This window comes from Streptomyces colonosanans (genome assembly GCF_001866645.1).
Taxonomy (GTDB): domain Bacteria; phylum Actinomycetota; class Actinomycetes; order Streptomycetales; family Streptomycetaceae; genus Streptomyces; species Streptomyces colonosanans.
Window position 1 is genome coordinate 1 of record NZ_MLYP01000070.1, and the last position, 57,671, is coordinate 57,671.

General features: G+C 70.7%; 38 protein-coding genes (1 of these 38 running past the window's edge). 16 read left to right on the forward strand and 22 right to left on the reverse strand.

The annotated features are described in order from the left end of the window. Positions 1 to 54: 54 nt before the first annotated feature. From BIV24_RS25305 to BIV24_RS25325, 5 genes are read right to left on the reverse strand one after another with little or no spacing between them, the layout of a single operon-like run. Positions 55 to 1,365 carry a DUF58 domain-containing protein gene (locus BIV24_RS25305; RefSeq protein ID WP_071368746.1) on the reverse strand — a complete coding sequence of 437 codons (1,311 nt, stop codon included), beginning with the start codon at positions 1,363 to 1,365 and terminating at the stop codon, positions 55 to 57. Next, positions 1,365 to 2,354 (reverse strand): AAA family ATPase, encoded by a 990-nt coding sequence (locus BIV24_RS25310; protein ID WP_107459706.1) that lies wholly within the window; start codon positions 2,352 to 2,354, stop codon positions 1,365 to 1,367. The genes BIV24_RS25305 and BIV24_RS25310 overlap by 1 nt, the downstream gene beginning before the upstream one ends. Continuing rightward, complete coding sequence (locus BIV24_RS25315) at positions 2,354 to 3,541, reverse strand: DUF4350 domain-containing protein (RefSeq protein WP_071368748.1); 1,188 nt, start codon at positions 3,539 to 3,541, stop codon at positions 2,354 to 2,356. The genes BIV24_RS25310 and BIV24_RS25315 overlap by 1 nt, the downstream gene beginning before the upstream one ends. Then, on the reverse strand, positions 3,538 to 4,206 hold the full coding sequence (locus BIV24_RS25320; RefSeq protein ID WP_245766942.1) for a DUF4129 domain-containing protein: 669 nt from the start codon (positions 4,204 to 4,206) through the stop codon (positions 3,538 to 3,540). The genes BIV24_RS25315 and BIV24_RS25320 overlap by 4 nt, the downstream gene beginning before the upstream one ends. Before the next feature lie 40 nt (positions 4,207 to 4,246). Then, positions 4,247 to 5,554, reverse strand: coding sequence for a DUF7847 domain-containing protein (locus BIV24_RS25325; RefSeq protein WP_071368750.1), 1,308 nt, complete (start codon positions 5,552 to 5,554; stop codon positions 4,247 to 4,249). Between the two features lie 140 nt (positions 5,555 to 5,694). Between BIV24_RS25325 and mtnA the strand changes: the two genes are divergently transcribed. The 7 genes from mtnA to BIV24_RS25360 all read left to right on the forward strand — a co-directional run bounded on the left by mtnA (position 5,695) and on the right by BIV24_RS25360 (position 14,466). Then, positions 5,695 to 6,834: an S-methyl-5-thioribose-1-phosphate isomerase gene (mtnA, locus tag BIV24_RS25330; protein WP_071368751.1), complete on the forward strand. Its 1,140-nt coding sequence runs from the start codon at positions 5,695 to 5,697 to the stop codon at positions 6,832 to 6,834. An 8-nt stretch (positions 6,835 to 6,842) separates the two neighbouring features. Then, positions 6,843 to 7,532, forward strand: coding sequence for a two-component system response regulator MtrA (gene mtrA / locus BIV24_RS25335; RefSeq protein WP_218149337.1), 690 nt, complete (start codon positions 6,843 to 6,845; stop codon positions 7,530 to 7,532). 1 nt (position 7,533) lies between these two features. After that, positions 7,534 to 9,591, forward strand: a complete 2,058-nt coding sequence (mtrB, locus tag BIV24_RS25340; protein ID WP_071368753.1) for an MtrAB system histidine kinase MtrB — start codon at positions 7,534 to 7,536, stop codon at positions 9,589 to 9,591. After that, positions 9,581 to 11,401, forward strand: coding sequence for an LpqB family beta-propeller domain-containing protein (locus tag BIV24_RS25345; RefSeq protein WP_071368782.1), 1,821 nt, complete (start codon positions 9,581 to 9,583; stop codon positions 11,399 to 11,401). The genes mtrB and BIV24_RS25345 overlap by 11 nt, the downstream gene beginning before the upstream one ends. Before the next feature lie 165 nt (positions 11,402 to 11,566). Then, complete coding sequence (locus tag BIV24_RS25350; protein ID WP_071368783.1) at positions 11,567 to 12,514, forward strand: ComF family protein; 948 nt, start codon at positions 11,567 to 11,569, stop codon at positions 12,512 to 12,514. 308 nt (positions 12,515 to 12,822) lie between these two features. Continuing rightward, positions 12,823 to 13,515 (forward strand): ribosome hibernation-promoting factor, HPF/YfiA family, encoded by a 693-nt coding sequence (hpf, locus tag BIV24_RS25355; protein WP_071368754.1) that lies wholly within the window; start codon positions 12,823 to 12,825, stop codon positions 13,513 to 13,515. 204 nt (positions 13,516 to 13,719) lie between these two features. Next, positions 13,720 to 14,466, forward strand: a complete 747-nt coding sequence (locus BIV24_RS25360) for a response regulator (protein ID WP_071368755.1) — start codon at positions 13,720 to 13,722, stop codon at positions 14,464 to 14,466. 53 nt (positions 14,467 to 14,519) lie between these two features. Here the strand turns inward: BIV24_RS25360 and BIV24_RS25365 are convergent, their stop codons facing one another. Then, positions 14,520 to 15,722: a winged helix-turn-helix domain-containing protein gene (locus BIV24_RS25365; protein WP_071368756.1), complete on the reverse strand. Its 1,203-nt coding sequence runs from the start codon at positions 15,720 to 15,722 to the stop codon at positions 14,520 to 14,522. Between the two features lie 57 nt (positions 15,723 to 15,779). Beyond that, positions 15,780 to 16,349: a GNAT family N-acetyltransferase gene (locus BIV24_RS25370; protein WP_071368757.1), complete on the reverse strand. Its 570-nt coding sequence runs from the start codon at positions 16,347 to 16,349 to the stop codon at positions 15,780 to 15,782. Between the two features lie 293 nt (positions 16,350 to 16,642). Between BIV24_RS25370 and secA the strand changes: the two genes are divergently transcribed. Next, positions 16,643 to 19,450, forward strand: a complete 2,808-nt coding sequence (secA, locus tag BIV24_RS25375) for a preprotein translocase subunit SecA (RefSeq protein WP_071368758.1) — start codon at positions 16,643 to 16,645, stop codon at positions 19,448 to 19,450. Positions 19,451 to 19,615: 165 nt separating this feature from the next. Here the strand turns inward: secA and BIV24_RS25380 are convergent, their stop codons facing one another. Further along, positions 19,616 to 20,275 (reverse strand): Rv3235 family protein, encoded by a 660-nt coding sequence (locus BIV24_RS25380; RefSeq protein ID WP_071368759.1) that lies wholly within the window; start codon positions 20,273 to 20,275, stop codon positions 19,616 to 19,618. A gap of 341 nt (positions 20,276 to 20,616) precedes the next feature. On the opposite strand from BIV24_RS25380, the gene BIV24_RS25385 reads away from it, so the two are divergent. Together BIV24_RS25385 and BIV24_RS25390 are read left to right on the forward strand one after the other, a co-directional pair. Further along, complete coding sequence (locus tag BIV24_RS25385; protein WP_071368760.1) at positions 20,617 to 21,132, forward strand: DUF6912 family protein; 516 nt, start codon at positions 20,617 to 20,619, stop codon at positions 21,130 to 21,132. 59 nt (positions 21,133 to 21,191) lie between these two features. Further along, a complete protein-coding gene (locus tag BIV24_RS25390) occupies positions 21,192 to 21,857 on the forward strand; it encodes an HAD family hydrolase (protein WP_071368761.1) in 666 nt (221 codons plus the stop codon). Positions 21,858 to 21,903: 46 nt separating this feature from the next. On the opposite strand, the gene BIV24_RS25395 is transcribed toward BIV24_RS25390, so the two are convergent. Continuing rightward, positions 21,904 to 22,470, reverse strand: a complete 567-nt coding sequence (locus BIV24_RS25395; protein WP_071368762.1) for a DJ-1/PfpI family protein — start codon at positions 22,468 to 22,470, stop codon at positions 21,904 to 21,906. Between the two features lie 601 nt (positions 22,471 to 23,071). On the opposite strand from BIV24_RS25395, the gene BIV24_RS25400 reads away from it, so the two are divergent. From BIV24_RS25400 to BIV24_RS25410, 3 genes are all read left to right on the forward strand, one after another. After that, positions 23,072 to 27,997: an NAD-glutamate dehydrogenase gene (locus BIV24_RS25400; protein WP_071368763.1), complete on the forward strand. Its 4,926-nt coding sequence runs from the start codon at positions 23,072 to 23,074 to the stop codon at positions 27,995 to 27,997. A 206-nt stretch (positions 27,998 to 28,203) separates the two neighbouring features. Beyond that, on the forward strand, positions 28,204 to 28,716 hold the full coding sequence (locus BIV24_RS25405; protein WP_245766943.1) for a GtrA family protein: 513 nt from the start codon (positions 28,204 to 28,206) through the stop codon (positions 28,714 to 28,716). Then, positions 28,713 to 30,284 (forward strand): hypothetical protein, encoded by a 1,572-nt coding sequence (locus tag BIV24_RS25410; RefSeq protein ID WP_245766944.1) that lies wholly within the window; start codon positions 28,713 to 28,715, stop codon positions 30,282 to 30,284. The genes BIV24_RS25405 and BIV24_RS25410 overlap by 4 nt, the downstream gene beginning before the upstream one ends. Before the next feature lie 78 nt (positions 30,285 to 30,362). On the opposite strand, the gene BIV24_RS25415 is transcribed toward BIV24_RS25410, so the two are convergent. From BIV24_RS25415 to BIV24_RS25430, 4 genes are all read right to left on the reverse strand, one after another. After that, positions 30,363 to 32,024: a glycosyltransferase family 2 protein gene (locus BIV24_RS25415; RefSeq protein WP_071368764.1), complete on the reverse strand. Its 1,662-nt coding sequence runs from the start codon at positions 32,022 to 32,024 to the stop codon at positions 30,363 to 30,365. 165 nt (positions 32,025 to 32,189) lie between these two features. Beyond that, on the reverse strand, positions 32,190 to 34,490 hold the full coding sequence (locus BIV24_RS25420; protein ID WP_071368765.1) for a CDP-glycerol glycerophosphotransferase family protein: 2,301 nt from the start codon (positions 34,488 to 34,490) through the stop codon (positions 32,190 to 32,192). Positions 34,491 to 34,594: 104 nt separating this feature from the next. Further along, the gene (locus BIV24_RS25425; protein WP_079168525.1) at positions 34,595 to 35,518 is read right to left on the reverse strand and encodes an ABC transporter ATP-binding protein; all 924 of its coding nucleotides are present in this window, start codon (positions 35,516 to 35,518) and stop codon (positions 34,595 to 34,597) included. Continuing rightward, positions 35,493 to 36,407, reverse strand: a complete 915-nt coding sequence (locus BIV24_RS25430) for an ABC transporter permease (protein ID WP_071368767.1) — start codon at positions 36,405 to 36,407, stop codon at positions 35,493 to 35,495. The genes BIV24_RS25425 and BIV24_RS25430 overlap by 26 nt, the downstream gene beginning before the upstream one ends. 257 nt (positions 36,408 to 36,664) lie before the next feature. On the opposite strand from BIV24_RS25430, the gene BIV24_RS25435 reads away from it, so the two are divergent. Next, entirely contained in the window at positions 36,665 to 37,288 is a 624-nt protein-coding gene (locus BIV24_RS25435) for a TetR/AcrR family transcriptional regulator (protein WP_071368786.1), read from the forward strand. A 151-nt stretch (positions 37,289 to 37,439) separates the two neighbouring features. Here the strand turns inward: BIV24_RS25435 and BIV24_RS25440 are convergent, their stop codons facing one another. Both BIV24_RS25440 and BIV24_RS25445 read right to left on the reverse strand, forming a co-directional pair. Next, positions 37,440 to 39,041 carry a glycosyltransferase family 2 protein gene (locus tag BIV24_RS25440; RefSeq protein WP_071368768.1) on the reverse strand — a complete coding sequence of 534 codons (1,602 nt, stop codon included), beginning with the start codon at positions 39,039 to 39,041 and terminating at the stop codon, positions 37,440 to 37,442. Between the two features lie 55 nt (positions 39,042 to 39,096). Continuing rightward, a complete protein-coding gene (locus tag BIV24_RS25445) occupies positions 39,097 to 40,428 on the reverse strand; it encodes a glycosyltransferase 87 family protein (RefSeq protein WP_071368769.1) in 1,332 nt (443 codons plus the stop codon). Between the two features lie 139 nt (positions 40,429 to 40,567). On the opposite strand from BIV24_RS25445, the gene BIV24_RS25450 reads away from it, so the two are divergent. Then, positions 40,568 to 42,163 (forward strand): glycosyltransferase family 39 protein, encoded by a 1,596-nt coding sequence (locus BIV24_RS25450; RefSeq protein ID WP_245766945.1) that lies wholly within the window; start codon positions 40,568 to 40,570, stop codon positions 42,161 to 42,163. Between the two features lie 34 nt (positions 42,164 to 42,197). On the opposite strand, the gene BIV24_RS25455 is transcribed toward BIV24_RS25450, so the two are convergent. The 7 genes from BIV24_RS25455 to BIV24_RS25485 all read right to left on the reverse strand — a co-directional run bounded on the left by BIV24_RS25455 (position 42,198) and on the right by BIV24_RS25485 (position 56,483). Beyond that, a complete protein-coding gene (locus tag BIV24_RS25455; RefSeq protein ID WP_071368770.1) occupies positions 42,198 to 44,414 on the reverse strand; it encodes a bifunctional glycosyltransferase/CDP-glycerol:glycerophosphate glycerophosphotransferase in 2,217 nt (738 codons plus the stop codon). A 5-nt stretch (positions 44,415 to 44,419) separates the two neighbouring features. After that, on the reverse strand, positions 44,420 to 46,612 hold the full coding sequence (locus BIV24_RS25460; protein WP_071368771.1) for a bifunctional glycosyltransferase/CDP-glycerol:glycerophosphate glycerophosphotransferase: 2,193 nt from the start codon (positions 46,610 to 46,612) through the stop codon (positions 44,420 to 44,422). Between the two features lie 154 nt (positions 46,613 to 46,766). Next, positions 46,767 to 49,022: a bifunctional glycosyltransferase/CDP-glycerol:glycerophosphate glycerophosphotransferase gene (locus tag BIV24_RS25465; RefSeq protein ID WP_071368772.1), complete on the reverse strand. Its 2,256-nt coding sequence runs from the start codon at positions 49,020 to 49,022 to the stop codon at positions 46,767 to 46,769. 166 nt (positions 49,023 to 49,188) lie between these two features. Then, positions 49,189 to 50,097 carry a carbohydrate ABC transporter permease gene (locus tag BIV24_RS25470; RefSeq protein ID WP_071368773.1) on the reverse strand — a complete coding sequence of 303 codons (909 nt, stop codon included), beginning with the start codon at positions 50,095 to 50,097 and terminating at the stop codon, positions 49,189 to 49,191. A gap of 180 nt (positions 50,098 to 50,277) precedes the next feature. Then, positions 50,278 to 51,618 carry a carbohydrate ABC transporter permease gene (locus tag BIV24_RS25475; RefSeq protein WP_079168524.1) on the reverse strand — a complete coding sequence of 447 codons (1,341 nt, stop codon included), beginning with the start codon at positions 51,616 to 51,618 and terminating at the stop codon, positions 50,278 to 50,280. Between the two features lie 33 nt (positions 51,619 to 51,651). Beyond that, on the reverse strand, positions 51,652 to 53,070 hold the full coding sequence (locus BIV24_RS25480) for an ABC transporter substrate-binding protein (protein ID WP_071368774.1): 1,419 nt from the start codon (positions 53,068 to 53,070) through the stop codon (positions 51,652 to 51,654). A 185-nt stretch (positions 53,071 to 53,255) separates the two neighbouring features. Continuing rightward, on the reverse strand, positions 53,256 to 56,483 hold the full coding sequence (locus BIV24_RS25485) for an FtsK/SpoIIIE domain-containing protein (protein ID WP_071368775.1): 3,228 nt from the start codon (positions 56,481 to 56,483) through the stop codon (positions 53,256 to 53,258). 422 nt (positions 56,484 to 56,905) lie between these two features. Here BIV24_RS25485 and BIV24_RS25490 point away from each other — a divergent pair, with 422 nt between their 5' ends. Further along, positions 56,906 to 57,671 carry the 5' end (the start) of a serine/threonine-protein kinase gene (locus tag BIV24_RS25490; RefSeq protein WP_071368789.1) on the forward strand. It continues 878 nt past the right edge of the window, so 766 of the gene's 1,644 nt are visible here — the first part of the coding sequence; the start codon lies at positions 56,906 to 56,908; the stop codon falls past the right edge of the window.

The window sequence follows — 57,671 nt, forward strand, 5'->3', positions numbered from 1 at the left end:
CCTCATGGTGCGGGGTTTTCTGCATTTACGGGGTACCTCCGGTTCCCCCCGGACTCAGAGACGGCCCGTCGCCTTCAGCGCCAGGTACGCGTCGGCAAGCGCCGGCGCCAGATCTTCCGGTGTCGCGTCCACGACCGTCACGCCCCGCCGGCGCAATTGCTCGGCCGTGCGATCGCGTTCTGCCTGGGCCTGGGCCGCGGCCGCTGCCTCGTACACCGCATCAGTATTGCCCCGAGCCGTGGCCATGCGGGCGATGTACGGGTCCGCCACGGAGGCCAGCAGCACCGCATGACGCCGGGTGAGGCGCGACAGCACCGGAAGGAGCCCCTCTTCGACGGGGGCCGCGTCGAGCGTGCTCAGCAGGACGATCAAGGAGTGCCGCGGGGCTGTGCGGAGTGCGGTGGCGGCGAGACCTCGTGCATCCGATTCGATCAGTTCCGGTTCCAGCGTTGCCATCGCGTCGACCAGTGACGGCAGGACCTCGCGGGCTGCACGGCCCTGGACCAGAGCGCGGACCCGGCGATCGTAGGCAAGCAGGTCCACACGGTCGCCGGCCCGGGAGGCCAGCGCGGCCAGCAGAAGCGATGCGTCCATGGACGCATCCAGGCGTGGCGCGTCGCCGACCCGTCCTGCGGAGGTCCGGCCGGTGTCCAGGACCAGCAGGATGTGGCGATCGCGTTCCGGACGCCAGGTGCGTAGCGCGACCGAGTACCGGCGTGCCGTCGCCCGCCAGTCGATGGAACGGGTGTCGTCTCCTGGGACGTACTCGCGCAGGCTGTCGAACTCCGTTCCCTCACCACGTGTCAACGCACTGGTACGACCGTCGAGTTCGCGGAGGCGGGCCAGTTTCGAGGGGAGGTGCTTGCGGCTGGTGAACGCAGGCAGGACTCGCACCGTCCACGGCACAGTGTGAGTGCCTTGGCGGGAGAAGAGGCCTAGCGGTCCGTACGAGCGGATCGTGACGCGGTCCGCATGGCGGTCGCCTCGGCGGGTGGGGCGCAGCCGGGTCGTGATGCGGCTGCGCTCGCCAGGAGGGGCCGTCAGGTGGTGGCGGGACGCGGCGACTTCGGTGCCGGGCTGCCAGCTGCTCGGAGGCCAGGCATCCCGGAGGCGGGCGCGCAGGGGACGGCCGGAGGGGTTGGTGACAGTGAGCGTCACGTCGGCTGATTCACCCAGGCGTACCGATGTGTCGCCGGAACGGGTCAGGCCCAGGCGGCGTACGGGTGCGGCCAGCGCGAAATCACAGGCACACGCCAGAGCGAGCGGGCCGTTGACAGCGAAGATGCCCGTCCAGCTGGGTTCCCAGATACCGACCGGGAGGCTGCCGAGAGCCGCCAGCAGGGCGGCGCGTCCGGTGAGCGCCATCAGCGGGGAACCGGGACGTGGGTGAGGATCGCGGTGATGACCGAGTCGGTGGTCACACCCTCCATCTCCGCCTCCGGTCGGAGCTGGACCCGGTGACGGAGCGTCGGGAGCGCCAGCGCCTTCACGTCGTCGGGGATGACGTAGTCACGGCCCGTCAGCCAGGCCCAGGCACGGGACGTGGAGAGGAGGGCCGTTGCCCCGCGGGGCGAGACGCCGAGGGCGAGGGAAGGGGATTCGCGGGTGGCGCGGCAGATGTCCACAACATAGGCGGTGATGTCGGGGGAGACCGTTGTTTTGGCGACGGCGGTGCGGGCGGCCTCCAGGCCGGCCGCGTTCGCTACGGGGCGTACGCCTGCGGCGCGCAGGTCGCGCGGGTCGAAGCCCTCGGCATGACGGGTGAGGACATCGATCTCGTCCTGGCGGGAGGGAAGAGGGATCGTCAGTTTGAGTAGAAAGCGGTCCAGTTGGGCCTCAGGGAGGGGGTAGGTGCCTTCGTACTCGACTGGGTTCTGCGTCGCCGCCACCAGGAACGGCTCGGGGAGAGGGCGCGGGGTGCCGTCGATCGTGACCTGGCGTTCCTCCATGGCTTCCAGGAGGGACGACTGGGTCTTGGGCGGAGTGCGGTTGATTTCGTCCGCGAGGAGAAGGTTGGTGAAGACCGGGCCGGGCTGGAAGGAGAATTCGGCGGTCCGGGCGTCGTAGACGAGGGACCCCGTGACATCACTGGGCATCAGGTCCGGCGTGAACTGGACGCGCTTGGTGTCGAGGTCGAGCGACGAGGCGAGTGCGCGGACGAGTAGCGTCTTGGCGACGCCGGGGACTCCTTCGAGGAGAACATGCCCGCGGCAGAGGAGGGCGACGACGAGTCCGGTCACGGCGGGATCCTGGCCGACCACGGCTTTGGCGATCTCGGCGCGCAGGGCCTCCAGGGAGGCGCGGGCAGTGCCCGGGTCCCGGGTGTGCCCGGCGTTGTCAGTGGTCGGGTCCATCATGGACGGCGTACCTCTCTTCCGAAGGCGTCGAGTTGGTCGGCGAGGGTGATCAGGGCCGCGTCGTTGCCGGGCGGCGGGCCGAAGAGGAGGGAGTGCAGCAACTGGCCGTCGCCGTGGAGGTGGGCGGACAGTGCGGGGAGCAGGGCCTCGGGGGCGTGCGCCTGGGCGGCCGGGATGCCCACGAGGGGTGCGAGGCGAGTGCGGGTGGTGGAGCGCAGGGCGGCGGCCGCGCGGTCGCGGGCGCCGGTTTTGCGGTAGAGGCGGGCGCGGCCTTCGACGGTTTCGGAAGCGCGGATCGCGACGGGGAGTCTTTCGGATACGAGGGGGCCGAGTCGGCGTCCCCGCCACAGGGCGGCCAGGGCCGCCGCGATGAAGAGCTGCAGCGTGCCCCAGAGCCAGCCCGAGGGGAGCAGGTCGAAGAAGCTCCGGTTGTGCGAGTCGGTGGCTGGGGCGTCGGAGAGCGAGGGGAGGTACCAGACCAGATGGGAGCGGGAACCGAGCAGTTGGAGGGCGAGCGAGGCGTTGCCCTGCTCGTCGAGGCGGTCGTTGTACAGGATGTCGGGAGCACCGAGCACGACGGTGTCGCCGCCGGAAGAGGCCGGGAGGTGCACCAGGGTGGGCAGGCCGTTGCTGGGGTAGCACGTGTCGGCCTGGACGCCTGTGGTGAGGTACCGGACGCCGCCCGTGTCGGCGGCGCCCGCTTTTTGGGCGGCGGGCAGCTCACAGTCAGGGTCCAGCACCGAGTCGAAACTGCCGGCGGGGTCCGCCGCGATTCCGGGGGCCAGGGTGCCGACGGAGGTCTCGGGGGCGACCAGGATCGTCCGGCCGCCGGAGTTCCGCGTGACCTCGCGCACCAAGGTCTGCTGATGGCGCGTCAGCAGATCGGGGGCGGCGATCAGGAGGGTGGTGTCGGGGCCGACGGCGGTACGCGCCTCGTCGATGGTGGTGACCACGCGCGTGGACACGCCCCGGTCGGCGAGGAGTGTGGTGACGGCGCGGCTGCCGTAGGGGTCGGCGGAGCGTGGGTCGAGCCGGCCGTGCTGGGCGTCGGAGCGAAGTACGGCGATCGTGAGGGCGCCGAACAGGAGGAACACGACGGCGATCAGCACACCGCGCGCGCGGGTCCACACATGGCGGGCGGTGGGCGAGGCCGAGGTGGACGGAAGCGTGGCCCCGGCGGTCATCCGGCGGCTCCCTGGCGGGCGTTGTGGGGGCTGTCGGCGAGTTGGGGCCTGGTGCGTTCCAGGTCGTCGTCGAGGGTGGCCTGGCGGCGGTACGTAGCCTCGTCGGCGGCCCGGCCGCCGTATGTGACATCGTCGAAGTCCCGGGCGGCGGCGCGCAGTCGGGTGGCGTGGTCCGGGAGCGTGGAGCCCGCTTCGGAGGCGGCCTCGTCGGCAGTGCGGCCGGGGCGTACATCGAGGAGGGCGCGTTCCTCCAGGGAGCGGACCACGGCACGCATGCGTGCCTGGACGGCCTGGTTCCAGTGGCCCTGCGCGGCATACGCCTCGGCGGCGGCCCGGTGCTCGGCCGCGCTGCGGGGGCGGTCGTCGAAGAGCGAGGCCGACGACGTGGGGGTGCGGTGCGGGGTGCCCAGCCGCCACCACAGGGCGCCGGCGATCGCCAGGACCGCCAGCAAGATGACGAGGAGACCGACCGAGCCGCCGGGCGTCACGGTCGAGGCCGCGCCGAAGAGCCCGTCGACCCAGTCCCAGACGGCGTTCAGGGCGCGCTGCAGCAAGCTGGGATCGTGCTCGTGGTACATCTGCTTGGACAGCTCACGCCGGGCCGCCTCCCGCGCGGGGTCGCGTGGGACCGTCACCGGTGGCGCGTCGTCCGAGTGCCACAGCATCGGCACGACGCTCAGCATTCCCCCCGTCAGGCTCACCGCATCAGCCCCCCGCAGCGGGGGCGTGAGGACCGTGGCCCTGGATGCCGGCGGCCCGGGTCAGGTCGAGGTCGAGGGCCTCGCGGCGGATGCGCTGGTCGATGTAGAGCAACACGGTCACTCCGGCGGTGATCGGGAAGGTGAGCATGCTGCCGATCACCGAGCCGATCCCGCTGACGATGAGGAACGTCCAACCGAGGCTGCTGGCGCCGCCGTTGGCGAGGTCACCGATGCTGTCGCCGCTGAGCACGCCAGCGAGGAAGGCGAAGGGGATCACGATGATCGACGCCATGATGAACGCGATGAACTGAGCGAGCAACTGGATACCGAAGACCCGCCACCACGAGCCGCGCACCAGCTTCGCGGAGCGGCTCAGCGACTTGCGGATGCTCTGCTTCTCCAGCATCAGCGCGGGCGAGGCGAGCGAGAAGCGGATCATGATCCACAGAGCCACGACACTGGCGCCGAGGACGCCGAGGGCGATCAGCGAGTCACCCGCTGCGGTCGTGCCGGCCGCGGCGATGAGTATGCCGGGAAGTGTCCCCACGGCGATGATCGCCAGGGCCATGAGCGGCAGCAGAAGCGTCAGCCCGAGCAGCCTCGCGAGCTGCGGGCGGGCGTCCCGCCAGGCCTCGGTCGTGGTCACCGACTTGCCGAGTACTGCCCGGCTGGTGACTGTCGTGAGCAGGGCCGTTGCGGCGATGCTGCCGAGCAGGGTGATCAGGAAGACGGCACCGGAGCTCAGCATCGTGACGCCCAGAGCGTGGCCCAGCTCGGAGGCGGAGGCGTTGGGGTCGTTGAGGCTGACCGTGGTGGCGCTGTTGTCCAGGACGAGGCGTCGGAGGAGGACGACGGCGACCTCCGTGACGACCGCGACGGTCAGGGAGATGCCAAGGACTGTGCGCCAGTACGTACGCATGGTGGAGACAGCGCCGTCGAGGATCTCGCCGACACCGAGCGGGCGCAGCGGGATCACACCGGGCTTGGCGGCGGGTGGCGGACCCCAATGGCCGCCCCAGCCGCCGCCAGGACCGCCCCAGCCGCCGCCCCAGCCGCCGGGGCCAGGCGGAGGAGGGCCGCCCCAGCCCGGGCCGGGCGGAGGCGGTGGCGGCGCCTGGCCGGGGCCCTGAGGAGCGGGAGCGCTCCACTGCCCTGGCGGGGGCTGCTCCGGGGACCACTGCGTAGGCGGCTGCGGCTGATGGGCACCACTCTGCTCGGAGGGCTGCTCCGGGGGCTGCGCGCCGAAGGACTCCGGCTGCTGGCCGTCGGAGGGGGCAGATCCGGGCGACGCCCAGCCCGGAGTGTCTTTCATTGTCGCTCCTTCACGGTGCCCGTCCGCGGTTGCGGCGGCGAGTTGGCAGCCATCGTGCCACGCGGCACCCACGAGGGGACTGGGGGTGGTGCAGCCGGTATGACTGCCATGGTCTGCCCCGTACGGGGCAGACTGACCGCATGGTTGATCAGTGCGCGCAATCCGGCGAGGACAACAGGTCGCCGGGGATACCCGCTGTCCGTTGGGACGAGCGGCCCGAAGGTCCCGTGCTGGTCCTCCTCGACCAGCGGAGGCTGCCGGCCGAGGAGGTCGAGGTCGTATGCGTGGATGCGCCCGCGCTGGTGGACGCGATCCGCACCCTCGCCGTGCGCGGGGCACCGCTGCTCGGGATCGCCGGGGCGTACGGCGTCGCGCTCGCCGCCGCACGCGGCTTTGATGTGGACGAGGCCGCCGCTGCGCTGGAGGGTGCTCGGCCCACCGCGGTGAACGTCGCCGTAGGCGTGCGCAGGGCCCTGACCGCGTACCGGGCCGCGTTCGCCGCCGGAGGCGAGCAGCGGCAGGCTGCGGAGGCGGCGTTCGCCGCCGCCCGGGCGCTGCACCGGGAGGACGCTGGGGCCAGCGCGCGGATGGCGCAGCATGGCCTGGCGCTGCTGGACGAACTGCTGCCGGGCAGCGGTTACCGGGTGCTGACGCACTGCAACACCGGTGCGCTGGTGTCCGGCGGGGAGGGCACGGCTTTCGCGGTGGTGCTGGAGGCTCACCGGGCGGGGCGGTTGCGCAGGCTGTGGGTGGACGAGACGCGGCCGTTGCTGCAGGGTGCTCGCTTGACGGCGTACGAGGCGGCCGGCAACGGGATGGCGTACACCTTGCTCACGGACAATGCGGCGGGTTCGCTCTTCGCGGCCGGGGAGGTGGACGCGGTACTGATCGGGGCGGACCGGATCGCGGCCGATGGTTCGGTGGCGAACAAGGTGGGGAGCTATCCGCTCGCGGTGCTGGCCAGGTACCACCATGTGCCGTTCGTCGTGGTGGCGCCGATGACGACAGTGGATCCGGACACGCCGGACGGGGCGTCCATCGAGGTTGAGCAGCGGTCCGGCCATGAGGTGACGGAGATCACCACGCCTCGGGTGCCGGTGGCGGGAGCGGGAGGTGGGATACCGGTGGCACCCCTGGGGACCCAGGCGTACAACCCGGCGTTCGACGTGACGCCGCCCGAGCTGGTGACGGCGATCGTCACCGAGGAGGGCGTCGTATCGCCCGTGACGGCTGAGGCTCTCGCCGTGCTGTGTGACAGGTCACGCCAGGTAACGATTTAGCTAATGGGATGATGTCGTTTATGAAGGGACGAGTCCTTGTCGTCGACGACGACACCGCACTGGCCGAGATGCTCGGCATCGTGCTGCGTGGTGAAGGTTTTGAGCCGTCTTTCGTAGCCGACGGTGACAGGGCGCTGGCCGCCTTCCGTGAGGCCAAGCCCGACCTGGTACTGCTCGACCTGATGCTGCCCGGGCGGGACGGTATCGAGGTGTGCCGTCTGATCAGGGCGGAGTCCGGCGTGCCGATCGTGATGCTCACGGCCAAGAGCGACACCGTGGACGTGGTGGTTGGCCTGGAGTCGGGTGCGGATGACTACATCGTGAAGCCCTTCAAGCCGAAGGAGCTCGTGGCCCGTATCCGGGCGCGGCTGCGGAGGTCGGAGGAGCCCGCGCCTGAGCAACTTGCCATCGGCGACCTCGTCATCGACGTGGCCGGTCACTCCGTGAAGCGGGACGGGCAGTCGATCGCGCTGACGCCGCTGGAGTTCGACCTCCTGGTGGCGCTGGCGCGCAAGCCGTGGCAGGTGTTCACCCGCGAGGTCCTGTTGGAGCAGGTCTGGGGCTACCGCCATGCGGCGGACACGCGTCTCGTCAACGTGCACGTCCAGCGGCTGCGCTCCAAGGTCGAGAAGGATCCGGAGCGGCCGGAGATCGTGGTGACCGTCCGAGGCGTCGGTTACAAGGCCGGACCGAGCTGACATGTCCCGGGACAGTGCCGCTTCGGAGTCCGGTCGGCCGGTGGCCCGTCCGGGGCGGCCTGTCGGACGGCGGACGGGCTCCGGGTGGGAACGGTTCATCGAGGGCGGGCTGATCCAGGGCGGAGTCCAGGGCAGCCCGGTCCTCAGACTCCTCATGCGCTGGGTGCGTCGTCCGCTGCTGCCTGTGGTGCGGTTGTGGCGGCGCAACATCCAGCTCAGGATCGTCGTCACGACCTTGCTGATGTCGCTCGGCGTGGTGCTGCTGCTCGGCTTCGTCGTCATCGGGCAGGTGCGCAACGGTCTGCTGGACGCCAAGGTGAGGGCGTCGCAGAGCCAGGCCGTCGGCGGCTTCACGGTCGCTGGGCAGAAGGCCGACAACGCAGCGAGCGCGAGCGGCGGGGACGACGCCTCGGGTACGGGCAACAACCCCGTGCAGAACGTCAGCGGATGGATGAGCGACCTCGTCGAGTCGCTCTCCAGCGGCGGCCAGGGCGCCTTCGACGTGGTCACGCTCAGCACCGCGGCTGCGGACAACGACAACCGAGGCCTCGGCCCACGCGCATCGGGCGGTGTGGACCCGAGCCAGAGCGTGCCCGAGGCTCTGCGTAAGCGCGTCGAATCGGGTATGGGCGTGGCCCAGAGCTACACCCGCATCGTCTACACCGACGGGGGCCGTGCTCCGCAGCCGGCGCTCATCATCGGCAAGCAGATCAACGACCCCAATGGGGACCCGTACCAGCTGTACTACCTCTTCCCGCTGACCCAGGAGGAGAAGTCGCTCAGCCTGGTCAAGGGGACGCTGGCGACCGCCGGGCTCTTCGTCGTCGTACTCCTCGGGGCCATCGCCTGGCTCGTGGTGCGCCAGGTCGTCACCCCCGTACGGATGGCCGCGGGCATCGCGGAACGGCTGTCTGCCGGGCGGCTGCAGGAGCGTATGAAGGTCACCGGCGAGGACGACATCGCGCGCCTGGGCGAGGCCTTCAACAAGATGGCGCAGAACCTGCAGTTGAAGATCCAGCAACTGGAGGAGCTGTCGCGCATGCAGCGACGCTTCGTGTCGGACGTCTCGCACGAGCTGCGCACGCCGCTGACGACCGTGCGGATGGCGGCCGATGTCATCCATGAGGCGCGCGCGGACTTCGATCCGGTGACCGCGCGGTCCGCCGAGCTGCTCGCCGACCAGCTGGACCGGTTCGAGTCGCTGCTCGCGGACCTGCTGGAGATCAGCCGCTTCGACGCGGGCGCGGCGGCGCTGGAGGCCGAGCCGATCGATCTGCGCGAGGTGGTGCGGCGGGTCGTCAGCGGGGCCGAGCCGCTCGCCGAACGCAAGGGAACGCGGATACGTGTCGTCGGCGATCAGCAGCCTGTCGTGGCCGAGGCCGATGCCCGGCGTGTCGAGCGGGTGCTGCGCAACCTCATCGTCAATGCGGTCGAGCACGGTGAGGGCAAGGACGTCACCGTCAAACTCGCCGCGGCGGGGGGCGCGGTCGCGGTGGCGGTGCGCGACTACGGCGTGGGGCTCAAGCCCGGCGAGGCGACCCGGGTGTTCAGCCGCTTCTGGCGGGCGGACCCGGCACGCGCGCGTACCACCGGTGGCACGGGGCTTGGGCTGTCCATCGCTTTGGAGGACGCGCGGCTGCACGGGGGCTGGCTACAGGCGTGGGGCGAGCCGGGCGGCGGTTCGCAGTTCCGGCTGACACTGCCGCGGACCGCGGACGAGCCGCTGCGGGGCTCGCCGATACCCCTGGAGCCCATGGACTCCCGGCGCAACAGCGGGCCCGACGATGCCGACAGGCCGCCGCGCAACTCCGACAAGGCCGTCATGGTGCCCGCGCAGCCCTTGAACGACAAGGTGCCGACACCGCGTGGCCCGATCGCGACGCGGATGGCCGCGGTGACGCCCACAGCCGACCCGACCGCACTGCCCGGCAATGGCGCGCGCGTGGTGCCGCGGCCCGGTGGGGGCGAACGGCGTCGGGACGACAGCACACAGGAGCCGTCGCAGGGCGGTGGGGGGCCTGGCGATCGCGACCAAGGGGAGGCATTTCGTGGGCGTTGAGGGGGGAGGCCGACGGCATGCGCTGCGCACAGTGGCATACGTCGGCTGCGGTGCCGTACTGCTGGCCGGGTGTGCCTCGATGCCGGACAGCGGGGATCTGCGGGGCGTCGAGTCCACGCCCCGGCAGAACGCGCAGGTCCGTGTCTTCGCGATGCCGCCGCATGAGAACGCCGGGCCCGCGGAGATCGTGCAGGGTTTCCTGGAGGCGCTGACCAGCGACGACCCGCAGTACGAGACGGCGCGAAAGTATCTGACCGACAGTGCCTCGCGCCGCTGGAGCCCGGACGAGTCCACCACCGTGCTCTCCGACGGGCCGAATGTCGACCTCGAGCGCTCCGGCAACCGGGAGGCGGGCGCCGAGTACACGTTCATGCTGACCGGCAGCATGGTCGCCGTGGTGGACGCGCAGCACGCGTACGCGCCGGACGGGGGGACCTTCAGCAAGACGGTGCACCTCACGAAGGTGAAGAAGACCAACCAGTGGCGTATCGACGCGCTGCCGCAGGGCGTGGTCATGGGCAAGTCCGACTTCCAGCGCAACTATGTGTCGGTCAACAAGTACTACTACGCCTCGAACGTGCCCGCCGCGACGGACGGGCGGCTGAGCACCGTCGCCGACCCGGTGTACGTGCGCAGCAAGGTGGACCCCGTGACGTCGGTGGTCCGCGCACTGCTGAAGGGCCCCACGCGCTGGCTGGACCCCGTGGCGACGTCCCGCTTCCCGCCGGGCACCGCGCTGAGGAAGGACGTCACCGCGCTGTCGCCCGACGACCAGAACAAGCTGGCGGTGCCGCTCAACGAGAGGGCCGACCGGGTCGGGCCGGAGCAGTGCACCAGCATGGCGGCGCAGCTGCTGTTCACGCTTCAGGACCTGACGCCCACCGGCGTGAACCGGGTCGAACTGCAGGGGGCCGGAGGCCGCAAGCTCTGCGAGCTGAACGAGGACCGGGCCGAGCGCATCGCCGTGCACGGCACGGTCAAGCAGCCCGAGTACGAGTACTTCATCGACGGCAAGCAGCGGCTCGTGCGTCTGCCCGGCACCGGCACCAAGGAGCCCGAGCCGGTGCCGGGCGCGCTGGGCGAGGGGGTCAAGTTGCGGGCGGCGGCCGTCTCGCGTGACGAGGACACCGCGGCCGGGGTCTCGGACGAGGGGAAGCACCTGTACGTGGGGTCGCTGGCGTCGGGCGCCTCGCTCGGGAGCGCGGTGACGAGCAGCGGTACGTCGGCGGACGACCGGCTGACGACGCCGAGCTGGGACGGCGGGGGCGATCTGTGGGTGGCCGACCGTGATCCGAAGCAGCCCAGGCTGCTGATGCTGCGGAACGGTGCGGGCAAGCCGATTGAGGTGCGAACGCCGAAGCTCGACGGGCGCATCGACGCGGTGCGGGTGGCTGCCGACGGCGTGCGGATCGCGCTGATCGTGGAGCAGAAGGGCAAGACGTCTCTGCAGATCGGGCGGGTGGAGCGGGAGAGCGGTGCCGGCGGGCGGCCCGTCGTGTCGATCCTCGAACCGCACTCCGTGACTCCGCAGTGGGAGAAGGTCACGGCCATGTCGTGGGCCGGGGCCAGCCGGCTCGTGGTGGTCGGGCAGGAGTCCGGCGGAGTGCTGCAGATCCGGTACGTGCAGGTCGACGGCTCCACGCCCGCGGGCAATCCGCCTGCCTCGCTCACGGGCGTGAAGCAGATCGCGGCTTCCGAGGACGAGCGGCTGCCGCTGGTGGCGTACTCGGAGGACGGGATCGTGCGGCTGTCGGCCGGGGCGCAGTGGCAGAAGGTGGTCAAGGGAACGGCTCCCGTATACCCGGGATGAGCCTCGTCTGCCCGCGATGAGCCTCGTGGACCTGCTGCCCGGGTGAGGCCCCGAAGGCCTGCCCAGACGAGCCCGCCGCGCCGCTCGGTGTGTCCGCTGCCGTTGTCCACAGGCGGTTTTCCACAGGGCTGGCAGGCTGCCGCGAGCGTTGGCACAGTGGTGGGCATGCGGGGGCGGTGGCGGGACCTCATCGACGACCTCACCGACCTGGTGCTGCCGGCCGAGTGCGGAGGCTGCGGGCGGCCGCGCACGGTGCTCTGCCCGGAGTGCCGCGCAGCCCTCCACGGGACCGCACCGCGCCGGGTGCGACCGGTACCGGAGCCGCCGGGGCTGCCGGTGGTGCACGCGGCGGCACCGTACAGGAATGCCGTGCGCGCCACGCTCCTGGCGCACAAGGAGCGGGGCGTCCTCACCCTGGCCGGGCCGCTGGGGACGGCCCTGGCTGGGGCGGTGCGGGCAGGGCTGGACGCGGCCGCGACGCGGTGGCCGACGGGCGGCAGCGGGGCGCTCCGTACGCGTGCCGGGGACCGGCGGGCGGGCGGCTGTTCGGCGGTGGCCAGGCCGGACGGGCAGCGGGTGCCCGTGCTGCTCGTGCCCGTACCCTCTGCGCGCCGGTCCGTGCGGGCACGGGGGCATGATCCCGTGCGGCGGATCGCGTTCGCGGCCGCCGGTGAGCTGCGCCGGGCCGGTTCGGCGGCGAGGGTGGCGGCCGTGCTGCGGCAGCGGCGGACCGTGGCCGACCAGTCGGGGCTCAGCTCCCGGCAGCGGCTGGTCAATCTCGCGGGCGCTCTGGAGGTGGCCGGAGGGGGCGCCGGGCTGCTGACCGGCGGGAGGGTCGTCCTTGTCGACGACTTGATGACGACGGGTGCCTCGCTGACGGAGGCCGCGCGTGCGGTACGGGAGGCGCTCGGCATCACGGATACGGAGGACGCAGAGGTGTATTCGCGCGCGGCAGGGGAAGCAAGGGGGCGATGGAGCACGATGGAGACGACGGGCTCGGCCCACAGGCACCGGGCGCCGTACGGAATGGCCGTTGGGAACGGCGTCGGAGACGGGATCCACGCCGCGGTGATCGCCGCCTCGCGGGATTCTTTCGAAATCAACCGGAACTGATTACGAACTTACGTCGTTGCAGCTAGTGAGCAGGTCGTTTCGTCCGAACGGAGGTAAGCGGCAGTAGAGGGTGACGACATCCCGCCGGGCGAGATATGTTCGGTTGTGAGGGAAAGGCAAGGCCATCCCCGCAATTGCGAATGCCGTGCTGTGCTTTTTCCATCACCCGTAGGAATGGGGGTGGAGATCTCGCTCGTGGGGGAGGAGGTGGAAGTCACCGAGTCCGGGGTTCCGGAGTTCACCGGAGCCTGGTGCACAAGGGAGATGCTCCGCCAGGGGTGCGGAGTGATCCGGGAACGGAGTTCTGCGTGGACATCGTCGTCAAGGGCCGCAAGACCGAGGTGCCCGAGCGGTTCCGGAAGCACGTGGCCGAGAAGCTGAAGCTGGACAAGATCCAGAAGCTCGATGGCAAGGTGATCAGCCTCGACGTCGAGGTGTCCAAGGAGCCCAACCCCCGACAGGCCGACCGTTCCGACCGAGTGGAGATCACCCTCCGCAGCCGCGGGCCGGTGATCCGGGCGGAGGCGGCTGCCAGCGATCCATACGCCGCACTCGACCTGGCGGCGGAGAAGCTCGAGGCCCGGCTGCGCAAGCAGCACGACAAGCGCCACACCCGCCGGGGGGTCCGCAGGCTCACGGCAGCCGAGGTGCCCGACCACGTCCCGGGCGCCGCAACGCTCGACGTCAACGGCAGCGTCGTCTCCGAGGAGGAGGCGGAAGGCGTGCCGACCAAGAAAATCGGATCGCTCGAAGTGCAGGGCGAAGGCCCCCTCGTCGTCCGCGAGAAGACCCACGTCGCCTCCCCGATGTCGCTCGACCAGGCGCTCTACGAAATGGAGCTGGTCGGGCACGATTTCTATCTGTTCGTCGACTCCGAGACCAAGCAACCCAGCGTCGTCTACCGACGGCGTGCGTACGACTACGGCGTCATCCATCTCAGCACCGACCAGATGGTGACCCAGACGCAGTCGAGCGACGTAGGCGGAGCGCTCGGCGGCTGACCCCGCCGGGCGATGGCTGAACCGGTGCCCCTGGTGAGCCCGTGCGCCCCCAGGGGCACCGGTGTGCGACCACTTCGCGCCGTGCTTCGTCACCTGACTGTCGCCCGGGCATGGAATCATGGCGCAACGGCCCAACCGGTGGGCCGTTGCCTTGGGTTGGCGACGGCACAGGACCACAGGCCGCAGCCTTCAGGGGGAGGAACGATGGCGGACAGCTTCGGACCGATGCATGACGGTGATGCCTACGACGGCGTCGTCGGCATGGGCCCGGACGCGGGCTCTCCACGCAAGGAACCCATCAGAGTCCTCGTCGTGGACGACCACGCCCTCTTCCGCCGCGGACTCGAGATCGTGCTCGCAGCCGAGGAGGACATCCAGGTCGTCGGCGAGGCCGGGGACGGCGCGGAGGCGGTCGACAAGGCGGCCGACCTGCTGCCCGACATCGTGCTGATGGATGTGCGGATGCCCAGGCGCGGCGGGATCGAGGCCTGCACCTCCATCAAAGAGGTGGCGCCCAGCGCGAAGATCATCATGCTGACGATCAGCGACGAAGAGGCCGATCTCTACGACGCGATCAAGGCGGGCGCGACGGGTTACCTCCTCAAGGAGATCTCCACGGACGAGGTGGCCACGGCCATCCGCGCGGTCGCCGACGGACAGTCGCAGATCAGCCCCTCCATGGCGTCGAAACTCCTCACCGAGTTCAAGTCGATGATCCAGCGGACCGACGAGCGCCGGCTGGTTCCGGCGCCGCGGCTCACCGACCGGGAGCTGGAGGTCCTCAAGCTCGTCGCCACCGGAATGAACAACCGGGACATCGCCAAGGAGTTGTTCATCTCCGAGAACACCGTGAAGAACCATGTGCGCAACATCCTGGAGAAGCTTCAGCTGCACTCCAGGATGGAAGCCGTGGTCTATGCGATGCGCGAGAAGATCCTCGAAATCCGCTAGCGGCACAAGCCCGTGGCGCTACGGCGTGCCCGGCGGTGCGGAGGTGACCGGGGTCAGTCCAGGGCGCGGGCCAGCTCCCGCACGAGGGGCTCGCGCAGCGCCGGGGCGTCCACCCGTTCCACGCGTACGTTCGTGCAGTCCACCCAGGTCGCAGCCTCCAGCAGGGCCTGGGCCACTGCCGGGATCGCCCTGGGACCGTCCAGCGTGACCTGTTTGGCGACCAGCGTGCGGCTCTCGCGCGCGGGGTCCACTCGGCCGACCAACCGGCCGCCGGCGAGAACCGGCATCGCGAAGTAGCCGTGCACCCGCTTCGGCTTGGGGACGTACGCCTCCAGGCGGTGGGTGAAGCCGAAAATCCGCTCCGTGCGCGCCCGCTCCCAGATCAGGGAGTCGAAGGGGGACAGGAGGGTTGTGCGGTGGCGGCCGCGCGGCGAGGTCTGCAGGGCCGCCGGGTCCGCCCAGGCCGGCTTGCCCCAGCCCTCGACCGTCACCGGGATCAGCCCCGAGTCCGCGATCACCGCGTCCACCTGCTCGCCCTTGAGACGGTGGTAGTCCGCGATGTCCGCGCGCGTGCCGACCCCGAGGGACTGTCCGGCGAGCCGCACCAGACGGCGCAGGCACTCGGCGTCGTCCAGTTGGTCGTGGAGGAGGGTCCCGGGAACGGCGCGCTCGGCGAGGTCGTACACGCGCTTCCAGCCGCGACGCTCCACGCACACCACCTCGCCGTACATCAGTGCACGCTCCACCGCGACCTTGGTGCCGGACCAGTCCCACCACTCGCTGGTCCTCTTCGCGCCTCCCAGGTCCGTGGCCGTGAGCGGGCCTTCTGTGCGCAGCTGTTTGATGACCTGGTCGTAGGCCCCGTCCGGGAGTGTGTGGTTCCAGTGCGGACGGGCGCGGTAGGCCCGGCGGCGGAAGGCGAAATGGGGCCACTCCTCGACAGGGAGGATGCACGCGGCGTGCGACCAGTACTCGAACGCGTGGGGCCGGGCCTCGGCCCGGCCGTCCGCCGAGGGAGTCCAGTACGCCGTGTCGACCGTCCTGCGGCCTATGGCGCCGAGGCGGGCGTACGGGATGAGTTCGTGGGAGCGGGCAAGGACCGAGATGGTGTCGAGCTGGACCGCTCCGAGATGGCGGAGGACTCCCCGGACGCCGGCCCTGCGGTCGGGGGCGCCAAGAAAGCCCTGCGCACGAAGGGCGATGCGACGGGCTTCGTCGGCGGTCAGTTCGGTGACGGGACGCGGCAGACTCGGCATGGGCACACCGTAGGGGGTGCCACTGACAACGAGGGGCGGGCGGCGCGTCCGCCGGCGTTACGTGCGCGCCGGCAGATAGGGCGCTGTCGACGGAAGGCCCAGGTCCGACGGCAGGAGCGAGCCCACCCAGCAGTCCCGGCGCACTCCCTTGTTGTTGACCGCGGAGCGCAGCGTGCCCTCGAGGGTGAAGCCCGCGCGCTGTGCGACCGCCCGGGAGCCCGCGTTGCCCACCTCCGCACGCCACTCCAGGCGGTCGATCGACCTCTGGGTGAAGGCCCAGCGCGACACGGCGAGTGTCGCCTCCGTGGTGTAGCCGTTGCCCCGGTGTTCCTTCACCGTCCAAAAGCCCACCTCGGCGACGCCGAGCGAGCGCATCGTCAGGCCGAGCATGCCGACGAGCTCTCCGGACGGGAGGAAGACACCGAAGGTGAACATCGAGTCGTCCGCCCAGCCGTCGGGCACCACCTGGCCGACGAACCCCTCCGCGTGCTCGCGCAGGTACGGGGACGGGATCGTGGTCCAGCGCTGGATGTCGGGTTCCTGGGCGGCCGCGTACACCGTGTCGGTGTCCTCACGGCCCACGGTGCGCAGCACAAGACGTGCAGTGGTCAGGGTGACGGGGTCCATCGCCCGATTCTGCTCGTGCCTCCGCCGTATCGCCATGACTTTTCCCGACGTGCCGCCGTCACCCCCCGCGCGGATTCGCCACGCCGACGGCGACATCGCTCACCTCTGTGTGAGAGCGCCGTTACTTTTCGTGGCGCGGACGCGGCACCTTCCGCCATGCCCGTCCGTTGTCCTAGTGGCTGTCACCGGCAGACCTCCCGGCGTGGCGGGGTCCTCGCTTACGATGGCCGTTGCTCGATCCCTCAGTATGCAACCGACCGTCCCAGGCCCGACCGGCAAGGAGACAAACCCCCGTGTCCGTCCTCTCGAAGATCATGCGTGCAGGCGAAGGCAAGATCCTGCGCAAGCTGCACCGCATCGCGGACCAGGTCAACTCCATCGAAGAGGACTTCATCGGCCTCTCCGACGCCGAGCTGCGGGCCCTCACCGACGAGTACAAGCAGCGGTACGCCGATGGCGAGAGCCTCGACGACCTGCTGCCCGAGGCCTTCGCCACCGTGCGCGAGGCCGCCAAGCGCGCCCTCGGCCAGCGGCATTACGACGTGCAGCTGATGGGCGGGGCCGCGCTTCATCTCGGCTATGTCGCGGAGATGAAGACCGGTGAGGGCAAGACGCTCGTCGGCACCCTGCCCGCGTATCTGAACGCGCTGTCCGGTGACGGCGTCCACATCGTCACGGTCAATGACTACCTGGCCGAGCGCGACTCCGAGATGATGGGCCGCGTCCACAAGTTCCTGGGCCTGTCCGTCGGGTGCATCCTCGCCAACATGACCCCGGCCCAGCGCCGTGAGCAGTACGCCTGCGACATCACCTACGGCACGAACAACGAGTTCGGCTTCGACTACCTCCGCGACAACATGGCGTGGTCGAAGGACGAACTGGTCCAGCGCGGCCACAACTTCGCCATCGTCGACGAGGTCGACTCCATCCTCGTCGACGAGGCCCGTACGCCGCTGATCATCTCCGGCCCGGCTGACCAGGCCACCAAGTGGTACGGAGACTTCGCCAAGCTGGTCACGCGGCTGAAGAAGGGCGAGGCGGGCAACCCCCTCAAGGGCGTCGAGGAGACCGGCGACTACGAGGTCGACGAGAAGAAGCGCACGGTCGCCATCCACGAGTCCGGGGTCTCCAAGGTCGAGGACTGGCTGGGCATCGACAACCTGTACGAGTCGGTGAACACCCCGCTGGTGGGCTACCTGAACAACGCCATCAAGGCCAAGGAACTCTTCAAGAAGGACAAGGACTACGTCGTTCTCGACGGCGAGGTCATGATCGTCGACGAGCACACCGGCCGTATCCTCGCCGGCCGCCGCTACAACGAGGGCATGCACCAGGCGATCGAGGCGAAGGAAGGGGTGGACATCAAGGACGAGAACCAGACGCTCGCGACGATCACCCTGCAGAACTTCTTCCGCCTCTACAACAAGCTCTCCGGCATGACCGGTACGGCGATGACCGAGGCCGCCGAGTTCCACCAGATCTACAAGCTCGGCGTGGTCCCGATCCCGACCAACAAGCCGATGATCCGCAAGGACCAGTCGGACCTCATCTACCGCACCGAGGTCGCGAAGTTCGAGGCGGTCGTCGACGACATCGCCGAGAAGCACGACAAGGGTCAGCCGATCCTCGTCGGCACCACGTCGGTCGAGAAGTCCGAGTACCTGTCCCAGCAGCTGAGCAAGCGCGGCATCCAGCACGAGGTGCTGAACGCGAAGCAGCACGACCGCGAGGCCGTGATCGTCGCCCAGGCCGGCCGCAAGGGCGCCGTGACAGTGGCCACCAACATGGCGGGCCGTGGTACGGACATCAAGCTCGGCGGCAACCCCGAGGACCTCGCCGAGGCCGAGCTGCGTCAACGCGGACTCGACCCCGAGGAGCACATCGAGGAGTGGGCCGCGGCCCTGCCCGCCGCCTTGGAGAAGGCCGAGCGGGCGGTCAAGGCCGAGAAGGAGGAGGTCGAGGATCTGGGCGGCCTCTACGTCCTGGGTACCGAGCGGCACGAGTCGCGCCGTATCGACAACCAGCTGCGCGGTCGCTCAGGTCGTCAGGGCGACCCCGGTGAGTCCCGCTTCTACCTGTCCTTGGGCGACGACCTGATGCGCCTGTTCAAGGCCCAGATGGTCGAGCGCGTGATGTCGATGGCGAACGTCCCGGACGACGTGCCGATCGAGAACAAGATGGTCACGCGTGCGATCGCGTCCGCCCAGTCCCAGGTCGAGACGCAGAACTTCGAGACCCGGAAGAACGTCCTCAAGTACGACGAGGTCCTCAACCGGCAGCGCGAGGTCATCTACGGCGAACGGCGCCGCGTCCTGGAGGGCGAGGACCTGCACGAGCAGGTCCAGCACTTCATGGACGACACGATCGACGCGTACGTCGCCGCCGAGACCGCCGAGGGCTTTGCCGAGGAGTGGGACCTGGACCGGCTGTGGGGCGCGTTCAAGCAGCTCTACCCGGTGAAGGTCACCATCGAGGAGCTGGAGGACGCCGCCGGCGACCGGGCCGGGCTGACGGCCGAGTTCGTCGGCGAGTCCATCAAGGACGACATCCGCGAGCAGTACGAGCAGCGTGAGACGCAGCTCGGCTCCGAGATCATGCGCGAGCTGGAGCGCCGGGTCGTGCTGTCGGTCCTGGACCGCAAGTGGCGCGAGCACCTCTACGAGATGGACTACCTCCAGGAGGGCATCGGCCTGCGCGCGATGGCGCAGAAGGACCCGCTGGTCGAGTACCAGCGCGAGGGCTTCGACATGTTCACCGCGATGATGGAGGGCATCAAGGAGGAGTCCGTCGGCTATCTGTTCAACCTGGAGGTCCAGGTCGAGCAGCAGGTCGAGGAGGTCCCCGTCGAGGACGCGCAGCCGTCCCTGGAGAAGGAGGAGGCGGTGGCCGCGCAGGCGGCCCGCCCGGAGATCCGCGCCAAGGGACTCGATGCCCCGCAGCGGCGCGACCGGCTGCACTTCTCCGCACCGACCGTGGACGGCGAGGGCGGCATCGTCGAGGGTGACCTGCCCAGCGACGAACCGGTGCGCTCGGAGGCGGACGGCCTCACGCGCGCGGAGCGCCGCAAGCAGGCGAAGGGCGGGCGGCGCCGCAAGAAGTGACGGTGCCTCAGGCGCTGGAGCGGCCGGCCTTCGCCGGGCCGGCGGTACGGCGCTGACGCCGGCGGGCCCGCCGCACAGTGGCCCGCTGCGTTCCGGCGGCACGGTCGTGTGAGGGGCCGGGCACCTCAGGGTGTCCGGCCCCTCAGCCGTTTCCTGTCGCCTGCGTCAGTCGTCGTCCGCGGGGGGCATACGCGATCCGCCCAGCTCCACCGCCGTGCAGCGCCAGCGGTGGTCCAGGCCGCACTCGAGGCGGAACGCCATCGCGCGCAACTGGTCGCCCGCGCCGATACGGGCGAAGGCCTCGATGGCGCCCGGCCGCGGGACGTAGTAGCCGATGTCGCGGACGACCGGGCGGGCGGTGCCGCGGGTACGCAGCGGGCCGCGGCGGGCAAGCCAGGCCAGCTCGTCGTAGGCCCGGCCGACCGTGTGGCGGAGCATGCTGTGGACCGGCCGCTGCCCGCTCAGCACGGACAGGAGACGGTCGGCGAAGACATCGGTGGGGCGGACATGCGGGACGGGCCTGAGCGGCGCGCCGACGACGGCCTGCCCAGGCGATCCGCCCGCGACGGCCGGTGTGTGTGGCGACGGCGCGCCCGCTGCCGTGCGGGAGGGGCGTTCCCCTGCCGCCGTGGGCGACGTGCCCGCGCCGGGCAGCACTCTGGACGCGCCTGGGCCCGGTGTCGTCCGGGACGTGCTCTGGTCCGGCGTCGTGCGGGTACGGCGGGGCGTACCGCCCGGGCGGCGGGTGTCGTGGCGGACCGGTGGGCGGGTGCCTGGGCGCTCGGCCCTCGTCATTGCCCCGTTCCTCGTCATCACCTTGTGCATAGGGATCCCCGTTCGCGATACCGGTCGATACCGGTCGGTAACTTCTCGGTGGGGATCTTGTACGGGGTGGGGGACCCGGCCTGCAAGGAAGCCGGGCGCGTGCCGGAGTGGCCGGAGGTTCACCTATCAGAGTGAAGAGCAGGGCGGGAATCCCTGCGGCAGACAGAGTGGACCGGGTGAACCCCAGTCATCCCGGTTGACGTTGTGGACGGGTGCCGCCGGGACCCGAAAGGGGGCACCGCACGTATCCTGGGGTGACTCGCCGGAGGCGCGGGATCGAATTCCGCGGGGCCCGTCACGGGCGGTCCGGCCGCCCTTACCGACTACGAAAGCGGCTCGTCATGCGCGTCTACGTACCCCTGACCCTCTCCGGTCTCGCCGATGCGCACAAGACGGGTGAGCTGGGGGCGGGACAGGTCACCGCGTACGCCGTCACGCCCGCCCTGCGTGAGTGGTACCTCTCCGACGACATCGAGGAGCTGGAGTACGCGGCGCTGAACCGCGCCGCGCTGGCCTCTCTGCGGCTGCTGGCGGGCGATCCGGGCGCGCCGCGGCGGCGGGTCGTCGTCGCGGTCGACGTACCGGACGGGGCGGCGGCGTTCGATCCCGACCGGGGCCTCGACCCGGCGGCGCTCGGCGAGGTGCGTGTCGCCGGAGCCGTGACGCTGGCCAAGGCGGCCGCGGTGCACGTCGACGCGGGTGACGCGGAGGCGGACGTGGCCGCGGCGGCCCAGGCACTCCAGGCCGCGGACCGCGGCGACGACGACGCGCAGTTCGTCGTGGACGGCGCCGAGGACCACGAGCTGCTGTGGTACGCGACGCAGGAGATCCCGAACCTGCTCGGTCTCGGGGACTGACCACCCGCCCGCTGCCGGCGCACCGGTGAATGTCAGTGCGACCGGGTACGTTTTCCGGCATGGGGACGTACGGAAGCGCGCACATCGTCTGGGACTGGAACGGGACGCTGTTCCACGACAATGACGCGATCATCGGGGCGACGAACGCCGCGTTCGCCGAGCTGGGCCTGGAGCCGATCACCCTGGAGCGTTACCGGGCGCTGTACTGCGTACCGGTGCCGAAGTTCTACGAGCGGCTGATGGGGCGGATGCCGACGGACGCCGAGTGGCTGGTCATGGACGAGACCTTCCACCGGTACTACGCCCAGCACCGGCTCGGCTGCGGGCTCACCGAGGGCGCGGCGGAGCTGCTCGCGGGGTGGCGGTCGGCGGGCCGCAGCCAGTCGCTCCTGAGCATGTACGGGCACAACGATCTCGTTCCGCTGGTCCAGGGGTTCGGGATCGAGGCGCACTTCCTGCGAGTGGAGGGCCGGACCGGCCCCTCGGGCGGCAGCAAGGCCGAGCACATGGTCCGGCACATACGGGCACTCGGCGGCGTCGACCCGACGCGCACGGTGGTGATCGGGGACGCCGCGGACGACGCGGTAGCCGCCCGGCACGTCGGGGCGCGGGCCGTTCTCTACACCGGTGGCTCCCACAGCCGCGCCAGCCTCGAGGAGGTCGGCGTGCCGGTGGTCGACACACTGCAGGAGGCGGTCGCGGAGGCCGAGCGGCTGGGGGCGTGAACGGGTGCGGCGCTCCCGGGAGCGCCGCACCGTGACGGACGCCGGTTCAGGTCACGGGCGCCTTTGCCCGCAGGATCGTCAGGAACTCGCGCATCCAGCGGGAGTGGTCCGGCCAGGCACGGGACGAGACGAGGGTGCCGTCGACCACCGCCTCGGCGTCCTGGAAGGCGGCACCGGCCGCCTGCATGTCCAGCTCCAGGGCCGGATAGGCGGTGACGCGCCGCCCGCGGAGGGCGTCGACCGCGGCGGTGAGCAACGGGCCGTGGCAGATCTGGGCGACCGGTTTGTCCGTGTCGAAGAACGATTTGAGGATCTTGCGGAGTTCGGGATCGTTGCGGAGGTACTCCGGGGCGCGCCCGCCGGGGATCACCAGGGCGACGTACTCTCCGGGGTCGACCTCGCTGAAGGCGAGGTCGGCGGGCCAGGTGTAGCCGGGTTTCTCGGTGTAGGTGTCGAAGCCGGGTTCGAAGTCGTGGACGACGAAGCGGAGCTTCTTGCGGGTGGGGGCCGCGATGTGGACGTCGTACCCCTCCTCGCGCAGGCGCTGGTAGGGGTACAGGACCTCCAGTGATTCCGCCGCGTCGCCGGTGACGATCAGGATCTTCCGCGTCATGTTCGCCGTGCTCCCCTCGGTCGTGAGGACACCTGCGGTGGGTTCTCTTCCCCGGCAACGTGCCTTTGCGGAGGCGTTCTGCCAAGGGCCGCCGCCGTGCGACGCCGTACCACCATGCTCGCACCGCGTGCCCTGCACGGCACCGCCCCCTATACCCCTGTGCAGAACGTCAAATTTCGCCCCCCGGTTTTGTACACATACGGCTCATGACGTTCCCCCCGTCGAGAGCGATAGCCTTGTGGCGTGATCAGCGCGATACGTCGCGGGGACGCTGTCGTCCCTGCCCTGCGCCCGGTGAGCACGGACGACATCCGTGACCGGGCGGCGGTCGCTGGTCTTCACAGACGGGGTCGGCCGGAAAGGGCGCCGCAGGCGCCCGGCAGGGCAACCGGGGCGCCCGGGACGCGGGAGGCGCACCATGCGCCGAGAGCAATGTCACAGCCGCCTGAGGTGCCGGAAATGGCCGATAAACCCCCGCCTGCCTCTCCATGCGGCATAACGTCGAATCAGACCGGACACACCGCGTCTCGGCGTTACGTCGGAGAAGAGCCCGTATTTCCTTCTACGTCACGCAACGGCGCGCGACAGGAGCCAGAGGACAATGCAGACCAAGCTGGACGAAGCCAAGGCCGAGCTGCTCGAACGGGCCGCCCGGGTAGCTGAGAACAGCCCGGTCGGGGGGCACCTACCGACTGGGATGACGAGCGGGGGCACCCCGGACCGGGACGCCGTGCTCGCGTTCCTCCAGCGCTACTACCTGCACACCGCCCCGGAAGACATGGGCGGCAACGACCCCGTGGACGTGTTCGGTACCGCGTTCTCGCACTACAGAATGGCCGAGACGCGCCCGCAGGGCACGGCCAACGTGCGGGTCCACACCCCGACCGTCGAGGAGAACGGCTGGACCTGCAGCCACTCCGTCGTCGAGGTCGTCACCGACGACATGCCGTTCCTGGTCGACTCCGTGACGAACGAGCTGTCGCGGCAGGGACGCGGTATCCACGTCGTCGTCCACCCCCAGTTCGTCGTCCGCCGCGACCTGACCGGCAAGCTCCTCGAGGTGCTGCCCACCGTGCCCGGCGGCGAGCTGCCGCACGACGCGCACATCGAGTCGTGGATCCACGTCGAGATCGACCGTGAGACCGACCGGGCCGACCTGAAGCAGATCACCGCCGATCTGCTGCGCGTCCTGTCCGACGTCCGAGAGGCCGTCGAGGACTGGGAGAAGATGCGGCAGGCGGCGCTGAGCGTCGCCGAGGGGCTCCCCGAGGAGTCCGTGCCCGGCGACCTGCCCAGGGCGGAGGTCGAGGAGGCCCGCGAGCTGCTGCGCTGGCTGGCCGCCGACCACTTCACCTTCCTCGGCTACCGCGAGTACGAGCTGCGTGACGACGACTCGCTGGCCGCCGTGCCCGGTACCGGGCTGGGCATACTGCGTTCCGACCCGCAACACGCCGGTGACGACAGCCACCCGGTGAGCCCCTCCTTCGAGCGGCTGCCGACCGACGCCCGTGCCAAGGCCCGCGAGCACAGGCTGCTGGTCCTCACCAAGGCCAACAGCCGAGCCACCGTGCACCGGCCGTCGTACCTCGACTACGTCGGCGTGAAGAAGTTCGACGAGCACGGCAACGTCGTCGGCGAGCGCCGCTTCCTGGGCCTGTTCTCGTCCGCGGCCTACACCGAGTCCGTGCGCCGTGTGCCGGTCGTCCGGCGCAAGGTCGCGGAGGTCCTCAAGGGCGCCGGGTTCTCGCCCAACAGCCACGACGGCCGCGACCTGCTCCAGATCCTGGAGACGTACCCCCGCGACGAGCTGTTCCAGACGTCGGCCGACGAGCTGCGTTCCATCGTCACCTCCGTCCTCTACCTGCAGGAACGCCGCCGCCTGCGGCTCTACCTGCGTCAGGACGAGTACGGGCGCTACTACTCGGCCCTCGTCTACCTGCCGCGTGACCGCTACACCACCGGCGTCCGGCTGCGGATCATCGACATCCTCAAGGAGGAGCTCGGCGGCATCAGCGTCGACTTCACGGCCTGGAACACCGAGTCGATCCTCTCCCGGCTGCACTTCGTGGTCCGCGTCCCCCAGGGCACCGAGCTGCCGCAGCTGTCCGACGCCGACAGGGAGCGCATCGAGGCGCGGCTCGTCGAGGCCGCCCGCTCCTGGGCCGACTCCTTCTCCGAGGCGCTGAACGCCGAACTCGGCGAGGAGCGCGCCGCCGAGCTGCTGCGCCGCTACGCGGGCGCCTTCCCGGAGGGCTACAAGGCCGACCACTCCCCGCGCGCCGCGGTCGCCGACCTCGTCCACCTGGAGCAGCTCACCGGCGAGAAGGGCAAGGACTTCGCTCTCAGCCTGTACGAGCCCGTGGGCGTCGGCCCCGGCGAGCGCCGCTTCAAGATCTACCGCAAGGGCGAGGCCGTCTCGCTCTCCGCCGTCCTGCCCGTGCTCAACCGGCTCGGCGTCGAGGTCGTCGACGAGCGCCCGTACGAGCTGCGCTGCTCGGACCGCGCGACCGCGTGGATCTACGACTTCGGTCTGCGCCTGCCCAAGTCTCTGACGGACCTCGGTGACGACGCCCGCGAGCGGTTCCAGGACGCCTTCGCCGCCACCTGGACCGGCCAGGCCGAGAACGACGGCTTCAACGCCCTCGTGCTGAGCGCCGGGCTCACCTGGCGGCAGGCGATGGTGCTGCGGGCGTACGCCAAGTACCTGCGCCAGGCCGGTTCGACCTTCAGCCAGGACTACATGGAGGACACCCTCCGCAACAACGTCCACACCACTCGGCTGCTGGTCTCGCTCTTCGAGGCGCGGATGTCGCCGGAGCGCCAGAGCGCCGGGCTGGAGCTGACCGACGCCCTCCTCGAGGAGCTGGACGCCGCGCTCGACCAGGTCGCCTCGCTCGACGAGGACCGGATCCTGCGCTCCTTCCTCACCGTCATCAAGGCGACCCTGCGCACCAACTTCTTCCAGAACGCGCGCGACGGCAAGCCGCACGACTACATCTCCATGAAGTTCGACCCGCAGGCCATCCCGGACCTGCCGGCGCCGCGTCCGGCGTACGAGATCTGGGTGTACTCGCCGCGTGTCGAGGGCGTGCACCTGCGCTTCGGCAAGGTCGCGCGAGGGGGTCTGCGCTGGTCCGACCGGCGTGAGGACTTCCGCACCGAGATCCTCGGCCTGGTCAAGGCGCAGATGGTGAAGAACACCGTCATCGTGCCGGTCGGGGCCAAGGGCGGGTTCGTCGCCAAGCAGCTGCCGGACCCGGCCGTGGACCGCGACGCGTGGCTCGCGGAGGGCGTGCGCAGCTACCGGACGTTCATCTCGGCGCTGCTCGACATCACCGACAACATGGTGGCCGGCGAGGTCGTGCCGCCCGCGGACGTGGTCCGGCACGACTCGGACGACACCTACCTGGTGGTCGCCGCCGACAAGGGCACGGCGAGGTTCTCGGACATCGCCAACGAGGTCGCCGGGACGTACAACTTCTGGCTGGGCGACGCCTTCGCCTCGGGCGGCTCGGCGGGCTACGACCACAAGGGGATGGGCATCACCGCCCGCGGCGCCTGGGAGTCCGTCAAGCGGCACTTCCGGGAGCTGGGCGTGAACACCCAGGCCGAGGATTTCACCGCGGTCGGCATCGGCGACATGTCCGGTGACGTGTTCGGTAACGGCATGCTGCTGTCCGAGCACATCCGCCTGGTCGCGGCCTTCGACCACCGGCACATCTTCATCGACCCGAACCCGGACGCGGCGACCTCGTACGCCGAGCGCCGGCGCCTGTTCGAGCTGCCGCGCTCCTCGTGGGCCGACTACAACACCGAGCTGCTGTCGGCGGGCGGCGGTGTGTTCCCCCGCAGCGCCAAGTCGGTCCCGATCAACGCGCACATCCGCGAGGTTCTCGGCATCGAGCGCGGCATCACCAAGATGACCCCGGCCGACCTGATGAAGGCGATCCTCCAGGCGCCGGTCGACCTGCTGTGGAACGGCGGCATCGGCACGTACGTCAAGTCCTCGGCGGAGTCGAACGCGGACGTCGGTGACAAGGCCAACGACTCCATCCGTGTCGACGGCAAGGACCTGCGGGTCAAGGTCGTCGGCGAGGGCGGCAACCTGGGCCTGACCCAGCTCGGCCGGATCGAGTGCGCCCAGCACGGCGGCAAGATCAACACCGACGCGATCGACAACAGCGCCGGTGTGGACACCTCCGACCACGAGGTGAACATCAAGATCCTGCTCAACGCGGTCGTGGCCAACGGCGATCTGACCGTCAAGCAGCGCAACAAGCTGCTCGCCGAGATGACCGACGAGGTCGGCGCCCTGGTGCTGCGCAACAACTACGCGCAGAACGTGGCGATCGCCAACGCCCTGTTCCAGTCGAAGGACATGCTGCACGCGCAGCAGCGCTTCCTCCGCCACCTGGTGCGCGAGGGCCACCTCGACCGGGCGCTGGAGTTCCTGCCCACCGACCGGCAGATCCGCGAGCGGCTGAACACCGGGCAGGGCCTGACCGGCCCGGAGACCGCCGTCCTGCTGGCTTACACGAAGATCACGGTCTCCCGGGAGCTGCTGGAGACGTCGCTGCCCGACGACCCGTACCTGCGCACCCTGCTGCACGAGTACTTCCCGACGGCGCTGCGCAAGAAGTACTCCGACCAGATCGACCACCACGCTCTGAGCCGTGAGATCGTGACGACCCTCCTGGTCAACGACACGGTCAACACGGGCGGTACAAGCTTCCTGCACCGCATGCGCGAGGAGACGGGTGCGTCGCTGGAGGAGATCGTGAGGGCGCAGACGGCGTCCCGCGCGATCTTCCACTCCAGCACGGTGTGGGACGCGGTCGAGGCTCTCGACAACGAGGTCGACGCCGACGTCCAGACCCGTATCCGCCTGCACTCGCGCCGTCTGGTGGAGCGCGGCACGCGCTGGCTGCTCAACAACCGGCCGCAGCCGCTGGAGCTGTCCACGACGATCGAGTTCTTCCAGGACCGCGTCGAGCAGGTTTGGAGCGAGCTGCCGAAGCTGCTGCGCGGCGTGGATCTGGAGTGGTGGCAGAAGATCTACGACGAGATGACGGGCGCCGGCGTCCCGGACGAACTCGCCACGCGGGTGGCCGGGTTCTCCTCCGCGTTCCCCGCGCTCGACATCGTGTCGGTGGCCGACCGCCTGGGCAAGGACCCGATGGCCGTCGCCGAGCTCTACTACGACCTCGCCGACCGGCTGCGGATCACCCAGCTCATGGACCGCATCATCGAACTGCCGCGCAACGACCGCTGGCAGTCGATGGCCCGCGCGTCCATCCGCGAGGACCTGTACGCGGCTCACGCGGGCCTGACGGCAGAGATCCTGTCGGTGGGCAATGGTGCCTCCAGCCCCGAACAGCGCTTCAAGGCCTGGGAGGAGAAGAACGCGGCGATCCTGAGCCGGGCGCGCACCACCCTGGACGAGATCTCGAGTTCGGACTCCTTCGACCTCGCGAACCTGTCGGTCGCGATGCGCACGATGCGGACGCTGCTGCGGACGCACGGCTAGATCCCGTACGACGACGGGGGCGCTCCATGGTGATGGGGCGCCCCCGTTCGCGTACCCGGGCATTGTTCTCCTGCTCACGCGTCTCTGCGGGCTTTCTTGCCAATACCTAGGGAAATTCCAGCCGTGAATTTACCCTTTCCTGTTAAACGGGATATTTGGAATTAGGTTTGGCCTGATCGCCGAATGAGTGTGGAGGACCCGTACCCGTGAGCGTGAACCTCTCCGAGCAGCGGCCCAGGGTCGCTCACCCGGCTGTGGAGACCGTTGTCCCCTCTCCCGCTCCGGCGTTCGGCCGGATCCGGCGACTCGCGGTCGAGCTGGCCAAGTTCGGGGTCGTCGGCGGCAGCGGTGTCGCGGTGAACTTCGTTGCCTTCAACGCGCTGCTGCACGGCTTGAAGTGGGCGCCGATGACGGCGACCGTGCTCGCCAGCATCATCGCGATGGGCACCAACTACCTCGGTTTCCGTTTCTTCGCCTACCACGACCGCGCCCCGCGCACCCGGCAGCAGATCGCGCTGTTCTTCGTGTTCAGCGGCCTGGGCGTGGTGATGGAGAGCGCGCTGTTCTACGTCGGCTACCACGGCCTGGGCATGAACGGGCCGTTCGGCTCCAACCTGGCCAAGGCGCAGTCGATCGCCCTCGCCTCGATCTTCCGCTTCCTGGTGTACCGGACGTGGGTGTTCCAGCACGAGGCGAATCAGGGTGCTGACGCGCGATGAGGGTGCTGGCGGAGGGAACCGGCGGGCCACCGGAGGCCGAAGAGAGCGGGGGCCGGCTCAAGGAGCCCGGGGGGTCGGCCGGGACGCCGCGCGCAATCGCCGGCATAGCCCTGTGGGCAGTGGCGGCGCTGCTCGTCGTACTGCTGCTGCTCGTCATCGTCAGGCTGCCCTGGATCGGCGATCTGGGGATGCATGCGGCGACCGTGGAACGGTTGCGTCACCGGCTGCTGGATCCCGGCAATCCGCTGGTCGACGAGAACACCCCGAGCCCGTACTACTCCCCGTGGACCGTCTTCCTCGGCGTCCTCGCCCGCGTCACCGGGCTGTCCGTCTGGGTCGTGCTGCGCATCGGTGCGCTGATCAGTCTGACGCTGCTGGTGACGGGTGTGTGGCGATATGTGCGGACGCTGAGCGCCCACCGCCTCGCGCCCCCGCTCGCCCTGCTGTGCGTGGTGTTCCTGTGGGGCACGCAGGTCTTCAACTGGAGCGGCTTCATCGGGCTCAACTCGCTGGCGCTGACGGTGGCCTATCCGAGCGTGTTCGCGCTGGGGCTGGCCTTCCACTTCTGGGCGCTGCTGGCGCGGGCGCTGAAGGACGGGCCCGCCGACAGGTGGTCCGGGTGGGCCGCCTTCCTGGGGCTCGGTGCGGTGTGGGCGGTGGTCCTGCTCAGCCATCAGTTCACCGGGGTGGTGGCGACGCTGGGTGCGCTGGCGACGGTGGTCGGTGCGCGGGCGGGGTGGTGGGTCTGGCCGCGGCTCGGGGCCGGGGTCGTGCTCGGGGTGGTCGTGCTCGCGCTGTGGCCGTACTACGACTTCTTCGCGCTGCTGCGCGTGGGAGGCCTCGAAGCGATCCACCGGCCGTTGTACATGGACCTGTTCGCGCGGTTCTGGCTTGTGCTGGCCGGTGTGGTGGCGCTCGGCATGCGGGGGTGGCGCGACCGGCGGGATCCTCTGATGGTGTTCTTCCTGCTCGGGGCGCTGGTGTTCGCGGCCGGCGGGCTGAGTGGGCACTACTCGTGGGGGCGGGCGCTGCCGGCGGCGCTGATCCCGGCGCAGGTCGCGGCGGCCGTGGAGGTGGCCGGGGCGGCGCGCGGGGTGCTGCGGAACATGGGGGCCGTGGTGCTGGCCGGGGCGCTGGCCGTGGGGGCATGGGCGCAGGCGGGGGCCGTCGGGTACGCGGTGGGACGGAGCGCATTGCCCGGGGCGGTTGCGGCGAAGTACCGGGCGCCATGGGTGGGGTACCACTGGATCACGCCGTGGGTGCGGTACGGGGATGTGGTGATGGCCAGGACGATGACCGCGCGGCAGATTCCGGCGTACGGGGCGTACACCGTGGCACCGGGGTACCCGGACTTCTTCCTGCCCGATGCGGGGAGGCGGGAGACGGCGGTGCGGACGTACTTCGCGGCCGGGACGTCGCGGGACGCGCGTCTTGGCGTACTGCGGGCGTACGGGGTGCGGTGGGTGGTGCAGTGGCCGTCGGACGGCGGGTTGCCGGCCGGGGACCGGGCGTTGCGGCGGGTGGCTTCGGGGCCGAGGGGGCAGGTGCTGTACGAGGTGGTGCGCTGAGGGGCGCCCCCTTGCCCCTGTCCAGGAGCTCCGCCCCCTCGACCTCGGTTCAGGCTGAAGTGGGGGGCGGAGCGCGGGTCAGCGTAGGGCGCTGCGGACCAGGCGGGCCGCCTGGCGTACCCGCGGGCCCGCCACCTTGAGGACCACCGGACGCACCCGGGTCGTGACGCCCACCGGGCGCCAGCGGATCTGGACACGTCCCGGTACCTTGCCCTCCGGTTCCATCGTCACCTGGTGCGGCAGTGTGCCCACACGGGTCGCCGTGACGGTCGGGAAGGCCAGGGGGGCCAGCAGGACACCCGAATTGGTCAGGCCCTGGTGGTTCAGCTCCAGCACCGGGTGACGGATGCCGTCGAAGCCGTGCACGGGGAGCCGTGCCGCCGCCAGGTCCACCCGGACCTGGCCCTCGAAGAGCCCGGGACGGACCGGGTCGAGGCGGAAAGCCGTCACCAGGCGGCGTCGGCCGGGCTTTATCACGACGCTCGCCCGTTGCGGACCCACGGGCAGGCGCAGGCCCGGGTCGTAGGTGCGGATGGAGAGGTCGACACAGGCTCCCGGACCCGGCGTCACGGACGTGATCTCGTGACGGAACCGCGTACTCGGGAAGGGGCGGTCTTCCAACTCCAGGTCGGTGACGTCCAGTTCGCGGCGAGCCCAGGACGAGGACGGAATCTGCGTGCCCCAGTACGTCACGCCCGACCCGTCCGTCACCGTCTCGCGTGGAGCCACCTCCGGCCCCAGCCCCCGCGCCGCCGACTGGGCCTCCGCCAGCCGTCGTTCGCGCACCAGCTGGATCACCACCCGTTCCGTGCGCGACAGTCGCGCGAACGCCTCCGGGGCCAGCGTCTCCAGATACGGCGTGACCAGGTCGGCGAAACCGGCCAGCCACTCCTCGTCGCGGTAGGGCAGATCACCCGCGTACATGCGGAAGTCGTGCTTGAGGAACTTGTAGTCCTTGTCCGGCCGGAGCCCTTCGTGGCCGCTGTCGGTCAGGAACTCGTCTATCAGGGTCTGCACGTGGATGCGGTCACGGACGTTCGTGAGCTTGTGCCGCTGGTTGGAGATCGACGCCGACTCCGCCGCTGCGAACGGCGCTATGTACCACCGGTACACCGGCTCCGGAACGACCGTGAAGGAACGCGCCAGACAATACGCCTGTGCCGAGAACAGCTGGTCCTCGTAGTGGATCCCCTCGGGGAAGCGCAGCCCGTGCCGGTCCAGGAACTCCCGCTGGTACATCTTGCTCGTCGACAGGTGCTCGAAGAGCAGGCCCGGCTCCGACTCGATGCCCTCGACCGTGCGCCGCTCGGTGACCAGGTCCCGCATCCAGGTCGAGCGACGGCCCGTGTCGACCCGGATCCGCTCCACCGCGCCCATGGCGAAGTCGATGTCGCGTTCACGGTGCGCGGCCAGTAGCAACTCGACGGCGTTCGAGGGAAGTTCGTCATCGCTGTCCAGGAACATCAGATACGGCGCCCGCGCGATCTCCAGCGCCCGGTTGCGCGGGGCGCTGCAGCCGCCGCTGTTCTCCGGCAGGCGCAGATAGCGCACGCGCGGGTCCTGGGCGGCCAGTCTGCGTGCCACCGACGGGGTGTCGTCCGTCGAGTGGTCGTCGCTGATGATCACCTCGATGTTCGTGTGTGTCTGCCGCAGCAGTGAGGCCACAGCGCGCGGCAGGCGTTCCGCGTCGTTGTACACGATGACCGTGATGGTCACATCGGGGCTCGTGGGCGTGGTCATCGGAAACTCCTTGCGTGGAAACCCCGTTATTCAGGGCGAGGAGGAAACACATCCCTGGAGCGGAGCCGCGCAGCGGCGGAGATCACTCCGCCATTCCAGCAACGGACATTGTTTACAAAGGCTTTGATATATTGTGATGTTCGACGCGCCAGGTCAAGCGATCTTTCAAGGACCGCTACTGTCCGACGTCGGAGCAGGCTGAGGAGCTTGCCATGCCGTCGCCTCCTCCGGTGTCGGCGCCGGGGTGCGTTCGTCCACGGGAACGACCGGCGGCAGCGACTCCTCGCTCTCGCCCAGGAACACCCGGCGCACCACCCGTTCCGCCGCCCGCCCGTCGTCGAACTCGCAGAAACGGCGCCGGAAGCCGGCGAGGGCCTTCATCGCGGCCTCGTCGCGCCATGCGTCCGTCTCGAAGAGAGCCGCCAGCTCCTCCTGGGTGTGCGCCACCTGGCCCGGCGCCTCGGCCATCAGGTCGAAGTAGACGCCGCGGGTCTTCGCGTACGTCTCCCAGTCGTCGGCGTAGATCACGATCGGGCGGTTCAGGTTGGCGTAGTCGAACATGATGGACGAGTAGTCCGTCACCAGGGCGTCCGCCGCCAGGGAGAGTTCCTCCACCGGGTCGTACGACGACACGTCGATCACCCGGCCCGAGCGGCGCAGGCTGCTCAGCGGGGAGGCCGCGCCGCCGTAGAAGTAGTGGCCGCGGACCAGCAGGACCGTGTCCTCGCCGAGCCGGTCCGCCAGTGAGGCGAGGTCCAGGCGCGGGGTCCAGCCCACCTCGTAGTCGCGGTGCGTGGGTGCGTACAGGATGGCCCGGCGGCCCGGGGCTATGCCCAGGCGGTCGCGGATCGCACGGATGTCCTCGGCGGTCGCCGAGTAGAAGACGTCGTTGCGCGGGTAGCCGTAGTCCAGCGGTGTGTAGCGCGAGGGGTAGGCCCGCTCCCACATCCGGGTGGAGTGACTGTTAGCGGAGACGCTGTAGTCCCACTTGTCTATGCGGGCGAGCAGGGCGTCGAAGTCGAGGCCCTTGGAAGCGGCCGGGAACTCCAGCTGGTCCAGGCCCATGCGCTTGAGCGGGGTGCCGTGGTGGGTCTGGAGGTGGATCGCGTCCGGGCGCTTGACCACCGCGTTGGGGAAGTTGACATTGTTGACGAGGTACTTGGCCCTGGCCATCACGTCCCAGTAGCGGCGGGTTCCTGGCACGATGTGGTTCGTGCCGGGCGGCAGCAGCGCCGCATTTCGCCGGGAGACCACCCACACCGGGCGGATGTGCGGCGCGAGTTCGGCGAGCTTCGTGGCGATCGCGGCCGGATTGCAGGCCACGCCCCGGTCCCAGTACGCGGAGAACACCGCCAGGTGCGGGTCGACGGGCTCGCTCAGGGCACGTCGGTAGAGACGGTCGCGCAGTTTCGCGCCCACCTGGCGCTTGCCCGCCACGAGCACCGACTTCACCTCCCGCCGCTTCTGGTTGGCGGTCTGGAAGGCGCGGTACTTGGTGTACGCGTTGTCCTCCAGGAGCGAGCGGCGTATGCCCTCGAAGCCGGCCGGGCGCCGGTGGTTCTCCGGCCGCCAGTGCACGGCGGCTCGGGAGGCGCGGGTGAAGAACTCCCGTGCCGCCGTCTCCGGCATCTCGCTGCGGACGAAGGTGCGCAGCAGTTCGCGGACCATCACGTCGTACAGGACCGTGCGCGGCCCTTCGGGCGCGCCGCGTTCCGCGAGGAGCCGGTGCAGCCGCTCATACCGACCGATGAGCGCGTACCGCTGCTCGACGGTCACCGACGGCAGGCTCTGCTCCCGCAGCTCCCGTATCTCGTAGGCCACATGATCCAGGCAGGCGATCGCGTCGGCGTACAGGAGTACGGCGAAGGCGGTGTACGTCTCGTCGTCGCAGAGGGCCTCGCCCGCCGTGCCCGTGGAGTCCTGGGAGGCATCGAGCAGGGCCTGGTGGGCGCGCCAGAAGTCCGCGCGCACCACGCGGTTGCCCAGCACCGGGTTGAGTCGCAGCAACTGGGGGAAGTCGGCGAGCGCGACGGTGCTGCGGCCCGCGCGGGCCAGGATCCGGCCGTCCCCGCTGGGTGCGCCGGTGGACTGCCAGGTGGAGCGGAGGTGGTTGACGACCAGGACGTCCGCCGAGTCCCCGAGTTCCGCGGTGCGGTCGGCGATCGTGCGCAGGGTGCCGACGGGCAGTCCGTCCTTGGCGTGCACGAAATGCAGCCAGCGGCCGGTGGCCCGGGCCGCGCCCGCCGCCCGGGCCGCGCCGTCGCCAGTGCCTTCCGGCAGCGGCAGCACCACCATCCGGGGGTCCTCGGCAGCGCGCCGTTCCGCCTGCCGTCGGGCCCAGTCGCCGACGGCGGCGACGACCACCTCGGCCCCGGTGAACGGATCGGCGGCGAGGGCGTCCAGGAGTTCGCCCAGGTGACCTTGGGGATCGGGGCCGTGGACTATGACGCTCAGCCCTGGTTGCACATGGCCTCCTTGGTTTTCAGACACCCACGGCAGCGCTGCTGCTGGTGAACAACACGGTGGACAACAACGGGATGAGATACAACGCTTTCGAGCGTTTTCGGCCCTCAGGACGGAAGAGGTACTTTTCCGGCCCCGGGTTGCTTCTGCTCCTGCTTCGACGGCTTCGCCGGCGGCGATGGCCTGGGGGCGGTCGTGCCCTTCGGCTTGTCGCTCCCACCGGTGAACGCCTCGTACTCCGCGAGGACTTCCTCGGTCGGCCCGTCCATGCGCAGCACGCCGCGCTCCAGCCACAGCACCCGGTCGCAGGTGTCACGGATCGAATTGTTGTTGTGGCTGACCAGGAAGACCGTGCCCGCGTGCCGGCGCAGTTCGCGGATGCGGTCCTCGGAGCGCTTCTGGAAGGAGCGGTCGCCGGTGGCGAGGGCCTCGTCGATGAGGAGCACGTCGTGGTCCTTGGCGGCGGCGATCGAGAAGCGCAGGCGGGCGGCCATGCCGGAGGAGTACGTCCGCATGGGGAGGGTGATGAAGTCGCCCTTCTCGTTGATGCCGGAGAAGTCGACGATGTCCTGGTAGCGCTCCTTGACCTGCTCCCGGGACATGCCCATGGCGAGACCGCCGAGGTGAACGTTGCGCTCGCCCGTCAGGTCGCTCATCAGGGCGGCGTTCACGCCGAGGAGGGAGGGCTGGCCGTTGGTGTAGATCTTGCCGTTCTCGACGGGCAGCAGCCCGGCGACGGCCTTGAGCAGCGTCGACTTGCCGGATCCGTTCGTACCGATCAGGCCGATGGCCTCGCCTTTGTACGCGGTGAAGCAGACGTTCTTGACGGCGTGCACCCGGCGCACGCCCGCCGCCTTCTCCGCCTGGTTGCGGCTCAGGATGCGGTTGAGCGCGGCGGTGGCGGAGCCGCGGCCGGCGCCGGTGCCGTTGACGCGGTAGACGATGTCGACGCCGTCACAGATGACGGTGGGGACGCGCTCGCCGTTCGGTTTGTCGTGTACGAGATCAGCCACGGCCGTACCTCTCCTCAGCCTTCCAGAAGTAGATGAAGCCGCCGACGCCGACGAGCAGGGCCCAGCCCGTCGCGTACGCCCACACATGGTGGGGGAGTTGGTCGGCGTGGAAGCTGTCGATCAGCGCGAAGCGCATCAGGTCGATGTAGACGGCGGCCGGGTTGGCCTGCAAGAGGACCATCACGGTGTGCGGCAGGTGACTGTGCTTGAGCGTCTTGTCGATGCTCCACATGACGCCCGACACGTACATCCAGGTGCGCAGGACGAACGGCATCAACTGCGCGATGTCCGGCGCCTTCGCGCCCATCCGGGCCATGATCATCGAGATGCCCGCGTTGAACGTGAACTGAAGGGTCAGGACCGGAACCGCGAGCACCCAGGAGATGCCGATCGGCGACCCGACGCAGAGCAGGATCACGACCAGGGCGGCCATCGAGAACAGCAGTTGCTGGAGCTGCTGCAGCGCGAAGGAGATGGGCAGCGCGGCGCGGGGGAAGTGCAGGGCGCGCACGAGCCCCAGGTTGCCGGAGATCGCGCGGGTGCCCGCCATGATCGAACTCTGCGTGAAAGTCCAGACGAAGACGCCCGTGACCAGGAACGGGATGTAGTCGGGCACGCCGTGCTTGGTGCCGAGCAGTACGCCGAAGATGAAGTAGTAGACCGCCGCGTTCAGCAGCGGCGTCATGACCTGCCAGACCTGGCCGAGCTTCGCCTGGCTGTACTGGGCGGTGAGCTTGGCGGTGGCGAAGGCCGTGATGAAGTGGCGGCGCGCCCACAGCTGGCGGATGTACTCGGACAGGGAGGGGCGCGCGCCGCTGACCGTGAGGCCGTATCGGGCGGCGAGCCGCGCCGGGGTCTCGGCCGCCGCGCCGGCCGTGGGGGGCGGTGTGTCGAGTACCTGGCTCACATCCGCTGCTTTCGCTCGAGGTCGGGTACGCAGACCGGTCCGCAGTCTTCCGCCGTGATGACCCCTCTGGTGCCGCCTTCCGGCATTTCTCACGTTTCTTGCCGGGGTCTTGCTCTGCTCTAGGGGTCTTGCACTGCTCTTGCGGTTTTCGATCACCATTCTTACGTCGGGACGGGACCGTATCGTCGTGACGTGAGCGTAAGGCGTCGCGACACCGCAACGCAACCGTTTCGTCGTCACGCCCTATGCTGGTCCGCATGACGACGAACGCCGACACCCCCCAGGTGAAACGGCGCCGCACACCCGCGGGTGCGGCCGTGCTCCGCGAGGAAGTGACGGAGGCCATTCGTGCGGCCGTCTTCGAGGAGCTCGCGGCCGTCGGCTACGCCCGGATGTCCATCGAGGGCGTCGCTCGCCGGGCGGGCGTCGGCAAGACGGCGGTGTACCGCCGATGGCGCTCCAAGCTGCACCTGGTCCTCGACCTGGTCTCGGCGGTCGCGGTCCAGGGGCTGCCGGCTCCCGACACCGGCTCCCTGGAGGGGGACCTGTGCCTCCTGTACGAGGTGACGTCCCGGGCGCTGCGCCACCCGGTGGCCGGCCAGATCATCCCGGACCTCCAGGCGGAGGCGGCCCGCAACCCCGATATCGCCCAGGCCATGCAGAAGGCGCTGCGGGAGGGTCAGCAGAGCGCGGCGAGCGGCATCGTGGCGGCGGCCGTGGCGCGCGGCGAGATCCACGACGGCGCCGACAGGGACCTGGCCCTCGACCTGATCTCGGGCCCGCTGTACTGGCGGACGCTGGTGGTACGGAGCCCGAAGCTCCCCAAGGGGTACCTGGAGGGGCTGGTGCGGGCCACGGCGGCGGCGCTCAGGGGGTTGTGAGGGGCACGCGGCCTTCGGCTCGGTGATGTCCGGCTACGCGGCCTTGGTACCGGCGGACTTCGGGGCGGCGTCCTCGGGTGGGCGGAACCTGTGACACATTCGCCGAAACTGTCACACTCACACGCCTACCCGGTCACCTGCCTTCGTGCACTCACCGCAAGTGAAGCAGGCGTCGGAGTCTGCGGCCCACGACGGACGTCACCCCTCGTGCCCCCGATGCCACCCGCAACGCCAGTGCGCCGGAGTGCGTCGCGTACGGCTGCACCAGCAGCGCGCCGTGCCTCAGGCTCGGCACCGCGCGACGGCGCAGCAGGCCGGGGCCGGTGAGGGCGTGCGCCGTGGTGTCACGGCTCGTGCCGTCGTCGAAGCGCAGCATCAACCGCAGGTCCCAGGTGCCGGCGCCGAGCGACTGGAGGTCCACGGGTGCCTCGGCCGTCCAGCCGTCGCCGGCCGCGTCCCGCCCGAGCGCGGCCGTGCGGGTGAGGCCCACCCGCGTGCTGTCCTCCCGGAGCACGAACTCCACGTCCACCCTGGCCGGACGTGCGTTCTCCACACGCCCGTACAGCTCGTGCAGGCGCAGCCGCAGACGGGTGGTGCGCAGGCGCGGTCGCAGTTCGGCGTCCACGGCGACCGGCAGATGCCGCATGGGGCGGTGCAGCAGATGTTCCAGCTGGACCTGCGGCAGGTCCGCCGACCAGACGGGAATGCCGTCCCCGGTGCTCGCGTAGGGCGGGGTCAGCCGCGCCGGACGGGCCGCCAGCTCCCGGAGGCGGTGCAGGTCACGCGGCTGCTCGGCGGCGAGCACCACCTGCGCGATCACCCGGCCCGGCACGGACGCCTGCGCGAAGTCGGCCGTGTCGAAGCCCGACAGGTACGCGCGCGTGAGCTTCCACCACGCGTCGCGGTACTCCGCCTCGCGCAGCGGGAGTTCGCGGGCGTACATGCGCAGCCCGCGGTCCAGGAACGTGCAGCGCGCCGCCCGCGCCAGCCGCTTCTCGCCGACGCCCAGCAGGGTCTCGTACGCCTGCCGGTTCGCCTTCATGCGCGCCTTCCAGTTGGCGGTGTCGGCGCGGTCGAGCGAGATGGACAGGCGCTGGGCCGAGCGGCGCACATGCCAGACGTAGACCGTGTCGGGCACCAGGGCGATGCTCGGCCCGGCGGCCAGGACGCGCGCGCTGAACACGAAGTCCTCGTAGGGGAAGCGGCCTTCGGGGAAACGGATGCCGTGCTCGCGCAGGAAGTCGGTGCGGTACAGCTTGTTGACGCACAGCGTGTCGTGCACCAGGCGGGGGCGCCGGGAGGGATGGGAGACCACCGCGGACCGCTCGTACAGCTCCGGCTGCCAGGGCACCTCGCGTCCCGACGGCAGTTCGCGGCGCACGCACAGGCCGGCGGCGAGCTGGGTCCCGTGTGCCACGGCGGCCCTGAGGAGCGTCTCCACCGCGCCGGGCGGCAGCACGTCGTCGCTGTCCAGGAACATCAGGTACGGCGCGGTCGCGGCGTCGATCCCGTCATTGCGCGGGGTGCCGCAGCCGCCGCTGTTGACGGTTCTGCGCACCACCGTCACACGCGGGTCCTCGGCGGCGAGGGCGTCCAGCAGCTCGGCGCTGCCGTCCGTCGAACAGTCGTCGACCGCGATCACCTCGTGGACCACACCGCCCTGGGCCAGAGCCGAACGCACCGCGTCCGTCACATGAGTGGCGTCGTCGTAACCGATGACGACGACGCTGACCTGTGCATCGTGAGAGTGCATCGAATCCACGAGCCGGGAGCGTAGAGATACTTAGTAATTATCTGTTAAGAGCTGCTTACTTGCCTGTGCGGAAGAAGGCAGGAATCCAGTCGGTTCGCCGCGTCGGTTCGTCCGGTTCGGGCCCTTCCGGCATGGAGCATCCTGAGCGCCACAGGCGGACGAAGGACATGATCGCCGCGGACGCCAGCAGCCCGTTGCGTACCAGCATGAGCAGACAACCCGTCCAGGTGCTGTCGATGACATAGCCGTAGAGGGCGGGATACTCCACGGCGCTCACTGCTGTCGCCGCCAGGACGAGCAAGGCCACGGTCCGCTGGGTGGTGTGCCGTGAGGTCAGGCAGACGGCGGCCAGCCCGACCAGCCACACCATGTACTGGGGGCTGATCACCCGGCTCGTCACCGTGAACAGCAGGACGGCCGCGAGCGCCGCGTCGTACGGGGTCGCCGGCGTCCAGTGGCGGGCCCGCACCCGCCAGAGCAGCAGCAGGCCGAAGGCCGCCGCGGTCAGCGCGAGCGAGCAGGCGGCGACGGTCTGCACATACGGGCCCACGAACTCCACCGCCCCGTACTGGTAGCGGGTGTCCCCCGACCAGCCGGTGCGGTGCGCGAACATCAGCACCGTGCCGCCCAGCGACTCGATCTGCACACCCCGGCCGCCCTGCTGGCGCAGGAAGTCGAACGGGTTGCGGAACAAGGCGGCGAGCAGGGCGAGCAGCGTGGCCGCGGTGACCACGGCCGCCGTCCACGCCTCGCGGGTGGTGCGGCCGCGCGGGGTGCCGATGAGCGCCAGCGCCGGCCAGACCTTCACCAGGGCCCCCAGCGCCGCCCATGCTCCGCACGCGCGTGCGGAGCGTGACAACGTCAACAGGGAGATGACGGCGAAGGCGGTGACCTGGACGTCGTAGCGGACGAGCGGGATGTGTAGCAGCAGCGGCAGGCCCGCCGTCCATAGCGCCGCTCCGCCCAGCGAGCGGCCCGGGCGCGTGCCCGCGAGTGCGAGGGCGAGTGCGATCAGGGCGTCCGTGAGCAGGGTGAGGACTACGAAGGCCTGGAAGTACGTCAGATGTGGCAGCAGTCCGGGCGCGAGCAGCACCACGCCCGCGCCCGGCGGGTACTGCCACAGGTGGTCGCCCGTCGGGAACCTGCCGTGTGCGAGGCCGCCGTACCAGTGGAAATACAGCTTCCACACCTCACGTGCGACCCCGCCCCGGCCGAGCAGGGCGTACTGGTCGTGAGTGAGCAGCCACAGCATCAGGGCGCGGGTGGCGAGCCAGCCGACGGCGAGGAGAAGCAACCGACGGGCTGTGCGGACCCTCTTCGAAAGCGGCGGCGAACGATGCGTGGCCGTGGTGGCCGGGGCCTGCGTGGCACTCTTCAAGGCACTCATCAAACCCGCATCGTAAGGCGGTTGGCCCCATATCTAGCCCGATGAGCCGTCAATAACCAGCAAAGGCTGGTTAATAGTAAAAAACCTGCGGATGTTGAATGAGGGTATGAATCGGTCACCGGTGAGGTGTGCGGAGCGCATGGCCGTCCTCGTGCCCGCGGTCACCATGCTCACGCTCGGCTTGTGGGGACTGGACCGCGGCGGCATGTGGCGCGACGAAGCGGTCACATTCCAGGTCGCGCGCCGCTCGATGGCGCAGATCTGGCATCTGCTGGGCAGCGTGGACGCGGTGCACGGCCTGTACTACCTGCTCATGCACCTGGTCCTGGCCGTCCGTCCCGGCGAGGTGCTGCTGCGGCTGCCCTCGGTCTTCGGGGCGGCCGTGGCGGCCGGCCTGGTCGCCGCGCTGGGCACACGACTGTGCCGGCCACGGGTGGGGCTGTGGGCGGGGCTGCTGTACGCCATCACGCCGATGGTCGGGCACTACGCGCAGGAGGGCCGCTCCTACGCGCTGGTCGCGGCCGGGGGCGCGGGAGCGACGCTGCTGCTCGTGCGGGCGGTGCAGGGCTCCAGTACCCCAACAGGCGTCAGGTGGTGGCCCTATGGCGTGGTCCTCGCCGCCACCTGCCTGCTGCATGAGTTCGCGGTGCTGGTCCTTCTGGCGCACGCCTGCACGCTGGCGCTCGCGCGGGTGCCGTGGCGGGTGTGGCGGGGGTGGCTGTGCGCGGCCGGAGCCGCCGTCGCGGTGCTGCTGCCGCTGGTGCTGTTCTCGCGGGGGCAGGCGGCCCAGGTGGCGTGGCTGGCGGTACCGGACGGCAGCAGCGTGGAGGGGCTGGTGCGGCAGTTCGCGGGGCCCGACCAGGTGGTTCTGGGGCCGTACCTGGTGCTGATGGCGTTGGGCGTGCGCGCTCGGGGGCCGCAGCGGGGGGTGTCCCTGGCGGGGGTGGCGTTGCCGTTGCTGGTGGTTCCACCGATGGTGCTGATGGGGGTGTCGCAGTTCCGGCCCTTGTACGACGACCGGTATGTGCTCTACGCGCTGGCGGGGGCGCCGTTGCTGGCCGCGGCGGGGGCCGAGCGGGTGGCCGGGGCCGTCGGTCGGCTGAGGGCCGGCGGCACCCGCCGCGACTCCCGGGTGCGGGCACCGTACGCCCTCTCCCGGCGCGTGGGCGCGGCTCTACTCGGTGTGCTCGCCGTCTGTGGCGTTCTCGTCGTGCAGTTTCCGCTGCTGCGGGCCGACCGCAGCGCCGCCAACCGGCCCGACGACCTCGCCGCCATGTCCGCCGTCGTGGGACGGGAGGTGCGGCCCGGGGACCCCGTGCTGTTCCTGCCCTCGCTGGAACGCCGGTCGGCGCTGGCCTATCCGGCGGACTTCCGGGGGATCCGGGACGTGGCGCTGAAGGTGCCCGCCGCCGCCGACGGAACGCTGTACGGCCGGGAGGTCGGGGCCGGTGAACTGCGGCGGCGGCTCGGTAGGCTGGCGTATGTGTGGGTGGTCAGCGAGCCGTACGTGCTGCGCTCCTCCTGGACCCCCTGGAACAGCACCGAGCGGGCCAAACTCGCGGTCGTGAACAAGGGGTTCGTCACCCGCGCGGAGTATGTGAGCCGCGGTGTCACCCTTCGACTCTACGTACGCCGCGCAGAGTCCCGGCCCGCCTCCGCTCCCACGCGACCCGCGGTGACACCCCGCTCGAGCCGGTCCTCGGGCAACCCGCACTTCCGGCCCCGTACGCCCTGACGGCGCACGGGTCGCACGCATGTCCGCACCTGGCTCAGCGCATACCGGTCAGCACATCGCGCTCGCCCGCCGCCGGTGCCGGGATCGACTCCGGGGCGTCCGGCTCGCCCAGCATCAGCGTGCGCACCACCCGCTGCGCCGCCCGCCCGTCGTCGAACTCGCAGAACCGCGCCCGGAACCCGGCCCGCAGCCGCGCCGACTCCTGGTCCCGCCAGCATCCGGAGGCGAACAGCCACGCGAGTTCCCGGTACGAGTGCGAGACATGACCCGGCGCGCCCTCGGTGATGTCGAAATAGGCACCCCGGCTCGCCGTGTACGCGCCCCAGTCGTCGGCATGCACGACGATCGGCCGGTCCAGGTTGGCGTAGTCGAACATGAGCGCCGAGTAGTCCGTGACCAGGGCGTCCGAGGCGAGCATCACCTCCTCCACCCGCGGTTCGTCGGTGGCGTCGACCACGACCCCCCGCCGGTGCAGTTCGGCCAGCCCCAGCCCTCGGGCCGGGCCGTCCGCGAGTGACGGGTGCAGCCGTACGACGAGGGTGTGGCCCTCGCCCAGGTCCTCGGCGAACCGGGCCAGGTCGAAGTGGTCGACGTGGCCGCCCCGGACGTGGTCGCGCCGGGTCGGCGCGTACAGCACGACCGTGTGGTCCCGGGGGATTTTGTGCCGCGCCCGGAACTGGGCCCCGTCGCCGGGCTTCGCGTTCACGAGGACGTCGTTGCGGGGGCTGCCCGTGCGGGCCGAGGCGAAGTGGCAGGGGTAGGCGCGGCCCCAGACCAGCTCCGAGTGGCGGTTGGCGACCAGGCTGTGGTCCCAGCGGTCGGCGCGGCGCAGCATCTGCGGCACGTCGAACCCGTACCGGGCGCCCGGCTTGCCCTGCAGGTCGGCCCCCATGTACTTCAGCGGGGTGCCCTGGTGGGTGTGGATGTGGACGCTGCCCGGTCGTTTGACCAGAGTCCAGGGCCAGTTGACGTTGTTGACGAAGTACGTGGCCCGTGCGGTGATCCGGCGGTAGCCCAGGGAGTCCGGGGTGACGTACTCGATGTCCGGTGGCAGGTGTTCCGCCTGGTCCTCGCGCACCACCCACACGCCCCGGATGTGCGGGGCGACATCGCGTGCGGCGCGGTGGATGGCGGCCGGATCGCCGAGGACGCCGTGGTGCGAGAACGCCGAGTAGACCGCCAGGTTCGGGTCCAGGGCGCGGTGTTCGTGCATCCAGGACCAGCCCCGCTTGATCCGCCCGGCCGCCACACCGCGGGCCTGCCGGGCGCGCCGGCCCAGCGCGTCACCGACGGCGACGGCCCGCTGCCGGGCCCGGTAGTGGCTGTAACTCCCTTCCAGGATCCGCAGTTCGCCGGGGACCGGCTGCCCGGTGCGGTGCTTGTGGAAGAGCTCGGCCGTGCGCCGGAAGAACTCGTCCTTGTCGCGGGCGGGCAGCCGGTCCGGCTTGGCGAGGATGTCCAGACAGTGCTCGCCCATCTTGCGGTGCAGGTACGGGCGCCAGCCGGCCAGTTCGGGGTGGGCGTCGAGGTACGCGAAGACCCGCTCGTACTGGTCGTGGACGTCGAAGTGCTTGCGGCTGGTGGTGGACAGGATGTTGCCCTGGCGGCGCTGCCGGTAGTTCAGGCAGATCCGGTCGAGCGTCGCGATCCGCCGGGCGCTCAGCAGGGTGGGGAAGGTCCAGGGCGTGTCCTCGTAGTAGCCCGGAGGGAAGCTGAAGCTGTGCGCGGTGACGTAGTCACGGCGGTAGACCTTGTTCCACACCACCATCAGCAGGTCGAGGATCTTTGGGTACTCGGCCGCGGTGAAGGTGTGCTCGCCGGCCTCTGCGAGCACCTGGGCCAGTGCGTTGCGCCGGGTGCCGCCCCACCAGTAGGTGCGGGCGTAGTCGAAGACGAGGATGTCGGGGCCGCCAGGGCCGCCGGTCTCGTCGAGCCGGTCGGCGATCGCGCGCAACGCGCCCGGGGTGAGCGTGTCGTCGCTGTCGAGGAAGAAAAGGAAGTCGCCGACGGCGTAGGGCATTCCGGCGTTGCGGGCCCGGCCGAGGCCGACGTTCTCGGGCAGGTGCAGCACCCGCACCCGCGCGTCGCGCTCCGCGTACTCGTCGAGGATCGCGCCGCAGTCGTCGGGCGAGCAGTCGTCGACCGCGATCACCTCGAAGTCGGTGTACGACTGCCCGAGCACCGAGTCGAGGCACTCGGCCAGGAAACCCTGCACCTTGAAGACGGGGACGATGATGCTGAAGCGGGGCACTGCGGTCAGCTCCTCACGAGGGCGTGGGCCGGGGCCGGGATGCGCTCGGCGAGCGGGATCACGGGCGGGATCGACTCGGGTGGCTCGCCCAGCAGCACCCGGCGGACGACGCGTTCGGCGGCGCGGCCGTCGTCGAACCCGCAGAAACGCTCCCGGAAGGCGGCGCGCAGGGCGGTGGCGGAGCGGCCCGCGTAGGAGCCGTCGCGGAACACCGACGCCAACTCCTCAGGTGTGCACGCCACCCTGCCGGGCGGGGCCTGCATCAGGTCGAAGTAGACGCCCCGGGTCTCCCGGTAGACCTCCCAGTCGTCGGCGTACACAACGATCGGCCGGTCCAGGTTGGCGTAGTCGAACATGATCGACGAGTAGTCGGTGATCAGCGCGTCGGCGGCCAGGCAGACGTCCTCGGCGGAGCGGTGCCGTGTGACGTCGATGATCCGGCCGGTGGCGCTCGCCGGGCCCCGGTCGTAGAAGTAGTGGGCGCGCAGCAGGACGACGTAGTCGTCGCCCACCGCCTCGCAGAACGCCTCCAGGTCCAGGCGCGTGTCGAAGCCGGTGCTGTAGTCGCGGTGCGTGGGCGCGTACAGAAGGGCCTTCCTGCCGTCGGGGACGCCCAGTTCACGGCGGACGCGGGCGACGTCCTCGGCGGTCGCCGTGTAGTAGACGTCGTTGCGCGGATACCCGTATTCGAGGGTCTCGTACGCGCCCGGGAACGCCCGCTCCCACATGTGGGTGGAGTGCCGGTTGGAGGAGAGGTTGTAGTCCCAGCGGTCCATGCGGGTCAGCAGCTTGGTGAAGCTGCCGGAGACGGCCGCGACCACGGGATACGTCGACTGGTCGACGCCCATCTTCTTCAGCGGCGTTCCGTGCTGGGTCTGCAGATGCACGCTTCCGGGCCGCTTGACCACGCCGTCCGCGAAGTTGGCGTTGTTGACGAGGTACTTGGCTCGGGCGAGGACGTCCCAGTAGGCACGGCTGCCGATCACCACGTACTCGACGCCCTTCGGCACGCTGTCCACCGCGTCACCTTCGACCAGGAACACCGACCGGATGTGCGGGGCCAGGTCACGGGCCTTGGCGTGGATCGCGGCCGGGTTGCAGGTGTAGCCGCGGCCCCAGTACGCGCAGTACACGGCGAGGTTCTCGTCGAGCGGGCGGCGCAGCTGCAGCGCGTACCGGGCGCGAGTGCGCGGCATGCGCGGCACCGGAGCCCGCTTCACCGCCCTTGCCGCGCCCTGGTTGAGGCACCGCAGTGCGTGGAACGCGGTGTAGGCGCCGGACGCGAGCAGCCGGTGCTGGACCCCGACGCTGCCCGTCGGCGGCCGGAACCCGGCCGGGCGGTGGCGGCGGTAGAGATGGCCCGCCCGCCGGAAAAAGGCCCGGCGCAGATGCGCGGGCAGCCGCTCCGGATGCGCGGCGGTTCTCAGCACGAGGGAGAAGAGCTGCTCGAACAATGGCTCCAACCGGTCCTCGGAAAGGGCGACTTCGCCCGCCCGGGTGAGTACCAGCTCCACCTGGTCGAGGAGGTCGAGCTGGTGCTCGCCGGGGCTGTGGAGCAAACTGCCCTGCCGGCGCAGCAGATGCCGTACACAGACCGAGCGCAGCACCGCCACGCGCTCCGCGGCGAGCGTGACCAGGCCGCCCCAGCCGATGTCGGTGAAGTGGCTCGAGGAGAAGACCAACTGGTGCCCGGTGAGGAACGCGCGGCGGTACGCGGCACTCCACACCGGGACCGACACACCGGTCAGCCCCGGGGCCTGCCCGGGTGCGAAGGCTCCGTCGGGTGCTCTGCCCAGCGGGGGAGTGGAGGTCGGGGAGTCCCACCAGTGGACCCGCTCGTGGTCGCAGTAGAGGACGTCCACGTCGCCCGTCGTCCGCAGCCGTGCGTCGATCGCCGCCAGCGCGCCGGGCGCGAGGACGTCGTCGCCGTCGAGGAACAGCAGGTAGGTCCCCCTCGCCGCCCCCATCCCGATGGTGCGGGCCACGCCCGGCCCGCCGGAGGGCGGCGAGGTGAGCGGGACGACGCGGCTGTGCTGCTCGGCGTACTCGGCGGCGACCGCGCCCGCCGGGGAATCGGGCGTGTCGCAGACCGGGATCAGCTCGAAGTCGCCGAAGGACTGGGTGAGAACCGAGTCCAGCGCCTGGGACAGACGGCCGGCGACGCCGAAGGCGGGGACGATGATGCTGAAGCGCGGCATTCTTGCCTTTCTCTTCTCGCCCCGGTCCGAGTCCCGGGGCCTGTACGTCGTGACAGTGCGGGAACGTCAGTGGCCCGGCCGTCCGGCGGGACGCCAGGTGATGGGCCTGCTGGGGGGCGTGCGCGGCATGGCGGAACTCCAGGACTCGGGGAGATCAGAGGCTCTCGGTGAGCGGCACGGGGCGGCTGGGCACCGGAACGGTCGTGAGCGGGGCCTCCGGCCGGTTCTCCAGGTCCAAGAGGGCCGGGCGGCGGTCGGCCAGGGGCACCACCGCCGGCAGCCAGGCGTTCGCCCCGTGCACGACCCGGCGTACGACCCGCTCGGCGACGCGCCCGTCGTCGTGCGGGCAGAAGCGCTCGCGGAACCGGGACCGCAGCTGTGCCGAGCGCGAGCCGCACCAGTGCCCCGTCGCGAAGATGTCGATCAGCTCGTCCTCGTCGCGCGCGATCGCGCCCGGTGGGAAGCCGCGCAGGTCGAAGTAGGTGCCACGGGTCGCCTCATACGTCTCCCAGTCGTCGGTGTACAGGACGATCGGCCGGTCGAGATTCGCGTAGTCGAACATCAGAGCGGAGTAGTCGGTGATCAGGACGTCCGCGGCCAGGCAGAGCGTCTCGACGCTCGGACGGTCGCTGACGTCGATCAGCCGGTCGCCGGTGGTCCGGGTCAGCGGCTCGCCGTACGAGGGGTGCGCACGGGTCAGCAGTACGAAGCGCGAGCCGAGTCGGCGCAGAACGCGCTCGAGATCGAGGGCCGGGCGCTGACCGTGGCAGTAGTCGCGGTACGTCGGCGCGTACAGGATCGCGACGGCGCCCTCCGGGATGCCGAGCGCCTGGCGCAGCCGGGCCACGTCCGCCGAGGTCGCCCGGGCGAAGGCGTCGTTGCGGGGGAGCCCGTACTCCAGGGTCGTGTACCCGGACGGGAACACCCGCTCCCAGACGACGGTGGAGTGGCGGTTCCCGGACACCACGTAGTCCCAGGTGTCGGCCGAGCGCAGCATCCGGTCGACGTCCGTGCCGCGGGCGACGGCCGGACGGTCCCTGAGGTCCAGGCCCATGCGCTTGAGCGGGGTGCCCTGCCGGGTCTGGATCACGATCTGGCCGGGGCGCTTGACCATCCGGTCGTCGAAGTCGGCGTTGTGGACGAGGTACTTGGAACGGGCCAGCGCCGTCCAGTACGCCGCCGAGCCGGGCCGCAGCCGGCGCGTGGCGGACGGGATGGTGTGGTGGTGCTCGGGGCGTGCGATCCACGCGGTGCGGATCTGTGGGGCCAGGCTGCGGAACGCGGACTCCAGAGCTCCCGGGTTGCAGCCGTACACGCCCCCCGCGTCACGCGTGAAGACGGCCCGGTCGGCGCGCAGGGGCAGACGCAGCTGGATGCGGTAGTGCACCCGGAGCGCGGCGGCGGCCAGACCGCGGCTCGCCTTCCTGGCCAGGCGTCCCGTACGGCGCGCGAGACGGGATGCCAGGGACAGCAGGCGGTAGGTGCGATGGCTGCCGAAGCGGACCAGCAGATGACGCGGGCGGAGCGGGGCGCCGGGGACTCGGTGGCGCAGGTAGTGGGCGCGGGCCCGGCGCAGGAACTCGGCGTGGCTGCCGCGGGGCAGCCGGCCGCGTCGGACGAAGACGGTGGCCAGATGGTCGACCATGCGCTGGAACAGCACCGGCCGCCAGGGGGCGAGTTCGGGATGTGCGTCGAGGTGTGCGAAGACCCGGTCGTACTGGTCGAAGACGTCGAAGTGCCTGCGGCTGGTCGTGCGGAGGATGCTGCCCTGGCGGCGCTGGCGGTAGTGGACGCAGACCCGGTCGAGGGTGGCGATCGTGTCCGCGGTCAGCAGTACCGGGAACGTCCAGGGTGTGTCCTCGTAGTAGCCGGGCGGGAAGGTGAAGCCCCCGCGCTCGACGAAGTCACGGCGGTACGCCTTGTTCCACACCACCATCAGCACCGACAGCAGACCGGGGCGGTCGTCGAGCCGGAAGGGCGCGGGGCCGTCCTCGGTGAGCAGGCCCGCGAGCCGGTTGCGGACCGTCTTCCCGGTCCAGTAGGTACGGGCGTAGTCGAAGATCAGGACGTCCGGGTCCGAGGTGGCCTCGAGCCGGTCGGCGATGCCCTGGAGTGCGTCCGGGGTCAGCGTGTCGTCGCTGTCCAGGAAGAGCAGATAGTCTCCGCTCGCCTGCGCGAGGCCCGCGTTGCGGGCCCGGCCGAGCCCCACGTTCTCCGGCAGGTGCAGCGGGCGCACGCGGGGATCGCGGGCGGCCAGCTCGTCGATGATCGCCCCGCAGGCGTCGGGCGAGCAGTCGTCGACCGCGATCACTTCGAGGTCCGTGTACGACTGCTCCAGCACGGAGGTGAGGCATTCCTCGAGGTACGCCTGAACCTTGTACGCGGGGACGATGACACTGAACCTGGGCAAGGGGCATCCATGGGGATCGACACGGGCATACTGCCCGGAAACGGCCGATGGAGTGGTTTGGTTACGCCGGACGCGGCATGTGGGGGAACGCCGCCGGAAACCCCCAGGTGAACGACGAGGGGTGGACCGGACTGCGGTCCACCCCTGAACTGCCGTACCGAAAGCGCTACTTGACGGCGCCCGCCATGACGCCCGACACGAACTGCCGCTGGAAGGCGAAGAACACCGCCAGCGGGATCACCATCGAGATGAACGCGCCCGGCGCCAGGACGTCGATGTTGTTGCCGAACTGGCGTACCTGGGTCTGCAGTGCCACCGTGATCGGCTGCGTGCCCGACTTGGTGAACACCAGGGCGACCAGCATGTCGTTCCACACCCACAGGAACTGGAAGATGGCGAGGCTCGCGATCGCGGGACCGCCGAGCGGCATCACGACCCGGGTGAACAGCCGCAGTTCGCCCGCGCCGTCCAGACGTGCCGCCTCCAGCAGTTCCCGGGGGATCTCCGCGAAGAAGTTCCGCAGCAGGAACACCGCGAAGGGCAGCCCGAAGCCCGTGTGGAAGAGGATCACTCCGAAGACCGTGCCGAACAGCCCGATCTTCCCGAACAGCTCGGCGATCGGGATCAGCGCCACCTGTACGGGCACGACCAGCAGACCGACCACGCCCAGGAACCACCAGTCGCGGCCCGGGAACTCCATCCAGGCGAAGGCGTAGGCCGCGAAAGAGCCGACCGCCACCACCAGGAGGGTCGCCGGGACGGTGATCAGGACCGTGTTCACCAGTGAGCTGGTGATGTCGCTGTTCTCCAGCAGCTTCTGGTAGCTCTCGAAGGTCAGTTGGGAAGGCTTGCTGAAGACCGTCCACCAGCCGGACGCGCTCATGTCGGACGGCTTGCGCAGCGAGGCCAGCAGCAGACCGATCGTCGGCACCAGCCAGAACAGGCCGACCAGGATGAGGAAGATGCGCAGCAGCCCGCCGCCTGCGCCTTCCACGAGCCGTGCGCCGAGAGACCGCTTCGCCTTGACGACGGTGACGGACGCCGCCTTCGGAACACTTTCGGCCTGGGTCGTCATCGCCGCACCTCCCGCCGCAGCCTGCGGATGTTGCTGCATTTTCCCGGGGGGCAGCCCCCGGACCCCCGGCCGAGTGCCCGCCGCGACCTCATCGCCGCACCTCCCGCCGCAGCCTGCGGATGTTGCTGCATTTTCCCGGGGGGCAGCCCCCGGACCCCCGGCCGAGTGCCCGCCGCGACCTCATCGCCGCACCTCCCGCCGCAGCCTGCGGATGTTGAACAGCATCACCGGGATGACGAGCAGCAGCAGGAACACCGCGATCGCGCTCGCGATGCCCGGCTGGTCCTCCGAGAAGCCCTTCCGGTACAGCTCCAGGGCCAGTACGTTCGCGTCGTGCTGGGACGAGCCCGGCGGGATGATGAAGACCAGGTCGAAGATCTTCAGCACGTTGATCATCAGCGTGACGACGACGACCGCGAGCACGGGCGCCAGCAGGGGCACGGTGACCCTCCGGAACACCTGCCACTCGTTCGCGCCGTCGACCCGCGCCGCCTCCAGCAGCTCCCGTGGCATGCCTGCGAGCCCCGCCCCGATCAGCACCATCGCGAAACCGGCCCACATCCATACATACGCGCCGATGACGGCGGGGGTGACGAGGGTCGGGCCGAGCCATTCGACACCGTTGTACGGCTCCCTGAAGTTGTCGGCCGGAAGCCGCAGCCGCGCCCCGTCCGCGGCGGCCGGGAGCGTGAACGTGCCATCGGCGGCCGTCTTGGTGGAGGCGACCACGCTGCCGCCCTTCACCGCCTCGATCCGCATACCCGCGTAGCCCTGCTCGGAGGGGTCCACCGCGCCCAGCTTCCCGACGCCCTTGCCGCGGGTGAAGTCCTGCCAGGCCGTGCCGGTGACCTTCCCGGGTTCCGGCTTCGCCTGGACGGCCGGCTTCGTGTTCTTGGGCATCTTGTCGGGGGCGACGCCCACGAGCGGGAGCACGACCGGCCGGCCGCTGTGCACGGTCGCGTGGGTGATGAAGCCGCCCTGATCGGCTTCGAGGGGCGAGCGGCGGCCCGGGTGCGCGTTCGGGAACGCGGACGATTCGGCGAACGTGTCGTGCACGCCCACCCACACCGCGTTGAGGGCGCCCTTGCTCGGGTCGGCGTCGTACACCAGCCGGAAGATGATCCCCGCGGCGAGCATCGAGATCGCCATCGGCATGAAGACGACCAGCTTGAACGCCGTGCCCCAGCGCACCCGTTCGGTGAGCACCGCGAAGATCAGACCCAGCGCGGTCGCGACGGTCGGCGCGAACACCACCCAGATGATGTTGTTCTTCAGGGCGGTGCGGACGCTGTCGTCCGTGAACAGGGCCTTGTAGTTGTCGAATCCGGCGAAGGAGTCGCCGGACTGGTCGAGGAAGCTGCGGATCAGCGAGTACCCGATCGGGTAGACCACGAGCGCGCCGAGCAGCACCAGGGCGGGCAGCAGGAAGAGGACTGCCACGGCCTTACGGGTGCCGGTCACGCTCTTGCGCGTACGGGCCTCGGGCTCCGGTGCGGGGCCCGAGGCCGTGACCGACGTCATCGCCGGCTCACTCCTCGTACGGTCATGCCCGGCTCAGTTCCCGTACGCCTTCGCCGCGTCCGCCTCCAGCTTCGCCTGGGTGCCCGCGACGTCCTTCGGGTTCCTCAGGAAGTCCTGGAGGTCCTTCCACTCGCCCTTGCCGGGGGTGCCGCCGAAGGCCTGCGGGGCCTGGTCGGACATGTCGAAGCGGAAGTTGTCGCCGGCCGCGATCAGCGCCTGGGCCATCGTCTGCTGGACCGCGTTCGGGTACGCGGACATCGCGACCGACTTGTTGGGCGAGAGATAGCCGCCGAGCTTGGCCTGGATGGTCGCCGCGTCCGGCGAGGCCAGGAAGGTGACCAGTGCCTGCGCCGCCTTGGAGTCCTTGAGGACGACGGCCGCGTCGCCGCCGGTGACCACCGGGGCCTGACCGCCCACGGCCGGGAAGGGGAACACCTTCGCGTCCGTGCCGATCTTCGCCTTGGTCTCGCCGATGTTGACCTGTGCGAAGTCGCCCTCGTAGACCATGGCGGCCTTCGGCTGGTCACCACCGGTGAAGGTCTGGGTGACCGAGGCCGGGAACTCGGTCTGCAAGGCGCCCTTGGTACCGCCCGCGAGGTAGTCCTTCTTGCCCCAGATATGGGCGAGCGTGGTGAGCGCCTCCTTCACGGACGGGTCCGTCCACTTGATCTTGTGCTGGGCGAGCTGGTCGTACTTCTTGGGGCCGGCCTGGGAGAGGTAGACGTTCTCGAACCAGTCGGTGAGGGTCCACCCGTCGGCGCCGCCGACGGAGAAGGGGGTGACACCGGAGTCGTACACGGCCTGGGCCGCCGTCATCAGCTCCTGCCAGGTCTTCGGCTCCTTGGCGCCCGCGCCCTCGAAGACCTTCGCGTTGTACCAGACCAGGGACTTGTTGGCGGCCTTGTAGTAGACGCCGTACCGCTTGCCGTTGACCGAGCCGATGTCCTGCCAGCCCTGCGAGTAGTTCTTGGCCAGCTCCGCCTGCGCCTCGGGGCCGAGGGGCTTGGCCCACCCCCGGTCGACGGCCTGCTTGATGGCGCCGGGCTGCGGAAGCAGCGCGACATCCGGCGGCTGCCCACCGGCGATCTTCGAACCGAGGAAGTTGATGACCGGGTCCTGGGCGGGCACATAAGTGACCTTGGCACCGGTGCGCTTCTCGAACTCGGCGAGGACCTTCTTGAAGTTGGCCTGCTCGCCGCCGGTCCAGACGGCGGCGATCTCCAGGTTCTGGCCGTCCAGCCGGGGGAGCGTTACCGTGCCGCCGCTCTCCTTGCCACCGCTGCTGCTGCTTGCCTTGTCGCCGCCGTCCTTGTTGTTGTCGCTGCTGCAGCCGGCCAGCGCGAGCGCCCCGGCGATCACGGCGGCCGCCGTGGCCTGTGCGGCTCGGCGGGTTCTGCGTGGGGGGTGCGTGGAGCGTTTCTGAGACCTGCGAATACGAAGAGTGCTGTGCATTACTGCCCCGTTCTTCGTTCCTCGTCGAACGTCGAGCGCTGTTTTGTGCGCTCTGGTCTACGCGCGGTCGTTCGGGGCGGCAAGAGCACCTGCACTGTCAACCAGGCGATCGTGACCGCGTCGTGACGTGCCGTCAGTGACGAGACCTTCCCACTCGGCACAGGCCGGACATACGGCACCCGGCGCTACGGCAGCGAAGGCACCTCGGCCGCCGACACCGACCGCGCCGCCCGCTCCAACGCGCTCGCCAGCAGGGCCAGGTCCGTCGGACCGTTGCCCAGTTCGCGCACGGGCCGCCGGGCCGGGGGGTCGCCCATGCGGTGCCACTCCACGGGGACGACCGTCGGGCGGAGCGTCGCCGTCCGGGGGATGCGCCCCGTGATCCGACCGCCCTGGAACGGCGTCACCCCGCCGTCCGCCCGCGTCAACTGCCCACGCCCGGAAGCTGGTTCGTCCGCACCCGAGGACGCCTCCTGCAGGGTGATCCGCAACGTGGCCGTACGGGCCGGTTCCCAGTCCGCGGTCCGTCCGCCCGGGCTCGTGGCGGCGACGAGGTGCACCCCGAGCCGGTCCCCGTCCCGGGCCACCGCCTCCAGCGCCCGTACGACCGACCCGGCCGCCGGCCGGCCCGGCGAACCCAGCGCCGGGGACAGCAGCGCGTCCAGATCGTCGACCAGCACGACCAGCCGCGCCAGGGGCGGCACCGCCTCCGTCCGCCGTCGCGTCGCTGCCGGCCGCAGCCGCAGCGTCGTGCTCGGCGGGCTGTCGAGGTCGCCGGAGGCCGTGCTCCCGGCCCGCTGCGGCGCGTCCCGGCCCGAGGTCTCCTGCTGCGCATGCCACTCGGTGAACCCGAGCCGCCCCAGCAGTTCGGCCCGCCGCTTCAGCTCGGCACTGAGCGACTGTGCGAACTCCCGCATGCGCACGGGGTCGTTGGCCGCCAGATGTGTGGTGACGTGCGGCAGATCCGTACAGACCCGCAGGCCGTCCCCGCCGGCGTTGCCGTTCGCCCCGCAGTCGCGGCCGTCGATGAGCACGATCGCCAGCCGGTCCGGTCGCTCGGCCGCCGCGAGCGACGCGGCGATCGAGCGCAGCAGTTCCGTACGTCCGCTGCCGGGCGGTCCCTCCACCAGCAGGTGCGGCCCCTCGGCGGCCAGGTCGACCCCCACCGGTCCGTGCGGCCCGGCACCGAGCACCGCCCCTGCGCGCCCGCCGAGCGCCTCCGTGTCGTCCGCCGCGTCCGCCCAGCGCGCCATCAGGGACGCCGGGGTGGCCCGCGCCAGACCCAACTCGTCCAGCAGCCGGGCCGCCTGGGGCAGCGGCGCCGACACGCGCGTGTGCCGGTCCCCGCTGCCGTCGGTCCGCAGCGGGGCGAGCGCCCGGGCGAACCGCTGCGCCCACGCGGGGGACACCGCGTCCACGGCGGCGAGCGTCCCGTGCCCCACGGGACCGGGGTGCCCCTGCGCCGCGTCCGGGCCGGTCCCGGTCGCGACCCGCAGCAGCCGCAGTGCCGTCGCCACGTCGCCGCTCAGCAGGGCGACGGTGCCGCACTCCCGGAACGCGGGAGAGGCCGTGCACGCCGCCTCGTACGTCTCCGTCACCGGAGACACGGGCGAGGCGGACGGCGTCTCGGCCAGGACGAGGACGTGGATTTTGGCCCGCGCACCCTCGCGGGCCAGCCGCACCACGGCCTCCCGCACATCGGCGCCGCCGGGGTCCCCGTCCACGAGCACCACGGTGTACGGCCCCGGGAAGGCGCCGGCCGGGCCGCCCCGCGCGGCTGCGGCCGAGCCGCCCGTGTCCCGGGGTCCGTCCGGGACCGTCCGACGGTCCTCCAGGCGGCGCAGCAGTTCGTCCGCGCGGGCCGCCGCCTGGTCGCGGTCGTACGCCAGCAGGAGACGGCAGTCCTGGCCATGGGTCGGGCGCAGGTGCGGCAGCCAGCCGAGCCAGGACCACTCGGCGGTGCGCTCTTCCCGTGTGCGCGAGCGGTCGGTGCTGATCAGGACCAGTTCGAGTGTGTCGGGGGAGTGCAGTGCGGCGAGCTGTGCCACCACCGCGCGTGCCAGCCCTGCCAGTCGCGCGCGGGGCCCGGCCAGGCCGAGGGCGCCGGCCTCGCGCAATCCGGCGGTCACGGGGACGGCGGGCAGCAGTCCCGAACCGTCGGGCGCCGCCCGGTCGGCCGTGCCCAGCCGTACCGTGAGCGCCTCCGGGTGCCCGGGGCCGCGCTCCCACAGCCTGGGGCCCGGGCCGAGCACGGTCAGCAGCAGCGCGGCCGGGTCCGGCCATGTCTCCGGCGCGCGGGCGGCGCCGGGCGCGGGCTGCGGCACGTCACTGTCGTACCCGGTCCGTCCGGCGCCGCCGTGTTCGCCGCGGCCATGGGCCAGCCGCCGGGCCCACGCGGTGAAACCGCCGCGCCTGCGCACCCCCGGCGGCACGTCCGTCCCGCGCGGCGGGGTGTTCTTGCGCGTGCCCTCGCCGGTGACCTCTGCGGGGACGGACGGCTCCGCGGGCTCGTGCTCCTGCGCCCCCGGGGCGCCCCAGCCGGTGACGCCGAAGCCGTGCTGCGTGTCCCCCGAGGGGCCGCCGACCGCCGAGGAACGGCCGACGAGGGTGGGATCACCGGTCCCGGAGCCGTGTACGCCCGCCATGCCGTCCGGGCCGGGCGTCCCGGCCGCGGCGGACCCCGCCTCTGTGGCGTCCTCCCCGTGCGTCCGGGGCGCGGTCGCGGCCGTCTCCGGCCCTGCGGGAGCGCCGGAACTTCCCGGACCCTCCTCACCGAGGACCCGCACATGCCCCTCGCCGTCCGGCGCCGTCCGCACCGACCGCACGCCGCTGGGCGGGACCAGCCGCAGGGCCGACTCGCCGAGGCGCAGCAGGACCCCGGGGGTGAAGCGCACGGGGCGCTCGGTCACCCGTATGCCATCGAGCACGGTGCCGTTCGTGGACCCCAGGTCGGCGACCGAGACCCGGCCGTCGGCGCCGACCGTGACCGCGCAGTGCAGCCGGGAGACATCCGGGTCGTCGAGCGGGACGTCCGCGTCGGCGGAGCGGCCTATGCGGATCACGCCGCCGTGCAGCAGATGGACGCCGCCCGCGTCCGGGCCCGCGACCACGTGCAGCTGGGCCGCGTCCTCGTCCGGCTCGGGGCCCGGCTCGGTGGGGGCGCCCAGGGTCAGGACCGCGCCGTCCAGCAGCGGCGGCTCACCCAGCGTGCAGCGCTGGACGTCCAGCCGCTCCGTGCCCGCGAAGAGCACCACGGGGTTGTCGCCCCCACCGACCGCCGAGGCCAGACCCGACGCCACCGCGGCCAGCGCGGTTCCGGCGGGCGCGGTGACCAGCACGTCGCAGCTCGCGGCGCGCGCCCGTGACTCCGGGGGCGGGCCCAGTGGGTCTACGACGGTCAGCCGGATCTGCATCGCCCTCAGCGGTCCCTTCTGCGCGGGCGCCGGCGCACGGGGACGGGGCCGCGCCCGCGGTCCACCACCGCAGACTCCTCCCCCACCGCACACGAGCACATGGGCCAGTACTGGGGTGCATCCTCGCACCTGCCGCCGACAACGTGCCCGCCGCCCAGCGTCAAATGATCTTGATTGGTCGGCTCTGCCCGCAAAAGTGCCTCACCGGTGCCCGGCGGTTGTCCGCTTGAGATCGCTCACGCCCCGCTCTGGCAACCAACTGCACCGAAGCGAGCGTCTTTTCAACGAACATGTACGGGAGCGATGTGCGTGAACCGTAGGCCGTCGACAGCCCGGCGCCGGGTTCCCCGGCACTACAGTGGGTCGGAACACCCGCAGTGGGGTGGACGGACCAGGCAGGCAAGCAGCAGGGAGCCCATGACGTGCGGCCGGTAGGCAGCAAATACCTGCTCGAGGAGCCGCTCGGACGCGGCGCCACGGGCACCGTCTGGCGAGCCCGCCAGAAGGAGGCCGCGGGCGCCGAGGCGGCAGTCGCCGGCGAGCCCGGCGAGACCGTGGCGATCAAGGTCCTCAAAGAGGAGCTGGCGAACGACTCGGACGTCGTGATGCGGTTCCTGCGGGAGCGGTCCGTCCTGCTCCGGCTGACCCATCCCAACATCGTGCGGGTGCGGGACCTGGTCGTCGAGGGCGATCTGCTGGCGCTGGTCATGGACCTCGTCGACGGCCCCGACCTGCACCGCTACCTCCGCGAGAACGGCCCCTTGACGCCCGTCGCGGCCGCCCTGCTCACCGCGCAGGTCGCCGACGCGCTGGCCGCGAGCCACGCCGACGGCGTCGTGCACCGCGACCTGAAGCCCGCGAACGTCCTGCTCAAGCAGGACGACGGCCAGATGCACCCGATGCTGACCGACTTCGGCATCGCCCGGCTGGCCGACTCACCGGGCCTCACGCGCACGCACGAGTTCGTGGGCACGCCCGCGTACGTCGCCCCGGAGTCCGCCGAGGGCCGACCGCAGACCTCCGCCGTCGACATCTACGGCGCGGGCATCCTGCTGTACGAGCTGGTCACCGGGCGCCCGCCGTTCTCCGGTGAGTCGGCTCTCGAGGTGCTCCACCAGCACCTGAGCGCCGAACCGCGCCGTCCCTCGACGGTCCCCGAGCCGCTGTGGACGGCCATAGAGCGCTGCC

Coding starts and splice junctions, on each gene's coding strand:
- BIV24_RS25305 (WP_071368746.1), bottom strand. CDS start 1,365: ATGGCGCTCACCGGACGCGCCGCCCTGCTGGCGGCTCTCGGCAGCCTC.
- BIV24_RS25310 (WP_107459706.1), bottom strand. CDS start 2,354: ATGGACCCGACCACTGACAACGCCGGGCACACCCGGGACCCGGGCACT.
- BIV24_RS25315 (WP_071368748.1), bottom strand. CDS start 3,541: ATGACCGCCGGGGCCACGCTTCCGTCCACCTCGGCCTCGCCCACCGCC.
- BIV24_RS25320 (WP_245766942.1), bottom strand. CDS start 4,206: ATGCTGTGGCACTCGGACGACGCGCCACCGGTGACGGTCCCACGCGAC.
- BIV24_RS25325 (WP_071368750.1), bottom strand. CDS start 5,554: ATGAAAGACACTCCGGGCTGGGCGTCGCCCGGATCTGCCCCCTCCGAC.
- mtnA (WP_071368751.1), top strand. CDS start 5,695: ATGGTTGATCAGTGCGCGCAATCCGGCGAGGACAACAGGTCGCCGGGG.
- mtrA (WP_218149337.1), top strand. CDS start 6,843: ATGATGTCGTTTATGAAGGGACGAGTCCTTGTCGTCGACGACGACACC.
- mtrB (WP_071368753.1), top strand. CDS start 7,534: ATGTCCCGGGACAGTGCCGCTTCGGAGTCCGGTCGGCCGGTGGCCCGT.
- BIV24_RS25350 (WP_071368783.1), top strand. CDS start 11,567: ATGCGGGGGCGGTGGCGGGACCTCATCGACGACCTCACCGACCTGGTG.
- BIV24_RS25360 (WP_071368755.1), top strand. CDS start 13,720: ATGGCGGACAGCTTCGGACCGATGCATGACGGTGATGCCTACGACGGC.
- BIV24_RS25365 (WP_071368756.1), bottom strand. CDS start 15,722: ATGCCGAGTCTGCCGCGTCCCGTCACCGAACTGACCGCCGACGAAGCC.
- BIV24_RS25370 (WP_071368757.1), bottom strand. CDS start 16,349: ATGGACCCCGTCACCCTGACCACTGCACGTCTTGTGCTGCGCACCGTG.
- BIV24_RS25380 (WP_071368759.1), bottom strand. CDS start 20,275: ATGCACAAGGTGATGACGAGGAACGGGGCAATGACGAGGGCCGAGCGC.
- BIV24_RS25385 (WP_071368760.1), top strand. CDS start 20,617: ATGCGCGTCTACGTACCCCTGACCCTCTCCGGTCTCGCCGATGCGCAC.
- BIV24_RS25390 (WP_071368761.1), top strand. CDS start 21,192: ATGGGGACGTACGGAAGCGCGCACATCGTCTGGGACTGGAACGGGACG.
- BIV24_RS25395 (WP_071368762.1), bottom strand. CDS start 22,470: ATGACGCGGAAGATCCTGATCGTCACCGGCGACGCGGCGGAATCACTG.
- BIV24_RS25400 (WP_071368763.1), top strand. CDS start 23,072: ATGCAGACCAAGCTGGACGAAGCCAAGGCCGAGCTGCTCGAACGGGCC.
- BIV24_RS25410 (WP_245766944.1), top strand. CDS start 28,713: ATGAGGGTGCTGGCGGAGGGAACCGGCGGGCCACCGGAGGCCGAAGAG.
- BIV24_RS25415 (WP_071368764.1), bottom strand. CDS start 32,024: ATGACCACGCCCACGAGCCCCGATGTGACCATCACGGTCATCGTGTAC.
- BIV24_RS25435 (WP_071368786.1), top strand. CDS start 36,665: ATGACGACGAACGCCGACACCCCCCAGGTGAAACGGCGCCGCACACCC.
- BIV24_RS25440 (WP_071368768.1), bottom strand. CDS start 39,041: ATGCACTCTCACGATGCACAGGTCAGCGTCGTCGTCATCGGTTACGAC.
- BIV24_RS25445 (WP_071368769.1), bottom strand. CDS start 40,428: ATGAGTGCCTTGAAGAGTGCCACGCAGGCCCCGGCCACCACGGCCACG.
- BIV24_RS25450 (WP_245766945.1), top strand. CDS start 40,568: ATGGCCGTCCTCGTGCCCGCGGTCACCATGCTCACGCTCGGCTTGTGG.
- BIV24_RS25460 (WP_071368771.1), bottom strand. CDS start 46,612: ATGCCGCGCTTCAGCATCATCGTCCCCGCCTTCGGCGTCGCCGGCCGT.
- BIV24_RS25470 (WP_071368773.1), bottom strand. CDS start 50,097: ATGACGACCCAGGCCGAAAGTGTTCCGAAGGCGGCGTCCGTCACCGTC.
- BIV24_RS25475 (WP_079168524.1), bottom strand. CDS start 51,618: ATGACGTCGGTCACGGCCTCGGGCCCCGCACCGGAGCCCGAGGCCCGT.
- BIV24_RS25480 (WP_071368774.1), bottom strand. CDS start 53,070: ATGCACAGCACTCTTCGTATTCGCAGGTCTCAGAAACGCTCCACGCAC.
- BIV24_RS25485 (WP_071368775.1), bottom strand. CDS start 56,483: ATGCAGATCCGGCTGACCGTCGTAGACCCACTGGGCCCGCCCCCGGAG.